The sequence below is a fragment of the Sphaerisporangium sp. NPDC049003 genome (assembly GCF_043197795.1).
GTDB lineage: Bacteria > Actinomycetota > Actinomycetes > Streptosporangiales > Streptosporangiaceae > Sphaerisporangium.
Genome location: NZ_JBICTU010000042.1, coordinates 1 through 47,382, shown reverse-complemented (window position 1 = coordinate 47,382; position 47,382 = coordinate 1). Strand labels below are relative to the sequence as shown.

Sequence of the window (47,382 nt, the reverse complement as noted above, 5' to 3'; positions counted from 1 at the left end):
AGGTTCTTCTTGGTCGATGAACCCTTTACCGGAGACCTCTCTGCTTGTCCGGGCGCGACACGCCGTCACTCAGCCGACTTCGAAACAGGGCCTAGCCGCCCGGCGACGGGAACGGGCGGGCCGGTCAGCGCCTCCACGGCGACCGGCCCGCCCGGGACGGGCACGCGCGTGGACGGCGGAACGGCGTACGGCGAGCGGCCGGCACGCGAAGGCCGGGGCATGGAGCGGCATACGGGACGAGGCCCGGTATCGGGCGATGTGCGAAAGCGGACCGGGCACGCCGAAGACTCGAACGCCGGCCGTGAGGCAGAGAGGCACTTCCCCCTCACGGCATGCGGCGTCCGAGCCGGACGAGATCACGCGGTTGCCGTGGCTCCGTTCGAGAGGCGTCACCTCCTCCTGGCCGATCACGGTCTTATGGGAGCGCTCCCATGCGCAAATCCGGACATTACCCCGGCGGCCGCGCGAACCGAAGCGCGTGCCTGATCGACAAGGGGCGGACGCAGGGAGAGCGCAGCTCACAGGCCCCCGGCCCGGCACGGCGGATGAAACTTTCGCCACCCCGCCGCGCGGCGAGCACCCGGCCGAGGCGGTTCTCCCGGGCGCAACGGGAGGACCTAGACGCCGACCGCGTCCAGCTCGTTGTGGCCGGGCGCGAGCGTGTCACCCGGGCCGCGCGAGCGCATGAGGAAGACCACCCGAAGGGTCGCGATCCACACGAGAGCGGCCCCGAGCACGTGCGCCCCGACGAGGATCGCGGGCACGGCGAGGAAGTACTGCACGTAGCCGATGACGCCCTGGGCCAGCTCGACGCCCAGCAGGACCAGCGCGCCACGCCGGGCACGGCCGGGGGAGTCGGTGACGTGCAGGGCGAACAGCAGCGCGAACGTCAGCCCGAGAACGATCCAGACGGCGTCCGCGTGGATCTGGACCACGGTCTGGATGTCGAAGTCGAACCGCGAGGCCGCCTCGTCACCCGAGTGCGGCCCGGTTCCCGTGACCACCACACCCGCGACCACCAGCACGAACACGGCGGCCACCAGGACGAAGCCCAGCGTGCGGATGTCGCGGTGGACCAGCCTCCTGGGCGGGGCGTCGCCCTCGCCCGAGCGGGCGTAGAGCGCGAGCGCCGCGAGGATCATGCCGATGGAGACCAGGAAGTGGACGCTGACCGTGACCGGGTTCAGCAGGCTCCGCACGACCAGGCCGCCCCACAGCCCCTGGACGGCGACGCCGATCGGCTGGATCCAGGCCAGGCGCACCAGGCTGGAGCGGCGGGGCGTGACGCGGAGCACGGCGACCACGCAGGCGACGGCGACGGCGAGCACCAGGAAGGTCAGCAGCCGGTTGCCGAACTCGATCGCCATGTTCACCGGCGCGTGCGCGTCGTGGGCGGCGGGCACGAAGCTGCCGGGGGTGCACTGGGGCCAGGTCGGGCAGCCGAGCCCCGAGCCCGTGAGCCGTACGGCCGCGCCGGTCACGGTGATGCCCGCGTTGACGACCACACTGGCCAGCGCCCACCGCCTGACGGTGAACGGGGTCGGGGACCACGCGGAGTGGAAGAGGTCGAGCGCGCGGCTCCTGAGCTGGTCGAGGAAGGCGCGCGGCCGCGTTTCCCCTGCGCGGCTCCGGGGCTGGTCTGCTGCGGTCACGGCACACATCGTAGGCGGCCGTACCGTCGCCCCGGTCCGTAGCCCTCCGCTCCGGTGCGGTTGTGACACCGGAGGCGGGTATGGCACCGGAATGGCGGAAACCGGGATTGATTGCCGCTTTGAATATGTGACATATTACTGACTGGCCGAGGGGACGCGCGTGGGGGTGAGAATGGCCGACGTCGTGGTGGTCGGGGCGGGCGTCGTCGGGGCGGCGTGCGCGTACTACGCCGCCAAGGCGGGCCTGACCGTCACCGTGGTCGACCGCGGAGGGGTCGCGGCGGGCACGACCGGAGCGGGCGAGGGCAACATCCTGGTCTCCGACAAGGAGCCCGGTCCCGAGCTGAAGCTGGCCCTGCTGTCCAACACCCTCTGGCGCGAGCTGGCGGCCCTCGGCGGCTTCGAGTTCGAGGCGAAGGGCGGCCTGGTCGTCGCCGAGACCGCCGAGGTGCTGGAAGCCCTCACCGCGCTCGCCGGGGAACAGGCCGGCCGGGGAGTCGAGCACCTGCCCGTGGCCCCCGGCGAGCTGCCGGGGTACGAGCCCCACCTCACGCGCGACCTTGCCGGCGCGGTCTTCTACCCGCAGGACGCCCAGGTGCAGCCGATGCTCGCCGCCGCCAGGCTCCTCCAGCACGCTCCCGGGGTCGTCCTGCGCACGGGGGTGACGGTCACCGGCTTCCTACGCGACGGCGACCGGGTGACCGGCGTCCGTACAAGTGACGGGGACATCCCGGCGGGGGCCGTGGTGAACGCCGCGGGCACCTGGAGCGGCGAACTGGCCGCGCTCGCCGGCCTCGGCCTGCCGATCCTGCCGCGCCGGGGCTTCATCCTGGTCACCGAGCCCATCTCCGGACGATTCGGCGTGCCGCTCGTCAGGCACAAGGTCTACACCGCCGCCTACGTCACCGACGTGGCGAGCGACTCCGCCGGCCTCTCGACCAGCGCGGTGATCGAGGGAACGCCCTCCGGCACGGTGCTCATCGGCGCGAGCCGCGAGCGGGTGGGCTTCGACCGCACGATGTCGATCCCGGTGATCGAGGCGCTGGCCCGCCAGGCCGTCGCGCTCTTCCCCGTGCTGGCCGACCGCCGGGTGATCAGGGCCTACTGCGGGTTCCGGCCCTACTGCCCCGACCACCTTCCCGTGATCGGCGCGGACCCCCGCGCGCCCGGCCTGTACCACGCTTGCGGGCACGAGGGGGCGGGCATCGGCCTCGCCCCGGCCACCGGCCACCTGATCGCCGGGCTGCTCGCGGGCGCGACCCCCGAGCTGGACCTGAGCCCCTTCCGCCCGGAAAGGTTCGCCGCGTGAATCCCTCGCCAGAGCGACCTCCCGCCACCACCCCGTCCGCCAAACCCCAGGAGAGGCCCCCGCACGCCGGTCACCTCGTGGGGGCGCGGCCCGAGCCGGGCTTCGAGATCAACGTGGACGGCCGTCCCGTCACGGCGGTGCCGGGCCAGACGATCGGCGCCGTCCTTTACGCCGGCGGCATCAGATCGTGGCGTACGACCCGGATGGGCGGGCGGCCCCGTGGCCTGTTCTGCGGCATCGGCGTGTGCTTCGACTGCCTGGTCACCGTCAACGGCGAGGCGTCCCTGCGCGCCTGCCAGACCGAGGCGCGCCCCGGAGACGAGGTCACGACCGGATGAGCGACGACATGAGCGCGCACCCGACGGCGGACAGGATCGGCGTCCCGCCGGGCACGGAAGTGAGGCCGCGATGAAGGATCTCGCCGTCGTCGGGGCCGGGCCCGCCGGGATGGCGGCGGCCGTCGCCGCCTCACGGGCCGGGCTGAGCGTCGTGCTGATCGACTCGGGAGCGCGGCTCGGCGGCCAGTACTACCGGCACCCGCCCGAGGGGTTCCGCGCCCGCAGGCCGGGGGCGCTGCACCACGGGTTCGCGCGGTTCACCCGGCTCGCGGACGCCCTCGGGGAGCACGACGGCGTGGAGCTCCGGCTCCTGCACCGCGTCTGGGCCGTCGTCGCGGAACGGGAAGGGGACGGCAGAGTGGCCGTGCACTGCCTGGCAGGGGCCAGGGACGAGCGGCGCGAGACCGTCCTCGCCCGGCGCCTGGTCATCGCGACCGGCGCGCACGACCGGCCGCTCCCGTTCCCCGGCTGGGACCTTCCCGGAGTGTTCACGGCCGGGGGCGCGCAGGCGCTGCTCAAGGGCGACCTCGTGGTGGCCGGGCGCAGGGTCGTCGTCGCGGGCACCGGGCCCTTCCTGCTTCCCGTCGCGGCCGGGCTGGCCGGCGCGGGCGCGCACGTCGCCGGGGTCTTCGAGGCCAACGGGAGATTCGGCCTCGCGCCCGCCCTGATCACCCACCTGGGCAAGCTGGCGGAGGGCGCCGGGTACGGCCTCCGCCTGGCCAGGCACCGGGTCCCGTACCTGGGCGGCCACGCCGTGGTCGCCGCGCACGGGCGGGACGAGCTGACGCACGTCACCGTGGCCGAGCTCGACCGCGACTGGGTCCCCGGGAGGCTCCGGACGATCGCGTGCGACGCGCTGGCCGTCGGGTACGGCTTCGTCCCGCAGATCGAGCTCGCCACGCAGCTCGGCTGCGCCACCGGGACGGATCGGGACGGCGGCCCGGTCGTCACCGTGGACGAGGGGATGCGCACCACCGTGCCCGGCGTCTACGCGGCGGGTGAGCCGACCGGTGTCGGCGGAGCCGGGCTGGCGGAGGCCGAGGGCTGGATCGCCGGACGTACGGCCGCCGCCGACCTCGGCCGCCCGGTGCCCCCGGCGCCCGGCCTGGCGAGGAAACGGGCCAGGCTCGCCGCGTTCGGCAGGGCCCTCCAGAGCGCCTACCCCGTACGGGACGGCTGGAAGGGCTGGCTGCGCGACGACACGCTGATCTGCCGCTGCGAGGAGGTTCCTTACGCGCGGATCAAGGAGGCGCGGGAACTCGGCGCCGTGGACGCCCGCTCGATGAAACTGCTGGCCCGCCCGGGGATGGGCTGGTGCCAGGGCCGCGTATGCGGCTACGCCGTGGCGTGCCTGGCGGGCGAGGCCCCGGCGCCGCCACGCCGGCCGATCGCGCAGCCCGTACGACTCGGCGATCTAGCAGGAGACCCAGGAGGAGAGGACCCCCGATGACAACTCGTGAGAAGCCCTGGCATGGAGTGATGGTGGCGACGGCGCTGCCGTTGCGCGAGGACCTGAGCGTCGACGAGGAGGGATACGCCGCGCACTGCCGCTGGCTGGTCGAGCAGGGATGCGACGGCGTGGTGCCCAACGGCTCGCTCGGCGAGTACCAGACGCTCACCCCGCAGGAGCGCGCCCGCGTCGTGGAGACGGCCGTCGCGGCGGTCGGCGGGGACCGCGTGATGCCGGGCGTGGCGGCGTACGGCGCGGCCGAGTCCCGCCGCTGGGCCGAGCAGGCGCGGGACGCGGGCTGCCAGGTCGTGATGCTGCTCCCGCCGAACGCCTACCGCGCCGACGAGCGCGCCGTGCTCGCGCACTACCGCGAGGTCGCCAAGGTGGGGCTGCCCATCGTGGCGTACAACAACCCGTACGACACCAAGGTCGACCTCGTCCCCTCGCTGCTGGCGAAGCTACACGGCGAGGGGCTGATCGCCGGGGTCAAGGAGTTCACGGGGGACGTGCGGCGGGCGTACGAGATCGCGGAGCTGGCGCCCGGCCTGGACGTGCTGATCGGCTCGGACGACGTGGCGCTTGAGCTGGCCGTCGCCGGAGCGGTGGGCTGGGTCTCCGGGTTCACGAACGCGCTTCCCGCCTCGTGCGTGGCCCTGTTCCGCGCGGCAGTGGAGGGGGACGTGGCCGGCGCGCTGCCGCTGTACCGTACGCTGCACCCGCTGCTGCGCTGGGACGCCAAGATCGAGTTCGTGCAGGCCATCAAACTGTCGATGGACCTCGCCGGCCGGTACGGCGGCCCGTGCCGGCACCCGCGCGTGCCGCTGACCCCCGAGCACGAGGCCTCGGTCCGCGCGGCCACCGAGAAGGCGCTGGCCGAAGGATTGCGGTGAGGTGACGGTGAGGACCAAGAAGATCTTCCACGTGGTCGACTCGCACACCGAGGGGATGCCCACGCGGGTCGTCACCGGCGGAGTCGGCGTCATCCCCGGCGCGAGCATGGCCGAGCGCAGGGAGTACTTCCTGGCCAACCTCGACCACATCCGCAAGCTGCTGATGTTCGAGCCGCACGGTCACTCGGCGATGAGCGGCGCGATCCTGCAGCCCCCGGCCCGCCCGGACGCCGACTTCGGCGTGCTCTACATCGAGGTGTCGGGCTGCCTGCCGATGTGCGGCCACGGCACCATCGGGGTGGCGACGGTCCTGGTGGAGACCGGCATGGTCGAGGTCGTCGAGCCCGTCACGACAGTACGGCTCGACACGCCCGCCGGCCTGGTGGTCGCCTCGGTGCGGGTGGAGGACGGCGCGGCCAGGTCGGTGACGATCCAGAACGTGCCCTCCTTCAGCGCCGGGCTCGACCGCACGGTCAAGGTGCCGGGCCTCGGCGAGGTGACCTACGACCTGGCGTACGGCGGCAACTTCTACGCCATCCTGCCGATCGAGTCGGTCGGGCTGGCGTTCGACCGCTCGCAGGGCCAGCGGATCCTCGACGCGGGCCTCGCGATCTCGGCGGCGATCAACGAGGCGGACGAGCCTGTCCACCCGCTCGACCCGGGGATCCGGGGCTGCCACCACGTCCAGTTCGTCGCCCCCGGTTCGGACGCCCGGCTGTCGCGGCACGCCATGGCCATCCACCCCGGATGGTTCGACCGCTCGCCCTGCGGCACCGGGACCAGCGCCCGCATGGCGCAGCTCCACGCGAGGGGCGAGCTGGAGCTGGGGGAGGACTTCGTCAACGAGTCGTTCATCGGCACCCGGTTCACCGGGCGGCTGGTCGAGCGGGCGGAGGTCGCCGGACGGGCGGCGGTGATCCCGACGATCACGGGCAGGGCCTGGGTGACGGGCACGGCGCAGCACTTCCTCGACCCCACCGACCCTTTCCCCGAGGGGTTTCTCCTGTGATCCACTAAATCCATGACATGGACTATGGTTCCATGTAGCGGGATATCTGACTGTTCGAGAGGGATTCAGCGATGAGCGTTGTCGAGAGCCGGTCTCCCCAGAACCCGGCCGACGTGGTCGCGAGCGTCACGGCCGCCGGGGCGGAGGGCGTCGCGGACGCGGTGCGCCGGGCGCGGGCCGCCCAGGGGCGGTGGGCCGGGGCGAACGCCGCGCGGCGCGCGACCGCGCTGGCCGAGGCCGCCGAGGCGGTGGCCGCCTCGGCCGGCGAACTGGGCGCGCTCATCGTCCGCGAGGTCGGCAAGCCGGTCACCGAGGCGACCGGCGAGGTGGCGCGGTCGGTCGCGATCCTGCGCTACTACTCCCAGCAGGTCTTCGACCCGATCGGCGCCATGCACGAGCCCTCGGGCGCCGGGCTCGCCTACACCCGAAGGCGCCCGCGCGGCGTGGCCGGGCTCATCACCCCGTGGAACTTCCCGCTGGCCATCCCCCTGTGGAAGGCCGCGCCCGCCCTCGCCTTCGGCAACGCCGTCGTGCTCAAGCCCGCCCCGCAGGCGCTCGCCTGCGCGCTGCGCCTGGCCGAACTGCTGGGCCTGCCCGAGGATCTGTTCCAGGTCGTCCCCGGCGACGCCGAGGAGGGCGCGGCGCTGATCGAGGCGGCCGACGTGGTCTCCTTCACCGGGTCGGCCGCCGTCGGCCGCAAGGTCGCCGTGGCCGCGGCGGGCAGGGGCGTGCAGGTCCAGGCGGAGATGGGCGGGCAGAACGCCGGCATCGTGCTGGACGACGCCAACCTTCCGGCCGCGGCCGCGCAGATCGCCGCCGCCGCGTTCGGGTACGCCGGGCAGAAGTGCACCGCGACCAAGCGCGTCATCACCGTGGGCAACGCCGGCGAGGTCCGCGAGGCGCTGGTCGCCGCCGTCGCCAAGCTCGGCGTGGGAGACCCGGCCGACCCCGGTACGGCCGTGGGGCCCCTGATCGACCAGGCCGCCCGCGACCGCGTGGTGTCGGCGGCGGCCGGGGGACGGGTGCTCACCGGCGGTGAGGCGCTCGACCGGGACGGGTGGTACGCCGCCCCGACCCTGGTGGACGGCGTCCCGGCCGGCCACGTGCTGGCCTGCGACGAGGTCTTCGGGCCCATCTGCCTGGTGCAGGACGCGGGCTCGGTGGACGAGGCGGTCGCCCTGGCCAACGGCGTGCGCTACGGCCTGGCCTCCGCCGTCTACACGCGCGACCTCGACCGGGCGCTCGACGTCTCGGCGCGGCTGGACACCGGCCTGGTCAAGGTCAACAGCCCGACGAGCGGCGTGGACTTCTACCTGCCGTTCGGCGGCGAGAAGGACTCCAGCCACGGCCCGCGCGAGCAGGGCAAGGCCGCCCAGGAGTTCTACACCTCCACCCACACCGTCGCCCTCGGCCCGGCCGGCGACTAGCCCGGGGGCGTCCCCCGTGCCCGTTCTCACCGCGCGGCACGGGGTTCCCGTCAGAGCCGTACCGGCCTCCTAACGGTCTGATCTCGGACCTTGACGCTGACTATCAGTTTGTGTGCAATGTCACACACCATGCTGAGACGACGCTGTTTCGCGAGGAGATGCACGATGGGCAAAGCGCGTGTAGCCGTGATCTGGTCGCTGGCGACGGCCGTGGGCATGCTGACGGCGGGCTGCGGCCAGGGGCTCCTGGGAGGCGGCTCGGACACCGCCGGGGACGAGGGCCCCATCGCCCTCGGGATGCTGATCCCGCAGTCCGGCAGCGAGGCGGCCATCGGCCCGTACATGCGAAACGCCGCGCAGCTCGCGGTGGACGAGATCAACGGCAAGGGGGGCGTGCTCGGCCGCAAGCTGGAGCTCAAGGTCGCCGACGACGCCTGCGACGCCCAGACGGCCGTCTCCGGCGCCAACAAGCTCGTCACCGAGGGCGTGAAGATCTCGGTGGGCGGCTACTGCTCGGGCGCGACGCTCCCCACCCTGCCCGTCTTCGGCAAGGCGAACATCCCGATGATCATCCCTGCCGCCAACTCGCAGGAACTGGTCGATCAGCACCTCAAGCACGTCTTCCTGATCAACGGCACCGGCACGCAGCAGGCCGCCGCCGCCATGGCGTGGATCACCAAGCAGGGGGCCCAGCGGGTCGCGCTGGTGCACGACAACACCAGTTACTCCAAGGACATCGCCGTCCGCACGCAGGCGCTCCTCGACCAGGCCGGCGGCCCGGAGACCGCGATCCTGGAGGCGGTGACGCCCAAGGAGAGCGACTACAGCGCGAACGTCAACAACATCCTCGCCAAGAAGCCCGACTTCGTCTACTGGACCGGCTACTTCCAGGAGGGCGGCCTGATCACCCGGCAGCTCCGCCAGGCCGGCTACAAGGGCGGCATCATGGTCGGCGACGGCTCGGTGTCGGAGAAGCTCGCGCAGATCGCCGGCCCCGAGGCGGGCGAGGGCGTGTACGCCACGATGACCCAGACCCCCGAGACCCTCCAGGGCGCGGAGACCTGGATCGCCGACTACACCAAGAAGTTCGGCGCGGGCCCCGGCCCGTACTCCAACCAGGCGTACGACGCCGTGCGGCTGGCCGCCGAGGCCGTCAAGCGGGCCGGGTCGACCGACGGCGCGAAGGTCATCACCGCGCTGGAGGGGATCGACGGGTTCCAGATGTTCTCCGGCCCGCTCAAGTTCACCCCCGACCACACCCTGGCGACCGGCGGCTTCCAGATCCTGGTGGTCAAGTCCGGGAAGTTCGCCCTCCAGGACGCGCTCAAGTGACCACGCGCGCCTGCCTCCCGGGGCCCCGAGGAACGACATGTCGCAGCTGATCTGGAACGGGCTGTTCGTCGGCTCGTTCTATGCTCTGGTGGCGCTGGGGTACAGCATGGTCTACGGGATCATGAAGCTGCTCAATTTCGCCCACGGCGACATCTACATGCTCGGCGCCTTCACCGGGTTCGCGATCCTCGGCGCGGTGGGAGGCGTGTCGCCGGGCATGGCGCTGCCGACACTGCTCGGCGTGCTCGTCGTCACGATGGCCGTCACCGGACTGTCGGGCGTCGTGCTCGAACGCGTCGCCTACCGCCCGCTGCGCGGCGCCCCCCGGCTCTCGCTGCTCATCACCGCCGTCGGCGCCTCGTTCGCGCTGGAGTACGGAATGCGCGCCGCCGCCGGGGCCGACCCGCAGGTCTACCCTCTGCGGCTCGGCGGCACCTCCGTCGAGGTGCTGGGCGCGCGGATCACCCTCCAGCAGATCGCGCTCATCATCGTGGCCGTCGCCCTCATGGGCGGGCTGAACGTGCTGGTCACCCGGACCCGCGAGGGCCGGGCCATGCGGGCCATCGCCCTCGACCCGCGTACGAGCGCGCTCATGGGCGTCAACGTGAACGCGGTCATCTCACGGACGTTCTTCCTCGGTTCCGCCCTCGCGGGCGCGGCCGGCGTGATGGCCGGGGCCTACTACGGGAAGATCGACTTCCTGATGGGCTTCCTCATCGGGCTCAAGGCGTTCACCTCGGCGGTCATCGGCGGCATCGGCAACATCCCCGGCACCATGCTGGGCGGCCTGCTGCTCGGGCTGCTGGAATCCTTCGGCACGTACTGGCTCGGCGGCGAGTGGCGCGACGTGTTCGCGTTCGGCGTGCTCATCCTGTTCCTGTCCGTACGGCCGACCGGCCTGCTCGGCGAGCGTGTCACGGAGCGCGTGTGACGGCCCGGAGCCGGACCCGGGCCGGCGCGCTTGGCCGCGCGACCTCGCGGCTCCTCGACAGCAGGTGGGCGGGGCTCGCCGGGCTGGCCGTCGCCGTGCTCGCCCCGTTCGTGATCGCCACGCCGTACGCCCTGTCGGTCATGACCAGCGCGGCCATCTTCGTCATGCTCGCCTCGGGGCTGAACATCGTGGTGGGCTTCTGCGGGCTGCTCGACCTCGGGTACGTCGCCTTCTTCGCCGTCGGCGCGTACACCAGCGGCGTGCTGAGCACCCGGTTCGACCTCCCGCTACTGGCGACCGTGCCCGCCGTCATCGTGGCCACCGTCGTCGCGGGCGTCGTGATCGGCGCCCCCACACTGCGGCTGCGCAGCGACTACCTGGCCATCGTCACGCTGGGCTTCGGCGAGATCATCCGCATCACGGCCAACAACCTGGACGTCACCGGCGGGCCCTCGGGGATCTACGGCATCCCCGGCCTGACCGGCAGCCCGGTCGTCTTCTACTACCTGACCGTGGTGATCGTGTCGATCGCCGTGATCGGGGCCTCCCGGCTCGGCAGGTCCCGGCTCGGGAGGGCATGGCGGTTCGTCCGCGAGGACGAGGACGCCGCCGAGGCCATGGGCGTGCACACCTACAAGGTCAAGCTCGCGGCCTACATCGCGGGCGCGGTCTGGGGCGGGCTGGCCGGAGTGCTCTTCGCCGGGCAGCTCTCGGCGATCTCCCCGGGCAGCTTCACGTTCCTGCAGTCGGCTCTCGTGCTCATGGCCGTGGTGCTGGGCGGCATGGGGTCGACCCCGGGCGTCGTCGTCGGAGCCGTCGTGATCAGCCTGCTCCCCGAGCTGCTGCGCGACTTCGCGGACTACCGGTTCTTCGCCTTCGGCGTGCTGCTGATCGTCGTCATGCTGCTCCGCCCGCAGGGCCTGTGGCCCCACCGCTCCCGGGAGGCCGCCCCATGACTCTGCTGTCGGTCGAGGATCTGAGGCTGTCCTTCGGCGGCCTGCTGGCCATCGACGGTCTGTCCTTCACGGTCGGCGAGGCCGAGATCGTCTCGGTGATCGGGCCGAACGGCGCGGGCAAGACGTCCGCGTTCAACTGCGTGACCGGCTTCTACCGTCCCACCGCCGGGCGCGTCGTCCTGTCGGGCAGACAGATCACCGGCATGCGGCCGTCCAGGATCGCGGGGCTCGGCGTGGCGCGGACGTTCCAGAACCTGCGGCTGTTCGGTGAGATGTCCGTGCTCGACAACGTGCGCGCGGGAGCCCACCTGTGGCTCAGGCAGAACTTCGTCGACGCGCTGCTGCACACCCCGCGCTATCGCCGTACCGAGCGCGAGTGCACCGAGCAGGCCCACCACTGGCTCGACTTCGTCGGCCTGCGCGGCGACCGGTACGGCGAGGCGCGCGCCCTGCCGTACGGCGAGCAGCGCCGGGTGGAGATCGCCCGCGCCCTGGCCCGCAGGCCGCGACTGCTGCTGCTCGACGAGCCGGCGGCCGGGCTCAACCACGGCGAGAAGACCGAGATGCTCGGCCTCGTCCGCCGGATCCGCGAGCTGGGCGTCGCGACCGTACTGATCGAGCACGACATGGGCCTGGTCATGGAGGTGTCCGAGCGTGTGATCGTGCTCAACTTCGGCCGCGAGATCGCCGACGGCCGCCCCGAAGACGTCCGCCGCGACCCCGCCGTCATCGAGGCCTACCTTGGCAAGGACGACGAGCACACCGACACGGACACGGGGACCGAGGCGGGGGGAGGCCACGATGGCGGCGCTTGAGGTCGAGGTGCTCGACGTCCACTACGGCGGGGTGCACGCCCTGCGAGGGATGTCGCTCACCGTCCGGGAAGGCGAGATCGTCGCGCTGCTCGGCAACAACGGAGCCGGGAAGACCACCACGCTCTCCGCCGTGTCCGGCCTCGTCCGCCCGACCTCCGGCAAGATCGTCTTCGACGGCGCGGACGTCACCCGGGCCCGGCCCGAGGCCATCGTCCGCGCCGGGCTGGTGCACGTCCCCGAGGGGCGCCGGGTCTTCAGCACGCTGACGGTGCACGAGAACCTCCAGATCGGCGGATACCTGGTCCGCGACAAGGCCGAGATCCGCAAGCGCGTCGACCGGGTGTACTCTCTGCTGCCGCGCCTGGCCGAGCGGCGGGCGCAGCAGGGCGGCACGCTGTCCGGCGGGGAGCAGCAGATGCTCGCCATCGGCCGGGCCCTGGTCTCCGGGCCACGACTGCTGCTCCTGGACGAGCCGTCGATGGGCCTCGCACCGCTGGTGGTCGCCTCCGTCATGGAGCTGGTCCGCGAGGTGAACGCCGAGGGCGTCTCGGTCCTGCTCGTCGAGCAGAACGCCAAGGCGGCACTCAAGATCGCCCACCGGGGGTACGTGATCGAGAGCGGCGAGTGCGTCCTCGGCGGCTCGGCGTCCGAACTGCGCGGCGACTCCCGCGTCGTCGAGGCCTATCTGGGCGGCGTCTGATGGATGGCAAGACCTGGACCGGCACGACGCGGCGAACCGGTATGGCACCACGGAGTGGCGGGGGCTTGGGCATGGGCGGGGAGATCGAGGTCCGGACGATCGACTACCACACCGGTGGCGAGCCATTTCGTATCGTCACGGCCGGAGTTCCGGAGATTCCCGGCGCCACGGTGCTGGAACGCCGGACGAACGCCTCCGCGCCCGAGATCGACCGCGTGCGGAGGCTGCTCTGCCACGAGCCGCGCGGCCACGCCGACATGTACGGATGCTTCCTCGTACCCCCGGACGACGCGGGCGCGCACCTGGGGGTGCTGTTCTGGCACAAGGACGGCTACTCCACGGCCTGCGGGCACGGCACGATAGCGCTGGGCGTCCACGCGGTGGAGTCCGGCCTGGTCCAGGCCGATCCCGACGGGGACACCGACGTGGTCGTGGACGTGCCCTCCGGGCGTGTCACGGCCCGCGTCCACAGCTCCGGCGGCGTCATCGAGTCGGTGACCTTCCGCAACGCCCCCTCCCACGTCACCGCCCGGAACGTCCAGATATCCGTCCCCACCGCCAGTAGCGAAGTCACGGTCGACATCGCCTACGGCGGGGCGATGTACGCGTCCGTTCCGGCAGGCGCCTTCGGGCTGAGCGTGGAGCCGCGTCACCTGACCGGCCTCATCGCCCTCGGCCGCGCGATCAAGGCGTCGCTCAAGGACCACCCGGCCGCCAGGCATCCTGCCGATGACCGCCTCTCCGGGATCTACGGAGTGATCTTCTACGACGAGATCGGCCCCGGCCGCCAGCGCAACGTCACCGTGTTCGCGGACGGCGAGGTGGACCGATCCCCGTGCGGCTCGGGGACGGCCGCCCGGCTCGCCCTGCTCCACGCCGACGGGTTCACCGGCGAGCTGGTCCACGAGAGCATCACCGGCACCACGTTCACCGGACGGGTCGTCGAGGCGCGCGGTGACACGGTGATCCCGGAGATCACCGGCATGGCGTACCGCACCGGCGTGCACCGGTTCGTCCTCGACCCCCGCGATCCCGTGGGCCCGGGGTTCACGCTCCGATGAGCGCGCTGCCGTACATCGACGGGGACACCCTGAGGCGCCTGGTGCCGATGGAGCATGCCGTGAGGGCGCTGTCCGAGGCGCTCCTCGGCGGCCTCGACCCGGAGGAGTGCCCGCGCCGCCCGGTCGTGGACCTGCCCGCCGGGCAGCTCCTCCTCATGCCCGCCTCGTACGGCCGCCACGCGGGGATCAAGGTGGCGAGCGTCGCCCCGGCGAACCCCGGCAGGGGGCTTCCCCGGATCCAGGGCACCTACCTGCTGTTCGACGGCCCGTCCCTGACGCCCCTGGCCTCCATGGACGGCATCGCGCTCACCTCGCTGCGCACCCCGGCCGTCTCGGCGCTCGCCGCACGGCACCTGGCCCGGCCGGACGCCCGTACGCTCACCGTCTTCGGCACCGGCCCGCAGGCATGGGGCCACGTCGAGGCCCTGCGCGCGGTACGGCCCATCGAGCACGTCACCGTCGTCGCCCGGAACCTGGACGGGGCGCGCGACCTGGCCGCCCACTGTTCCACCCTCGGCCTGACGGCGACGGTGGGCACGGCCGAGGGCGTGGCCGGCGCGGATGTGATCGTTTGCTGCACCAGTGCCCGCGAGCCGCTGTTCCCCGGCGCGCTGGTGGCCGACGGCGCACTCGTCGTCGCGGTCGGCTCCCATGAGCCGGACGCCCGCGAGCTCGACGGCGACCTGATGGCCCGTGCCACCGTCGTGGTCGAGTCCCGTACGTCCGCGCTCGCGGAGGCCGGCGACGTGATCATGGCGATCCGGTCGGGACTGATCGGCGAGGGCCACCTGGCGGGCGGCCTCGCGGAGCTGGTGAACGGGGCCGTCGAGCCGGGCTCCGGGCCTCGCGTGTTCAAGAGTGTGGGGATGGCCTGGGAGGATTTGGTCGTGGCGGCCGCCGCCCATGACGCGTGGGCGGGCCGATGAGCCCAGGAGGGGATGCCGGCATGGCGAGCGGGTCCGAGCGGGGTGGGGCGTGAGCGAGGAGGGCAGGCTCGACCTGCCGGTCATGGCCGGGCGCCAGAGCCTGCGCGAGCAGGTGGCGCAGGCGCTTCGTGACGCGCTGGTCGCCGCCGAGATGCGCCCCGGCGTCGTCTACTCCGCCCCGGTCCTCGCCGCGCAGTTCGGGGTGTCCGCCACCCCGGTGCGCGAGGCGATGCTCGACCTGGCCAAGGAGGGCCTGGTCGAGGCGGTGCCCAACAAGGGGTTCCGGGTCACCGAGCTGTCCGAGCGCGACCTGGACGAGCTCACCGAGATCCGCAGGCTCCTTGAGGTGCCCACCGTGGCCCGGCTGGCCGACGCCTCCCGCGCGGACGACTTCGAGGTGCTCCGGCCGGTCGCCGAGGAGATCGTCTCGGCGGCGGAGAGCGGCGACCTGCTCGCCTACGTCAACGCCGACCTCCGCTTCCACGTGGAGCTGCTGGCGCTCGCCGGGAACGCGCACCTGGTCGAGATCGCCCGCGACCTGAGATACCGCGCTCGGCTGTACGGCCTGAAGAAGATGTCGGAACGGGGCACCCTCGCCGACTCCGCCCGCGAGCACCTCGCCATCCTCGACGCCCTGATACGCGGCGACACGGACGCCGCCAAGACCACCATGGACCACCACATCCAACACATCCGCGGCATCTGGGCCAACCGCCCCGAGTGACCCCGCCCGGCTGGCCCGGGGCCCCTCACACGGGGTGTGGTCGGCCCCGAACCGTTTCCTTCGATGAGGTCGATTCCGTGTGCCAGGCCCTCGGGCGGGGACGCCTCGATGAGCAGGGCCAGCGGTTCGCATGCGACTGCCCACCAGCTACGTGTCGCCTGCCCGAACCATGCCCGCCAGCCCACCGGGAACCGGGTAGGCGGTGCGGTCGCCGCCGTCTCGCCGCCCTGATCGGTCGCCCATCTGAGCTCGGCCCACACAGTGCGTCCTTGATCGCCCCCAGCCACGCCCATCCGGGCGCCCAGGGCGGCGACCTACGGTCGCGGTCAGTTCTGCAGGGGCAGCAGCTCGCGGGTGAAGGCGTCGAGCCAGGGGGTGATGTCCATGGGGCCCTGGGCGGGGCGGATGACGAACTTGGTGATGCCGGCGGCGACGTAGCGCTGGATGAGGTCGCGGGCGGCGTCCCAGCCCACGGGGACGAGTGCGGCGGGGTCGGTGCCGGGGCGGCGGCGCAGCAGGGCGGCGGTCAGGCCGTCCGGGATGGCCGTGGCGGCGAGGGCCAGGCTGATGCCGAAGTGGTCGGGCTCGATCTCGCGTCCGGCCTCGGCGGCGTGGGCCTCGATGGTCTCCCGGCCTGCTCCGGCCTCCTCGGGGGTGAGAAAACTGGCCAGCCAGCCGTCCGCGAGCCGCCCGACGCGCCGCAGGGCCACCGGGCCGCTGCCGCCGAGCCAGATGTCCAGTGGCTTGCCCGGGCGGGGGCCGATCTCGGCGTCCTCGACGCTGTGGAAGCGGCCCTTGAAGGTGACCGGGCCCTCCGCGCGCAGCAGGAGCCGGAGCAGTTCCAACGACTCGTCGAACACCGCGCCGCGGGATCCGCCGGGCACGGGGAAGAGCTCCTTCTCCTCCGGCCGGGCGGGCTGGAGGCCGAACGCGGGCAGGACCCGCTTGGGCGCCAGCGCGGCCAGCGACGCGAGCTGCTTGGCGACGAGCACGGGATTGCGTCCAGGCAGGATGGCGACGCCGGTGCCGACCTTCAGCCGCCGCGTGCGCGCCAGCGCGTACCCCATCCCGACGAAGGGCTCGACCGACGAGCCGTAGACGATCTCCGAGAGCCACAGCGAGTCCACTCCGAGGGCCTCGGCGCGGTCGACCGTCTCGGTGAACCGGCCGGCTCCGTCGCCGGGCGGGGGAGAGATGCCGATGCGAACCTTCATGCGCCCATTCGACCACAGTCCATTCAGCGAACCCAGGCGCTCCGTGGGGGTTACTTCCGGTAACCCTATTGACTCGGTAGGTAGTGAGGGGAAATCTGGTCGAGTACGTGGAGAGGGTGGACCGTCCAACGACTCCGGAGGCTCTCATGAGCGTCACCGACGAACTTCTCGCCAACGCCGAGCGCTACGCGGGGGCCTTCGACAAGGGCCACCTCCCGCTCCCTCCGGCCAAGGGAGTCGCCGTCCTGGCCTGCATGGACGCCCGCCTGAACGTGTACGGGCTCCTCGGCCTGGCCGAGGGCGACGCGCACGTGATCCGCAACGCCGGAGGGGTGGTCACCGCCGACGAGCGCCGCAGCCTCGCCATCAGCCAGCGGCTGCTCGGCACCCGCGAGATCATCCTCATCCACCACACCGACTGCGGCATGATCACCTTCACCGACGACGGCTTCAAGAGCGCGATCGAGACCGAGACGGGGATCAAGCCCGACTGGTCGGCCGAGGCGTTCACCGACCCCGACGAGGACGTCGTCCAGTCGATCGGCCGTATCAAGGCCGATCCGTTCATCCCGCACAAGGCGTCGGTGCGGGGCTTCGTCTACGAGGTGGAGACCGGCCGCCTGCGCGAGGTCAAGGCCTGAGGGCCGACACCCCGGGCCGCCGACGGGCCCGGGGGCGTACGGGTGCGCCCCTGGGCCCTTGGGCGTCAGGACCTGCGGGTGGCGCCCACGGGGCGGGGGTCAGGATGTGCGGGTGGCGCCTACGGAGGCGATGACGACGCAGCCGATGGCCGCCCACTCGCGTACGTTGAGGAACTCCCCGAGGACGACCAGGCCGACCAGGGCCGCCGCCGCGGGCTCCAGGCTCATCAGAATGCCGAAGACGCGCTTGGGCATGGTGCGCAGGGCCTCCAGCTCCAGGCTGTAGGGGATCACCGAGGAGAGCAGGCCGACGCCCGCGCCCAGCAGGATCAGCTCCGGGCTGAGCAGGTCCGCGCCCCCGGTGGCCACCCCGACCGGAGCGGTGACGAGCATCGCGACGATCATGGCGAAGGACACCCCGGTGGTGCCGGGGAAACGTCCTCCGGCGGCGGCCGACAGCAGGATGTATCCGGCCCAGCAGGCGCCCGCCAGGGCGGAGAAGCCGATGCCGATCCAGCTGAGGCCGTCGCTATCGCCCCAGGGCGCGAGCAACAGGATGCCGGCGGCGGCCAGCACCACCCACAGCAGGTCCATCCGGCGGCGCGAGGCCGCGACCGCCACCCCGAGGGGGCCGAGGAACTCGATGGTCACGCAGATGCCCATCGGCAACCGGGCGAGCCCCTCGTAGAACGAGAGGTTCATCACGCCCAGCGTCACGCCGAACGCGCCGCCGACGGCGAGGTCACGCCGGGTCAGGCCGCGCAGCCGGGGCCGGGCGAAGGCCGCGAGGATCACCGCTCCCGCCGCGATCCGCAGGAACACCACGGCGCTGGGCGGCAGGTGCGTGAAAAGGTTCTTGGCCAGGCCCGCGCCGATCTGGACCGACAGGATCCCCAGCACCACCAGCCCGGACGGGGGCACCGCACCCGCGGCTGCCCGTACGAAGGCTCCTGGCCGGGCGCGGTCCGGGCGGTACGGTCCGGCGGACGCGGAGATCGACGGCAGCGTCATCGGGGGTTCTTCTCGCGTTCCTCGCACCTGCTGGTGCGGTCGAGGGGATGCCTGGGTCTACGTCACTCCCACCGGAAGGTGCGGGAGGCCAGACCGAGGGTAACGGCAGCCCAGACCAGCAGCACGAGCAGGTCCCTGATCGGCAGCCCGCCGCCGTGGGCGAGCACCGAGCGCAGCCCGCCGGTCAGCGCGGTGATCGGCAGCAGCTCCACGACGGCACGTACGGCGTGCGGGAACGCGGTGACCGGGACGACGACGCCGCCGAGCCCGAGCAGCACCAGGTAGACGAGGTTCGCGGCGGCGAGCGTGGCCTCCGCGCGCAGTGTTCCGGCCATGAGCAGCGCCAGCCCGCTGAAGGCGGCCGTTCCGGCGAGGATCAGGACCAGCGCCCACAGTGGGTCGCCCTGGGGGTGCCAGCCCATCGCCAGCGCCACGGCGGCGATGACGACGATCTGGAGCACCTCCACGGTGATCACCGCGAGCGTCTTGGCGAGCATCAGGCCCGGACGCGACAGGGGAGTGGCCCCGAGGCGCTTCAGCACCCCGTACCGCCGCTCGAACCCCGTGCCGATCGCCTGGCCCGTGAAGGCCGTGGACATGATCGCGAGCGCGAGCACACCTGGCGCCACGAAGTCGATGCGCCTGCCCGGCACCTCCAGCAGCGGCGCGGCCGAGAACCCGACCAGCACCAGGATCGGGATGATCAGCGTGAGCAGGAGCTGCTCCCCGTTGCGCAGCACGGCCCGCACCTCGGCGCCGGCCTGGGCGAGCACCATGCGGGGCAGGGGCGCCGCCCCGGGCGAGGGCGTGAAATCGAGGGCGGCGGTCATCGCAGTTCCCTTCCGGTGAGCTCCAGGAAGACGTCCTCCAGGGTGCGGCGCTCCACGCTCAGGTCGTCGGCGGTGACGCCCTCGGCCGCGCACCAGGTGGTGACGGTGCCGAGCAGCTCGGGGCCGACGTGGCCCTCGATGACGTAGTGGCCGCTCGGCGACTCCTTGGCCGTGCTGCCCGTGGGCAGCGCGGTGAGCAGCTCGTCGAGGTCGAGCCCGGGACGCGCGCGAAAGCGCAGCTGCCGCTCGGCGCCCGTGAGCGCCTGCGGGCTCCCCTCGGACACCACCGTGCCCCGGTCGATGATGACGACCTTGTCGGCGAGCTTCTCGGCCTCGTCCATGTGGTGGGTGGTCAGCACCGTGGACACCCCCCGGGCGCGCAGCTCGGCGACCACGTCCCAGCAGGCGTGCCTGGCCTGCGGGTCGAGCCCCGCGGTCGGCTCGTCGAGGAAGACCAGCTCAGGGCGGCCGATGACGGCGGCGGCGAGCGACAGCCGCTGCTGCTGCCCCCCGGACAGGCGGCGGTACGGCGTACGGGCGTGCTCGGTCAGCCCGAGCCGGTCGAGAAGGGCGGCGGGGTCGAGGGGATGGGCGTGGAACCGGGCGACCAGCCGCAGCCACTCGCCGGCCCGTACGGCCGGGGGCACGCCGCCGGACTGGAGCATCACGCCGATGCGCGGCTTGAGCTCGGCCGCCTGGCGTGCCGGGTCGAGGCCGAGGACGCGCACCGTGCCGCCGTCGGGCCTCCTGAACCCCTCGCAGATCTCGACCGTGGTGGTCTTCCCGGCGCCGTTGGGGCCGAGGATCGCGGTGACCGCGCCACGTTCGGCGTTCAGGGTCAGACCGTCGATCGCGACTGTGCGGCCGTATCGCTTGACCAGATCGGTGAGCGCGACGGCTGGGGAGTCCATGCTGACGAGTTTAGGGACCGCGCCGCGTGGTTCATTCGGCGGACCACGGCCCCCGTGCCGCGTCGTGGTAAAGGTTGCGGGCGCCTCCGGCCAAGCCGCCTCGTCGGCTCCTGTGGCGCCCGCCCCGCCGTGTGACGCTGGCCGTGTCCCGTGCCGCGACCGCGGGGCCGGCTCCGGCCGGCGCGGCGTCCGCTGAGAGCTGGAAGCATCCGCGACCAGGCGTGAGCGGGTGCGGACGTGCAGGGGCGAGCGACGTGACATCGGCCGTCAAGGAGGCCAGGCATGCCCACGCGTACCGGTTACAAGCCCGGCGTGCCCTGCTGGGTGGACCTTTCGAGCACCGACCTCAGCGCGTCGGTGGGCTTCTACGAGCGGCTGTTCGGATGGCGGGCCGAGTTCGACCCCCACCCCGACGCGGGGGGATACGGCCGGTTCTGGCAGGGCGGGAAGCTCGTGGCGGGCATCGGGCCGACGTTCGGCGAGAGCGTTCCCTCGGTGTGGAACACTTACATCGCCACCGACGACGCCGAGTCCGTGGCCGAGAGGGTCAAGGAGGCGGGGGGCCACGTCACGGTAGGGCCCGTGCAGGTCTTCGACGAGGGCTCGATGGCGGTCTTCCAGGATCCGGCTGGGGCGTCGTTCATGATCTGGCAGCCCGGCAGGCACTATGGCGCCCAGTTGGTCAACGAGCCGGTCGCGCACTGCTGGAACGAGCTGGACTGCCGTGACGTCGTGGGGGCCAAGGCGTTCTACCCGGCCGTCTTCGGGTGGGGCTCGCGCAGCGCCACCGACGCGGCGGGCGTGGAGTACACCGAGTGGCTGGCGGACGGCAGGCCGGTCGCGGGCATGATGCCGATCGGCGACCGGTTCCCTCCCGAGGTCCAGGCGCGGTGGCTGGTCTTCTTCGCCGTGGCCGACTGCGACGTCATCGCCGCCCTCGCCGAGGACCACGGCGGAAGCATCCTCCAGCGCCCCGCGGACCTTCCGGCGGGACGCTACGCCATCCTCGCCGACCCCCAGGGCGCCGTCTTCGCCCCCATCACCCTCAAACCCGCCCACTAGCCGGTCGCGGCCGGTCCTCAGCCTCCCTCACGACCCCCACCGGCTTGGTCACCTCATGGCCTTGACCTGTGACGACAGGTCCGGCCGTTCGAGCCGTCGCGCGCCTATGTGGTCAAAACAATTATCTATCAGGGAATTAAGTCGTCTTTAATGTTGTTCATGCGCATTCGGCCCCTGTGGGCTGTTCGAGCACTCAGACGCCCTGAAGGGACCGCATGCCCATGACCCCCCAGCGGGACGAGGCCGTGGCGGCCTCCGGTGACGGGAAGACGGGTGGGGGGCGGCGAAGGGGCCTGCTCCTGCTGATCCTCGGGGCGCTTTCGGCGATCGGTCCCCTGTCCATCGACATGTACCTGCCCGCGTTGCCCGCCATCCGGGGGGAGATGCTCACCGGGGCCGCCCAGGTCCAGCTCACGCTGACCGCGTGCCTGATCGGGATCTCCGTGGGCCAGGTCATCGCCGGGCCGCTGAGCGACGTGCGCGGGCGGCGCGTGCCGCTGCTCGGGGGCGTCGCCGCCTACGCGCTCACCTCGCTGCTGTGCGCCTTCGCCCCCTCGGTGGACGCGCTGATCGCGCTGCGCCTGCTCCAGGGCATCGCGGGCGGCGCGGCACTGGTGATCGTGCGCGCCGTCGTCCGCGACCTGTACGACGGGCCCGCCATCACCCGGATCTTCGCCACGCTGATGCTGGTCAGCGGCCTGGCCCCCGTCGTGGCGCCGGTCGCGGGGGCACAACTCCTGGTGGTGACCTCCTGGCGGGGCGTGTTCGTCTCCCTCAGCGTGGCCGGGCTGCTCCTGCTGCTCGCGGTGACGCTGGGCGTACGCGAGACCCTCCCCGCCGGGCGCCGGGAGGGCGGCGGCCTGCGGCACACCATCGCGACCTTCGGCCTCCTGGTCCGCGACCGCTCCTTCATGGCCGGGGCCCTGGCCGCCGGGCTCGGCTTCGCGGCCATGTTCGCCTACATCTCCGGGTCGCCGTTCGTCCTCCAGGAGATCTACGGAGTGACGCCCACCGGCTTCTCCCTGATCTTCGGTCTCAACGCGCTGGGCCTAACCGCGATGGCCCAGGTGGGCGGGGGGCTCGCCGGACGGGTGGCCCCGGCGCGCCTGGTGCTCGCCGGCCTGCTGGTGAGCCTCGCGGGCGCCGCCGGCCTGGTGGCGGGAGTGGTCGCCGGCCTCGGCCTGCTCGCGGTGGTCGTGTCGCTGTTCATCCTGATGTGCGGCGTGGGCCTGTCGCTGCCGGGGTCGGGCGCGCTGGCCCTGGCCGGCCAGGCTCCGCAGATCGCGGGCAGCGCCTCCGCACTGCTCGGAGTGCTCCAGTTCGCGCTCGGGGCGGTCGCCGCGCCGCTGGTGGGTCTCGGCGGATCGGGTTCGGCGCTCCCGATGGCCCTGCTGATGGCCGGGCTGACCGTGGCGGCCCTGGTGGCCTTCCTGGTGCTCGGCCGCGCGGGGACCGCCGCGCCCCGGGACACCACGGCCGTCCCCGTCGTCCCCGGGGTGGTGGGGGACGGGCTCCCTGTGGACCTGTCCGGAGACGTTTCCGCTGGTTAGGTAAGCCTTACCTGCGTGACAAAGTCCATTGGCGCAACCCGGACATCCGGTTGTGTGCCGGGAAGGAATTACGGCACACTGATGTTGTGAAAAACGTGGCTGGGATGACGCACGCCGAAAAAGGCGCGGAGCGCGGCACGCGCGCACGCGTCGCTCGGCTGATCCTGGAGCACGGCCCGATCAACGCCGCCGCGCTGGGCGAGCGGCTCGGGCTCACACCGGCGGCTGTGCGTCGTCATCTCGACGCTCTGCTCGCCGAAGGCATGATAGAGCCTCGCACGGCGCGGCCTCGCGGGCAGAGGGGGCGCGGGCGTCCCGCCAAGCTGTTCGTGATCACCGACGCCGGGCGCAGCGCCTTCGAGCACGCCTACGACGGCCTCGCGGGCAGCGCGTTGCGCTTCCTGGCGGAGCGCGTGGGCGAGGAGGCCGTGGCCGAGTTCGCCCGATCGCAGGTGAGCGGCCTGGTCAGGCGTCTTGAGCCGGTGATGCGCGAGGTGCCCGCCGACCAGCGGGTGCGCATGCTGGCCGAGGCCCTGACGGCCGACGGCTACGCCGCCTCGGCCACCCAGGCCAAGTCCGGCGGCGAGCAGCTCTGCCAGCATCATTGCCCGGTCGCGCATGTGGCGGCGGAGTTCCCGCAGCTGTGCGAGGCCGAGACCGAGGCATTCGGGCAACTGCTCGGCACGCCCGTCCAGCGCCTGGCGACGATCGCCCACGGCGACGGGGTGTGCACGACCCATGTGAGCCCGCGCGCCCTCGCGGCTCAGAGGAACGCACCGGTGAACCCCCGGCGGAGCGCGACCGTAGACACGTCAGACGGCTCCGGCGTGACCATAAGCACTTCGCGAAAAGCGATTGAGAGCAAGGAGACCGGAAGGTGACTGTCACCGACCGCCCGGAGCTTGAAGGCCTCGGGAATTACAAGTTCGGCTGGGCCGACTCCGACGTGGCGGGCGCCACGGCGCGCCGAGGCCTGTCCGAGGACGTCGTGCGCAACATCTCGGCTCTGAAGAACGAGCCCGAGTGGATGCTCGACCTTCGCCTGAAGGGCCTTCGGCTCTTCGGCAAGAAGCCCATGCCGAGCTGGGGATCCGACCTCTCCGGCATCGACTTCGACAAGATCAAGTACTTCGTGCGCTCCACCGAGAAGCAGGCGGCCACCTGGGACGAGCTCCCGGCGGACATCAAGAACACCTATGACAGGCTCGGAATCCCCGAGGCCGAGAAGCAGCGCCTGATCGCGGGCGTCGCCGCGCAGTACGAGTCCGAGGTCGTCTACCACAAGATCCGTGAGGACCTTGAGGAGAAGGGCGTGATCTTCCTTGACACCGACACCGGTCTCAAGGAGCACCCCGAGCTCTTCAAGGAGTACTTCGGCTCGGTCATCCCGGTGGGCGACAACAAGTTCGCCTCGCTCAACAGCGCGGTGTGGTCGGGTGGCTCGTTCATCTACGTCCCGCCGAACGTGCAGGTCGAGATCCCGCTCCAGGCCTACTTCCGGATCAACACCGAGAACATGGGCCAGTTCGAGCGCACGCTGATCATCGTCGACGAGGGCTCCTACGTCCACTACGTCGAGGGCTGCACGGCGCCGATCTACTCCTCCGACTCGCTCCACAGCGCGGTCGTGGAGATCATCGTGAAGAAGAACGCCCGCTGCCGTTACACGACCATCCAGAACTGGTCGAACAACGTCTACAACCTGGTCACCAAGCGCGCCGTGGCGTACGAGGGCGCGACCATGGAGTGGATCGACGGCAACATCGGCTCCAAGGTCACGATGAAGTACCCCGCCGTCTACCTCATGGGCGAGCACGCCAAGGGCGAGACGCTGAGCGTCGCGTTCGCCGGCGAGGGCCAGCACCAGGACGCGGGCGCCAAGATGGTGCACCTCGCGCCCAAGACCTCCTCGACGATCATCTCCAAGTCCGTCGCGCGTGGCGGCGGCCGCACCTCCTACCGCGGTCTCGTGCAGATCGAGGAGGGCGCCGCGGGCTCGGCGTCCACCGTCAAGTGCGACGCGCTGCTCATCGACCAGATCAGCCGCTCGGACACCTACCCCTACGTCGACGTCCGCGAGGACGACGTCTCCATGGGGCACGAGGCCACGGTCTCGAAGGTCTCCGACGACCAGCTGTTCTACCTCATGAGCCGCGGGCTCAACGAGGACGAGGCCATGGCGATGATCGTGCGCGGCTTCGTGGAGCCGATCGCGCGCGAGCTGCCGATGGAGTACGCCCTTGAGCTCAACCGCCTGATCGAGCTGCAGATGGAAGGGGCGGTGGGCTGACCATGGGCCTCGACTCCAAGCCTCTCTCCACCTTGCACGGCGCCTCCTCCTACGACCTCAAGGACTTTCCCGTCCCGACGGGCCGCGAGGAGATGTGGCGGTTCACCCCGCTGTCCCGCCTGCGCGGCCTGCACGACGGCACCGCGCCGGTCACCGGCAACGTCGTGGTCCACGTCGAGGCCGCGCCGGAGGTCTCGGTCGAGACCGTCGGGCGTGACGACGCCCGCATCGGCAAGGCGTACGCGCCCACCGACCGGGTCAGCGTCCAGGCGTTCACCTCGTTCGAGAAGGCGACCGTGATCACGGTGCCGAAGGAGGCCGTGACCTCCAAGGAGACCGTGATCAGCCTTCGCGGCGAGGGCGGCGGCGCCTCCTACGGCCACATCGTGGTCGTCGTCGAGCCGCTCGCCGAGGCCGTGATCGTACTCGACCACCAGGGCAGCGCGGTCTACGCCGACAACGTCGAGTTCGTCGTCGGCGACGGCGCCACGCTCAAGATCGTCAGCCTGCAGGACTGGGCGCCCGACGCGGTGCACGTCTCGCAGCACCACGCCCACCTGGGCAGGGACGCGACGTTCAGGAGCTTCGTCGTCACCATGGGCGGCGACCTCGTCCGCCTGTCGCCCTCGGTCTCCTACACCGGGCGCGGCGGCGACGCCGAGCTGAACGGCCTGTACTTCGTGGACGCCGGCCAGCATCTTGAGCACCGCCTGCTGGTCGACCACAGCGTGCCCGACTGCCGGAGCAACGTCGACTACCGCGGCGCCCTCCAGGGCGACGAGGCGCACGCCGTGTGGATCGGCGATGTGATCATCCGTGTCGAGGCCACCGGCACCGACACCTACGAGCTCAACCGCAACCTCATCCTCACCGACGGCGCCCGCGCCGACTCGGTGCCGAACCTTGAGATCCTCACCGGAGAGGTCGCGGGCGCGGGGCACGCCTCGGCGTCGGGCCGCATGGACGACGAGCACCTCTTCTACCTCCAGGCGCGGGGCATCCCGTACGAGGAGGCGCGCCGCCTGGTGATCAGCGGGTACTTCGCCCAGTTGATCGAGAAGATCGAGGTCGAGGAGATCCGCGACCGCGTGCTCGCCGCCGTGGAGGCGGAGCTCGCGCGATGACGTTCATGAAGGTCTGCTCCCTCTCCGACATCCCCGACGGCGGCGTCGTCGGGGTCGAGGCGCAGGGCAAGCCCGTCGCGCTGGTCCGCAAGGACGGCGAGGTGTTCGCCCTGCACGACGTGTGCTCGCACGCCGAGGTGAGGTTGAGCGAGGGCGAGGTGTACGACGACACGCTGGAGTGCTGGCTGCACGGCTCGTGCTTCGACATCCGCTCCGGCAAGCCCACCGGCCCGCCCGCGACGCGGCCGGTCCCGGTCTACCGAGTGAAGCTCGAAGGCGACGACGTGCTCGTCTCGCTCGACAGCGCTGACAATGACGAAAATGGGGAGTCTTAAGTGTCCACCCTGGAAATTCGTGACCTGCATGTCGCCGTGGAGGACAAGGAGATCCTGCGCGGAGTCAATCTGACCGTCCGCGCGGGGGAGACCCACGCCCTCATGGGCCCGAACGGCTCCGGCAAGTCGACGCTCGCCTACGCGATCGCCGGTCACCCGAAGTACACCATCACCTCCGGCGCGGTGACCCTCGACGGCGAGGACGTCCTGTCCATGACCGTCGACGAGCGCGCCCGCGCGGGCCTGTTCCTCGCCATGCAGTACCCCGTCGAGGTCCCCGGCGTCTCGGTGTCCAACTTCCTGCGCAGCGCCGTCACGGCCGTGCGCGGTGAGGCGCCGAAGCTGCGCGTCTTCACCAAGGAGCTGAAGGCCGGCATGGACGCCCTGTCCATCGACGGCGCCTTCGCCCAGCGCAACCTCAACGAGGGATTCTCCGGCGGCGAGAAGAAGCGCCACGAGATCCTTCAGCTGGAGCTGCTCAAGCCGAAGATCGCCATCCTCGACGAGACCGACTCCGGTCTCGACGTCGACGCCCTGCGCGTCGTCTCCGAGGGCGTCAACCGCTTCGGCGCGGCAGGTGACACCGGCGTGCTGCTGATCACGCACTACACCCGCATCCTGCGCTACGTGAAGCCGGACTTCGTCCACGTCTTCGCGGCCGGTCGCATCGTCGAGGAGGGCGGCCCCGAGCTCGCCGACAAGCTTGAGGCCGAGGGCTACGAGCGCTACACGAAGGCGAATGCATGACCGACAGCATGTTCGATGTGGAGAGGATCAGGAAGGACTTCCCGATCCTCTCCCGCGAGCTGCCCGGCGGAAGGCCGCTGGTCTATCTTGACTCGGGCAACTCCTCGCAGAAGCCCGCGCAGGTCATCAACACCATGCGTGACCACCTGGAGCAGCACTACAGCAACGTCGGCAGAGCCCTGCACGTGCTGGGCAGCGAGTCGACCGAGGCCTACGAGGGCGCGCGCGACAAGGTCGCCGCCTTCATCGGCGCGCCGGCCCGCGACGAGGTCGTCTTCACCAAGAACGCCTCCGAGGCGCTCAACCTGGTGGCGTACTCCTTCGGCAACCCCACCAACACCGACGAGCGGTTCACGCTGGGTCCCGGCGACGAGATCGTCATCTCCGAGATGGAGCACCACTCCAACATCGTGCCGTGGCAGCTCCTGGCCCAGCGCACGGGGGCGACGCTGCGCTGGTTCCCCGTCACCGACGAGGGCCGTCTCGACCTGTCCGGGATGAACGACCTGGTCAACGAGCGCACGAAGATCGTGTCGATCGTCCACCAGTCGAACGTCCTCGGCACGGTCAACCCGGTCGCCGACGTCCTCGCGCGGGTCCGCGAGGTGGGCGCGCTGATGATGCTGGACGCCTCCCAGTCCGTGCCCCACCGCGCGATCGACGTCGCGGCGCTCGGGGCCGACTTCGTGGCGTTCACCGGGCACAAGATGGTCGGCCCGTCGGGCATCGGCGTCCTGTGGGGCCGGCACGAGCTGCTCGACGCGATGCCGCCGTTCCTCGGCGGGGGAGAGATGATCGAGGCGGTCTGGATGGACCACTCGACGTTCGCGCCCGTGCCGCACAAGTTCGAGGCGGGCACGCCGCCGATCGTCGAGGCGATAGGGCTCGGCGCCGCCGTCGACTACCTCTCGGGCGTCGGCATGGAGGAGATCCGGCGCCACGAGCACGAGCTCACGGTGTACGGCCTGTCGGCGCTGGGGGAGTTCCCGGGACTGCGCGTCATCGGCCCCACGACGGCAGAGGAGCGCGGTGGGACGATTTCGTTCACGATCCCCGGCATACACCCGCATGATGTGGGGCAGATCCTCGACGACCAGTTCGGCGTCGCCGTGCGGGTGGGGCACCACTGCGCCCGCCCGCTGCACCTGCGCTTCGGAATACCGGCGACCACGCGGGCGTCTTTCTACTTGTACAACACCACGGACGAGATCGACGCGCTGGTCCGGGGCCTCCACCACGTCCAGAAGGTGTTCGGTTAAGACATGATCGCCGAGTCGCTGTACCAGGAGCTGATCCTGGAGCACTACAAGCACCCGCAGGGCCGCGGCCTGCGTGAGCCGTACGACGCCGAGGTCCACCACGTGAACCCCACGTGCGGCGACGAGGTCACGATGCGGGTGAAGCTGGGCGATGGCGGTAAGGTCGAGGACGTCTCCTACGATGGTCAAGGCTGTTCGATCAGCCAGGCCGCCGCGTCGGTGCTTCACGAGCTGACCACGGGCTCGACCGTCGAGGACTCGCTCGCGGTCGTCGACGAGTTCACCCGGCTCATGCAGGGCCGGGGCCAGGTGGAGGCCGACGAGGACGTGCTGGGGGACGCGGTCGCGTTCGCCGGAGTGGCCAAGTATCCAGCCAGGGTCAAGTGCGCCCTGCTGGCCTGGATGGCCTACAAGGACGCGGTGGTGAGGAGCTCAGCGTGAGCGAGCGTGTCGATGTGGACGGCGGCCGGTGGGCGGCCGGAGTGGCGAGAGGCAAGGAGGCGGCGTGAGCAAGCCTGTGGAGACCCCCACCGGGTTCGACGGTGATACGACGCTGGAAGAGGTCCTCGAAGCCCTCAAGGACGTCGTGGACCCCGAGCTGGGAATCAACGTGGTTGACCTCGGCTTGGTGTATGGTGTGAACCTTGACGCCGGAGATTCTGGCGCGGCGCCGGTCGCGACCCTCGACATGACGCTGACCAGCGCGGCCTGCCCGCTGACCGATGTCATCGAGGAGCAGGCGCACTCCGCTCTGGAGGGCATGGTCTCCGACGTTAAGATCAATTGGGTCTGGCTTCCCCCGTGGGGGCCTGACAAGATCACTGACGAGGGGCGCGAGCAGCTTCGCATGCTCGGCTTCAACGTCTGATCATCGAATGTCCCGGTCATCACCGGGACGAGGTTCCGCCCGCCGGGTTCTGCGTGTGACGTTCAACGGGCGTCTCTCCCGGCCCCTGCTCGACTGTGGTACGGCCGCGTCCGGCGCTTGACCGCCAGACGGTGGCCGCACCTGCTTGATCGCGGCCCGACCAGGTTGGGTTAGACTCCTTGTCGCCCATGATGAGTGGTGCTCGCGTGTCGCGATGAAACGCACCACTCGGCGTCCCCCCGGACGCCCATGTGTTCGAGTACGGCGCATGCCGTACGCCCCGGCTCGTCCTTTCGCAGAAGTGACGTGCCATGTCTCTTCGATCGAAAGGCACGACAAATCGTGACCAGCATTAACGCCGCCATGCCCGCCAACGCCCTGACCGGCGCCGGGCACGATGAGGCGGCGCCGACCGCGCTGCCGGACCAGGCGGTGTCCGGAAAGACCGGCTCCGTGACCGCGGCTCCCGCCGGCTCCTCCGGGGTGACGACGGGTGAGACCCCCGCCGGCCCGTCGGAGTTCACCCTTCTCGGCCTTCCCAAGCCCCTGGTGACCGGCCTCGCCCGCCAGGGCATCGCCAGCCCCTTCCCCATCCAGCGGGCCACCATCCCCGACATCCTGTCGGGCCGCCACGTGCTCGGCCGGGGCCAGACCGGCTCGGGCAAGACCCTGGCGTTCGGCCTGCCGACCATGGCGCTCGTCGCCGGCACCAAGGCGGCCCCGCGCCGCCCGCTCGCCGTCGTCCTGGTCCCCACCCGCGAGCTCGCCATGCAGGTGACCGACGCTCTTGAGCCCCTCGGCCGCGGCCTCGCCCTGCGCCTGAAGACCGTCGTGGGCGGCATGTCCATGGGCAGGCAGATCGAGGCCCTGCGACGCGGCGTCGAGATCGTCGTCGCCACCCCCGGGCGGCTCACCGACCTCATCCAGCAGGGCGAGTGCTCGCTGGAGGACGTCCGGGTGACCGTGATCGACGAGGCCGACCACATGTGCGACCTCGGCTTCTTCCCCGTGGTCAGCGCGCTGCTGGAGCAGACCCCCGCGGACAGCCAGCGCCTGCTGTTCTCCGCGACCCTGGACGGCGACGTCGACAAGCTCGTCCGCCGCTTCCTCAAGGACCCGGTGACGCACTCGCTGGAGCCCGCCACCTCGTCGGTCGTCACGATGGAGCACCATGTGCTCCAGGTGACCCGCGACGACAAGTTCGCCATCACCGCCGAGATCGCCAACCGCGAGGGCCGCACGATCATGTTCGTGCGCACCCAGCACGGGGTTGACCGGCTGGTCAAGCAGCTCGCCCGGGTCGGCGTCCGCGCCGGAGGCCTGCACGGCGGCAAGCGCCAGAACCAGCGCACCCGCATCCTGGCGGAGTTCCGCGAGGGCACCATCGGCGTGCTGGTCTGCACCGACGTCGCCGCCCGCGGTATCCACGTGGATGACGTCAGCCTGGTCCTGCACGTGGACCCGCCCATGGACCACAAGAGCTACCTGCACCGTGGCGGCCGTACGGCCCGCGCCGGTGAGCGCGGCACGGTCCTGACGCTCGTGCTGCCGAACGAGCGCCGCTCCACCGAGTCGATGACCCGCAGGGCCGGCGTCGAGCCGTTCCGCCTCAAGGCCACGCCGGGCCACCCGCGCCTGGCCGAGGTGGCGGGCGCCCAGCAGCCGAGCGGCGTGGAGATCCCCGTGTGGGAGCCCGCAGCCCCGGCCGCCAAGCGTCCCCGCCGCGAGGGCGGCGGCCACGGCGGCGGCGACCGCCGCCCGCGCCGGTTCCACGACCGTCCCCGCGAGGACGGCGAGCGCCGTGACGGCGGCCTGCAGGGCCAGCGTCCGGCGGAGGGCTACCGCTCGGGGACGCGCGGCGGCGAGACCCGCGGCGACGGCCGTCCCGAGCGTCGTCCGGAGAACCGCGGCGAGTTCCGCGGCTCGCCCGGCACGCGCGGCTCGGGCTTCCGCGGCGGTCGCTCGGGCACGGGCTCGTCCGACCGCTCCGGCGGTCGCGGCTACGGCCGCTGATCTTCCCGGGGAACCGCTCCGCGTTCCCCGGCCTTCCCGAGGCGGGGACGTGGCCGGTGAGACCGGCTGATCGATGAAGAAGGCCCAGGACGGCATGGCGCCGGCCTGGGCCTTCGTCATGCGACCGTGTGGCCGTATGTCAGGACAGACGATGATCTAGGCGGGTGGGGGAGCGGTGCTGCCGCGAGGGGTCAGGCGGGCCGCCCGGTCCTCGAACCCGGCCACCGGGCCGCCCTCGATCAGCGACAGCAGCCGCTGGGCGGCGTGCCCCCCGTACGCCGGGATGTCGCGGGTCAGCGCGGTCAGCGGCGGCCGGACCACCTGCGACAGCGGCGAGTCGTCCCAGGCGACGATCGACAGGTCGCCGGGCACGTCGAGGCGCATCTCCTGGGCGACCGACAGCCCCGCCACCGCCATGATGTCGTTGTCGTACACCACGGCGGTGGGCCGGGAGGCCGAGCTGAGCAGCCGCCTGGTCGCGCGGGCCCCCTCCTCGCCGGTGTAGTCGGTGTGCACGGTGACGGCCTCCGGCAGGCCGAGCTCCGCGCAGGCCGCGCCGAAGGCCTGGTCGCGGAGCACGGTGTGCACGAGCTTCGGCAGGCCGGCCACCCGGGCGATGCGGCGGTGGCCGAGCGCCGCGAGGTACTCGACGGTCTCGCGGACGGCCGCGCCGTCGTCCGACCAGACGGGAACCAGCGACCCCGACTCCGAGGGGTGGCCGAGCACCACCACCGGCATGCCGAGCGCCTCCATCTCGCTCACGCGCGGGTCCGCGAAGTGCAGGTCGACCAGGATGGCGCCGTCGATGCGGCCCTCGCCCCACCAGCGGCGGTAGACCGCCATCTCCTCGTCGTGGTCGGTGACCACCTGGAGCATCAGGGCGTACGACCGGGCGGACAGCTCGCCCTCGATGCCGCTGATCAGCTCCATGAAGAACGGCTCGACGCCGAGGAAGCGGGCGGGGCGGCACAGGGCGAGCCCCACGGTGTTGGCCCTGGCGCCGTTGAGCGCCCGGGCGGCGCTGTTGGGCCGCCAGCCGATCTCGTCGGCGATGGCCAGGATGCGGGCCCGCGTGGACGCCGAAACCCCGGGCTGGCCGTTCAGGGCGTACGAGACCGCGCCTTTGGAGACGCCCGCCTGCCTGGCGATGTCAGCGATCGTCGGTCGCTTCACAGGGCCCCCTCGCTGAACCGGTCTAGACCAAGCGCGACTGTCCGTACCTTACTATGCCGCCGCGCCGGGGTAATTCCTCAAGGCCGCCCCGCCGCCGGGAATGGGCGATGCGCGGAGCTGAACCGACGCAGGACGGTGAGTCAAGGATCGGACACGACGTCAACGCGCCGTTGACACCCTTGACATACCGGCCGTAGTTTCACGTTACTTATCCGGTTCAGCGCCTCGCTCCGTCCGCCCTCAAGGGCTGACCTCAAAGGAGGAACACGTGAGCATGTACCGTCCGCTGCACGACGGCTGGACCCTGACCGCCGTATCGGACGAGGTGGACATCGCCGGCATCCCGGCCACCGTCCCCGGCTGCGTGCACACCGACCTGCTCGCGGCCGGTCTCATCGACGATCCCTACCTGGACGACAACGAGAGCCGGCTCACCTGGATCGGCCGCACCACCTGGGCGTACGAGACGTCCTTCACCTGGCACGCGAGCGAGGGCGCCGGAGCCGGCGGTGAGGCGGACCGGGCCGACCTGGTCTGCGACGGCCTGGACACCGTGGCGACCGTGATCCTCAACGGCGCCGAGGTGGCGGCCACGGCGAACATGCACCGGTTCTACCGCTTTCCCGTGCGCGACCTGCTGCGCGAGGGCGAGAACACGCTCCAGGTGCGGTTCGGCTCGCCGTACGCCTACGCCGCGCGGCGGAAGGAGGAGCTCGGCGACCTGCCCGGCGCCTACGACGAGCCCTACCAGTTCATCCGCAAGATGGCCTGCAACTTCGGCTGGGACTGGGGGCCCACCCTGGTCACCTCGGGCATCTGGCGGCCCATCGGCCTGCACGCCTGGAGCGGCGCCCGCCTGTCCGCCGTCCGCCCGCTGGTGACGCTCGACGGGCGCGAGGGCCGCGTGGAGGTGCACGTCACGGTGGAGCGCTCCTCCGAGGTCCCCGTGGTCGTGACCGCGTCCGTCGCGGGCGCGGACGCCGAGGTACGGCTCGCGCCGGGGGAGCGTGAGGCCGTACTGGAGCTGACCGTGCCCGAGCCGGACCTGTGGTGGCCCCGCGGGTACGGCGGGCAGCCGCTGTACGCGCTGGCCGTGCGCCTGAGCGAGGCCGACGGCGCGGCCCCGGCCGACGGCGGGGCGCCGGGCGGCGGCGGGGCGCCGGGCGGCGGCGCGATCCTGGACGAGTGGACCAGGGACATCGGGTTCCGGTCGGTCCGGCTCGACCGCGAGGACGACGCCTTCACGATCGTCGTCAACGACGCGCCGGTGTTCGTCAGGGGCGCCAACTGGATCCCCGACGACTGCTTCCCCTCGCGGATCACCCCCGAGCGCCTCGCCCAGCGGCTCGGGCAGGCGTGCGAGGCGAACCTGAACCTGCTGCGGATCTGGGGCGGCGGCCTTTACGAGAGCACCGGCTTCTACGACCTGTGCGACCGGCTCGGGCTGCTGGTCTGGCAGGACTTCCCCTTCGCCTGCGCGGCCTACCCCGAGGAGGAGCCGTTCGCCTCGGAGGTCGAGGCGGAGGCGCGTGACGCGATCGTGCGCCTGGCGCCCCATCCGAGCCTGGTGCTGTGGAACGGCAACAACGAGAACATCGAGGGATTCTCCGACTGGGGCTGGCGCGACAAGCTCGACGGGCGGACGTGGGGCGCCGGGTTCTACTACGACCTGCTGCCCCGGGTGGTCGCCGAGCTGGACCCGACGCGGCCCTACTGGGCCGGCAGCCCGTACTCCGGCGAGCCCGGCCTGCCGCCCAACGACCCCGCCCGCGGCACCGTCCACATCTGGGACGTGTGGAACCGTGAGGACTACCTCCGCTACGGGGCCTACCGTCCGCGGTTCGTCGCGGAGTTCGGTTTCCAGGGGCCGCCCGCCTACGCCACGCTGCGCCGCGCGCTCGGGGACGAGCCGCTGACCCCCGGCTCTCCCGGCGTGCTGCACCACCAGAAGGCCGCCGACGGCAACGCCAAGCTGCTGCGCGGCCTCGGCGACCACCTTCCCGCGCCCGCCACGTTCGACGACTGGCACTACCTGACGCAGCTCAACCAGGCCCGCGCCATGGCTTTCGGCATCGAGCGCTTCCGCTCGCTCGCGCCGTACTGCATGGGCACGATCGTCTGGCAGCTCAACGACTGCTGGCCGGTGATCTCGTGGGCGGCGGTCGACGGCGACGCCCGCCGCAAACCCCTGTGGTACGCGCTGCGCCGCGTCTACGCCGACCGGCTGCTGACCATCCAGGACGCAACGGTGGTCGTGGTCAACGACGGTCCCGAGGACTGGACGGGCGAGCTGACGGTGACCCGGCGCGACCTGACCGGGAAGCCGCTGGCCGAACGGACGTTCCCGATGACCGTCCCCGCGCGCGGCACGCTGCCCGTACCGCTGCCCGGCGCGCTCACGACGGCCGCCGACCCCGCCGAGGAGGTGCTGACGGCGAAGCTCGGCGAGCACGGTGCCCTGCGGTTCTTCGCCGAGGATCCCGAGATGGCCTTCCCCGAGGCCGAGTACGACGTGGAGACCGAGCCCGTGCCCGGCGGCGTGCGGGTGACCGTGACCGCGCGGACGCTGGTGCGGGAGCTGGCGCTGTTCCCCGACCGGCTCGACCCGGCCGCCGAGGTGGACGACATGCTGGTCACCCTGCTTCCGGGTTCGGCCGCCACGTTCCTCGTACGGGCTCCGGGGGAGCTGGACCCCGTCGCGCTGACCTCCTACCCGGTGCTGCGCTGCGTCAACGAGAGGCGGCAGGTTCCGTGAACGGCCCGTGGCGCCCGATGCCCACCTGGTCGCATATGATGCGCTGAACCGTTTAAGCAACGCGTTCAACGGTCTCCCGGATCCCGTCGCATCTCCTGACAGGGCCGGTATCGCAAAACCCCCGCACCACCTTCCAGATCGGCCGGCGCGCCGCGGACGTACCGGGTGGCCCCAAGGGTCCTGCGTCGCGGCACGGAGCCACGCCGGAGTGCCCCGGCCTGATCAGGCGAAGTGGGCGGTTAGCACGTCTTCCACCCGTGGACGACTACTCTTGACGGGGCAGGCACACCGACGTGAGAGAGATCATGAAGACCTTCGAAGAGCTGTTCGCCGAGCTTTCGGACAAGGCGCGCACCCGCCCCGCGGGGTCGGGCACCGTCGCGGCCCTGGACGCCGGCGTCCATGCCATCGGCAAGAAGGTCGTGGAGGAGGCCGCCGAGAGCTGGATGGCGGCCGAGCACGAGTCCACCGACCGGGCGGCGGAGGAGATCTCCCAGCTCCTCTACCACGTGCAGGTTCTCATGATCGCCCGGGGCATCGGGCTCGACGAGGTCTACAAGCATCTGTAGGCCGGTCCCACCGGCCTGCGCGATCGACCTCGTCCTCTCCGATCCGAAGGATTCCTCCAAGCCATGCTCCGCCTCGCCGTACCCAACAAGGGGGCCCTCACAGAGGCCGCCCAGACCATACTCAAGGAAGCGGGCTACCGCCCGCGCAGGGACTCCAAGGAGCTCGTGGTCGTCGACCCCGACAACTCCTGCGAGCTGTTCTTCCTGCGTCCCCGCGACATCGCCGTCTACGTCGGTGAGGGCACGCTGGACGTCGGCATCACCGGGCTCGACATGCTCCTCGACTCCGGCGCCCCCGCCGAGGAGATCATGCCGCTGGGGTTCGGCGTCTCCACCTTCCGCTTCGCCGCGGGCGCCGGCAGGTTCTCCACGGTCAAGGACCTTGAGGGCATGCGCATCGCCACCTCCTACGCGGGCCTGCTCGGCAAGTACCTCGCCGAGATGGGCGTGGAGGCCAGGGTGATCAAGCTCGACGGCGCGGTGGAGACCGCGATCCGCCTCGGCGTCGCCGACGCGGTGGCCGACGTCGTGGAGACCGGCACCACCCTGCGCAACGTCGGCCTCGAGGTCTTCGGCGAACCGATCGCCCACTCCCAGGCCGCTCTGATCAAGCAGGTGGGGGCCGTGGAGACCAACGGGGTCCAGCAGCTGGTCCGGCGGTTGCAGGGCGTGCTGGTCGCCCGCGACTACGTCATGATCGACTACGACATCCGCGCCGAGCGCATCGACGAGGCCATCGCGCTCACGCCGGGCATGGAGGGACCCACGGTCTCCCCGCTGCACCGCGAGGGCTGGGTCGCCGTCCGCGCCATGGTCCCCCGCAAGGGCCACCAGCAGGTCATGGACCAGCTCTGGGAGATCGGCGCCAAGGCGGTCCTCGCGACCGCCATCTTCGCCTGCCGCATCTGACCCTCCGCGCTGACAGCGCGGCCCTGGCCGAACCTACGACAGGAGGGAGTCGTAGGCGACCGAGTGCCGCTGCCCGGACATGAAGAACAGGAACTGCCTGACGAAAGCGCTCCGCGAATAGCTGTCGCCCCCACCGGTCAGGTCGCGGTGGAAGGCGGTGCGGAACAACGTCTGATACTCCCGGGCGTCGATCGTCTCGTCGTCGTCCACGTCGGTGACATCGAACAGCACGTCGGCGATCTTGACCAGTCCGGAGCTGGGTAGAGAGGCGGCTGAGGCGGCGTATTCCTGCCGTGTGACGCGCCCGTCGCCGTCGGTGTCGAGATTGGTCTGCAACTCCCGCCACCAGCCGGCGTAGGCCTTGTAAAGCCGATCCTCGTCCTGTTCGTCCAGGTCGAGGCGAGTGGCGATCTCTCTCGCCATGGCGGCCAGGTCGGGCCAGGCGATGTGGCCGTCGCCGGTCTGGTCAAGGACCTCGGCGAAGAACCGGTCAGCCGAGCGTGTCACCTGATCGACCTCGTCGGGAGCCGGGGTGATGAGCCTCAGCATGGCCGCGGCCTGGCCGGCCTTGCGGCGTATGTTCTCCCACGGTCCGGAACCACCGGTGCGGTCGGGATCCAGCAGGCTCATGAAAGAGCCGACGTTCATCCAGCCGTTGGGAAGCAGGCGGGTGGCGAGTCCGGTGGTCAAGTAGGCCCCGTGCATGAGCGCCCGCGCCCCTGGGAGGTCAGGCAGGGCGACACGCCGGCAGAAGGATTCCGGCAGCGAGGCGATGGTGATCGCGGCGGCCACGGGGCCTGCCACGGCCCGGCCCGCGGCCCACACCGCGGGATGGCCGCGCAGCAGGGGCGGCGCCGGCACGTCGGCGAAGAGCCGGTAGAGGATGACGCGTACCGCTTCGGTGTTCTCCAGGTGATGGTTCACCATGTCGTCGTAGTAGGGCCAGAACTCCTGCGCCGTCGCCGGGAGCTGGTCGCTGTCGCCCCCTTCGAGCAGGGCGAGTAGCGTCCGGAACTCGGTGTAGAGCCGTTCCACCGCGGGCGCGGCCAGCGACTCACCGCTCAGCCGATACATCGTCACAGCAGACTCGAACAGAGTCGCGATCACCCAGGCGCGGGCTTCGGCGTCCATCGCGTCGTAGTGGCGGTCTTGCGGGTCGGTGCCCGAGATGCGGGCGTGCAGGCGGTTGAGGCGAGCCGCCTCCCGGCTGCGAACGTGCCGGTCCGGGTCGATCATCCGCTGTGTGCTCGCCAAGGTGTTGCGCAGGCGCCGCCACGGATGCGTCACGAACGTCGAGTTGTTGATCAACGCCGTGCCGATCTGCGGGTGCGCGGCCTCCAGAACCGTGGCGCGGGTGACCGCCAGGCCCCAGCGGGCCTCGTTGACGAGGCGGCGCAGCATCGAGTCGGGCCCGAAGACGTCGACGGTCTCCTGTGCGGTGGTCTGGTTCATCGAAGTTCCTCTTCCGTGGTGGTGGCCGACTGGCTGACATCGCCGAATCGGCGCTGGCGCCGCCGGTAGGCGTCGAGGCATTCCCACAGGTGGGTCGCGCGAAAGTCGGGCCACAGCACCTGCGGGAAGACCCATTCGGCGTAGGCCACCTGCCAGAGCATGAAGTTGGAGATCCGTTGCTCTCCGGAGGTACGGATGACGAGGTCGACATCCGGCGTGTCGGAGAAGGGGAGATGCCTGGCGAAAGTGGACTCGCTGACCTGCTCGGCGGGTACGGCGGCGCGGATCAGCGAACGGGCGGCCTCCACGATGTCGCGACGTCCCCCGTGGTCGAAGGCGATCGTCAGCGTCATCCGCCTGTTGTCACTGGTGAGCGTCATGAGATCGGCTATGTCCTGAGCCAGCGGTGGAGGGATCCGCGGATCGGCCACGCCCAGGAACCTGCACCGGACACCTCGTGCGTGCAAAGCCGGCGCGTGCTTGCGGATGGTCCGGCGCACGAGCCTCATCAAGGTGTCGACCTCGCCTGGCGGCCTCCGCCAGTTCTCGGTCGAGAAGGCGTACAGGCTCAGCCACTTGATGCCGGCCGAGTGTGCCGCCTCGATGACGTCGATCACCGCGGCCTCCGCGGCCTCGTGGCCCGCGGTGCGCGGGAGCGATCGCTGCGCGGCCCAGCGTCCGTTCCCATCCATCACACAAGCCACGTGACGCGGCGGTCTGCTGATGATTTCCATAACGAAGCGTGACTCTAGCATTACGAGGAGTATTGTCGAGGGTTGAAGTCCATACCGGCAGATTCCGGCGGAGTACCCGGTGCCGTGGGTCCTGCGGGGCCCAAGGGGCCGCCAAGGGCCCAGGGCCGGGGGTGGATGACAAATGTCATCGTCAACGGCGGATTCGCGGCACTGAGGGTCTTGCGCGGCTTTCCCTACCGTTGGGGACATGAACGCCATAGCGCTTGCCGACGTGAGCAAGAGTTACGGTGAGGTGCGCGCCGTGAACGGCCTGAGCCTCACGATGGAGCCAGGGCGCACCGTCGCCCTCCTCGGCCCGAACGGGGCGGGCAAGCCGGACGAAGGATTGTGACACTCTTGCAATGAGATGAGCCGGGTTATCCACTTAGCGCAACTCGTCCGCCTGGCCGTCCCGTATGCCGTCATCCCGCCCGTCAGGGAAGCGGGCCAGGGGGCAGGGGTACAGGTGGAGCACCCTACTGTCTGACCGACCTGTGCCCCTGCCCCCTGGTCTGCTTGGCTTTGCCCGGGGTGACGGCAGGAGGGACGGACGGGCTTCCACAGCAACCCGTTACGGCCTTTCGGCAACTGCGTCGCCGCCCCGGAGCCGGACTCCCCCGCCGGAGGCGTTTAAGCAGTAGAGGTAACGCCCGACCGCCGAAGCGACCGGGCGCACATGGTTCTAACGCGGGAGTTGACTGCCTGCTCGTCAGGCGAACCGTCCCGCCTTCACGCTGCCGAGAAAAGCGGACCATTCCCCCGGAGCGAAGACGAGAACCGGCCCGGTCGGGTCCTTGCTGTCACGGACAGCGACAGCTCCGGGAAGATTGCTAGCGACCTCCACGCAGTTTCCGCCACTGTCGCCGCTGCGGGAACTCTTCTTCCACGCGGCAACGGAGAGATCGATGTTGCTCAGGTCTCGTTCTTCCATTGGTCTCTTGCTTCCTTGATCATCTCTAGCGACTGACCAGGACGGTACGCCTCAGCTCGTATCCTGTCATACCTGTCCCAAACGACGGCCACCAGATCATGTTCGGCTGATACCTCGCCTGCTCCGGCCGACTCTACGGAGACAGCGGTTGGGGCGTCCGGTAGTTCGGCAAGAGCGAATCCCGACATCAGGCCAGCGGTACATGGAGTGTCGTGCGGCACGAGCTGGATCTTCACGTTGTGACGGCCGGCCACGGTGGCGAGGTGGTCTAGCTGCTCGTGCATGACCGTCTGACTTCCGATGGGGCGGCGAAGCACCCACTCGTCCAAGAGCACCCATAAGCCGGGAGGGTTGTCTCTTTCAAGGATCGCTTGGCGTGCCATGCGGGCGCTGACCTGTCGTTCTACCTCCTGTTGTGAAGTCGCTAGCCCTCCTCGGAAGACGGCATGTGCGTAACTCTCGGTCTGTAGTAGTCCGGGGACCAGAAGCGGATCCCAGCTTCTAAGTACCCGTGCGCGTGGTTCGATCTCGTCGGACCATCTGAGGAACCAGCGGGGACCGGCTGGCGAGGTGATGTTCCGGCAGAGGCGGGCGAAGAGGTCGCCAGTGCTGAATACCTCGTCGCACCGCGCCGCGAAGTCGGTCTTTGGGGTCCGGCTGCCCACTTCGATGTGTCCCACGAGCGATGACGAGACTCCTAGGTGTGCTCCAAGCCGTACTTGCGAGAGACCTGCTTCCTTGCGGACCCGCGCTAGTTCACGGCCGAAGCGTTGACCTGGTGTTAGGCGCGGATCGAGATCGTTGGCCATGCGCTCACCCCATGTGTTCGTCGTGACGTGATGACTGCACTTACAGATCGATGACAAGCCGCTACGGCTGTGGGGGGTTTCCGTCTGTTGTTTGTCGATGGCTCCTGCCTACAACTCCAGCTTAACTATTGGCACTCTGGATTCCCAAGGCCCTTTCCCCGGTCAGGCGATTACGGCAAAACGACAGATTGCCCGGCTGTTGGAGCCAATATGACAGGGCGAAATCCGGACGTCTGCGACGTTCCGGAAAGGGAGGTGATCTCATGAGCGCTCGGAATCCTAAGGCAGTGCAGGAGGAGCAGTACCTTCACCTGGTCCGGCTGGCGTGGGATCTGCGGCAACGAGGTCTGGGTACGGCTGTGAATCTTCCGCGTGCTGAGGAGCCGAGTCTGATGGTTCCTCGGGCCGCTGAGCCGCTCCGGATTCGGGCGCTGCTACACGACGGAACGTGGCTGTTCACCTGGGGGCGGAGCAAGGCCAGCCAGGTGCGGGCGCTAGCCAACGACGCGGCCGACCGTATCGAGGAGGCGGCGAAGTGAAGACCCTGGGACTTCTCAGCAACCTAGACCTCCTGGGCGAGCCGGAGTCGGCGGCGAAGGCTCGGGCGCACGTGCGGCAAGTCCTTCGCGACATCGACGGGGTGGAGGTGGAGACGGCTGAACTGCTGGTGAGTGAACTGGTGGCGAACACCATTCAGCACTCGATGTCGGGGTATCGGCCGGATGGCGTGGTGAGGCTGTACGTGAGCGCGACTCGTCGGGTTCTGCATGTCGATGTGATCGATCAGGGTCCGGTGGACGGCGTTCCGCAGATTCCCGTGAAGGTGGACGCGCTGAGCGAGTGTGGCCGTGGGCTGTGGCTGGTGGGCGCGCTGTCCTCGGCTTGGGGATGGGCGGCGGACCATGCCGGGCAGACCGTGTGGTTCGAACTGGCCAGATCATGACTACTCGCGGACCCTTCAATCTTTCGGCAACGCCCGTGCCGGTGATCCGGGTTCGCCTGATCGCCTACCAACTGGAGTCGCGCGCCAGCGTGGTTGAGGCGTGGGGCGTTGAGGCCCTGGATGCGGTGTCCGGGCTTTCGGCATATGAGGTCGCTCGGGGGTTGTGCCGGGACTTCGCCTCGGAGCATCGCGGCCGTTGGGTGCGGGTCTCGACATGGGACCTGAGCGTGTTCCTGCGTGGCCTGCTGCTGCCCGAACGTCCCTCGACCCGGCTGGCCTGGCTGCAAAGCCTGGATGACGAGCACGTTCGGCCCCATTGCCAGGTTGTTCGTCCTCCGGACAGATAGATCCCTACAACAAGAAAGGCACTTCATTGGTACGCAGATACTTCCCTTCCTACGCTGCGGGCGTTCTGACGGTTGCCGCTGTCATGGGCGTATGGGAGTTCTATTCCCTTCCGCTCATCGCCGGGTCTGGGGCCGGGAGTCTCATCCTCGGCGGCCTGTTCATGTCGCTACGGAAGAACGGGAGGAAGGAAAGGGGCTGACCGCTCGGGGGTAGTCGACTCGCGGAGTCTGCGGCAGGGGCAGCGTATTAGCCCCTGCCGGTCACCCGTCTCTGACGGCGTATCTTGGCACTGTGAGAGGCTTTTTTGCTGCGCTTAATTCGGTAGTAATCCCTCAAGTCGGTTTCGTGCTTTCGCTTTGAAGTCTCGTCATATTGAGATGGTGGGGTTACTATCGGCTGACAAGCAGAACAGAGGGCGAGTCAAAGGAGAGGCGAAATGGCTGGAACGCACAAGCTCATCGTGAGTCCGTATCTCGGGGAGTACGTGGTACTCCAGCCTGGCAGCGAAGGGGGAATCAAGATCTCAGAGAGCAAGTACCAAGAACTTCGCCACGCCTCCCTCGCGCCTTCATGGTTCACCAGCGCAGTCCGCACTTTCTGGGGTGCCGACATCGGCGAAGGCCCGTTAACGGATACCGTGCTGGTCAAGCCGGAATCACCGTACGGATACGTCCGTGCGACCTATGAGTTGAACCTGGGGTGCAACTACGACTGCGAGCACTGTTACCTCGGGCTCAAGAGGTTTTCGGGGCTCTCTTGGCCAGAGAGGGAGAAGCTGCTCTATATCCTTCGGGATGCTGGTGTTCTCTGGCTTCAGCTTACGGGCGGCGAGCCGATGATCGACCGGCTTTTCCCTGAGGTCTACGGCCTGGCCTACGAGCTTGGGATGATGCTGACGATCCTGTCGAACGGGTCTCGGCTGGCGAACCCGGGAGTGCTGGAACTCCTGACCAATTGTCGGCCGCACGACATCACGTTGAGCATGTACGGTGCGACGGAAGAGAGTTACGACGGCTTGACTCGGCGCCGGGGGTCTTACCGTCTCTTCATCAAAGGGTTGGCGGCGGCACGTGAGGCGAGCCTACCGCTTCGGCTCAGTCTGATCGTGACGAACCGAAACGAGCACGAATTGGGCCTTATGCAGGCTATGGCGGACGAGTGGGGAATCCCGCATAACTCCTTCGTCAACATGTCCCCAACGATCTACGGAGGAGCTGAGACGCTCCCTTCTCAGTCCGCCGATCATTTACGCAAACGAAAGGTGTTCACGGGCTGCAACGCCGGGCACACCTTTTTCCACGTCGATCCGCACGGCATGGCGAGTATCTGCAAGATCGGCCGCGATCCCCAGATCCCTCTCATAGAGGAGGGCGTAGATGGGTTGGCGAGGCTCGGTGCCATCGCTGACTCGCTGCTGCTACGCCAAGGCGGGTGTACCGGCTGCACCCTAAGCGGCTCATGCGGAACTTGCATGCCCCTGGTCACCCTTTACCGAAAAGCCAAATCACCCCTTCAGAACTACTGCCAGCATCGTGAAAGAGAGGAGGTGAATCAACAATGACAGCCGTTTACGTTGAGATCGGCGGAAAGCCCGCCGACAGACCAGAGGTCGAGTTCATCACGGACTTAGACTCGCTAGTCGGTCCCAACAAGTGCTCATGCTCGGTCGGTGATGATCAGCCGTACTAGAGTCTGAGGTCATCAGGGCCGCCCTACCATGTCGGTGGGGTGGCCCTTCGGCATGAGAGGACAACCATGGGCGTCGTACGGGTGCATTGGGATGATCTCCCGGTGGAGACCAGGGCCGCTGTCGAGAAGCACACGGGCTCGGTCAGGTCGTCGCGAACCGTGTCCGAAGGGCTGAACTCTGCGGTTGCCGCGATACTGCACACCCCCTCAGGGAGGGTGTTCGTCAAGGGCCTGCATCGTGACTACCCGCGCCGGTGGGCTCAGGACATGGAGGCGATGATCAATCCTCATGTCGTCGGGCTCTCGCCTCGCCTGCTGTGGCGGGTGGAAGGCGAGTGGGACGTACTCGGCTTCGAGGTCGTGGAGGGTCGGCATGCCGACTACCAACCCGGATCGCCAGACGTCGCGTTGCTGGCGGGCACGATGACGGAGCTTGGGGAAATCGTCTGCCCGGACCTGCCGGTAAAGGTCGCCGAAGATCGATGGGGTGGTTATGTGGACGGTCCCGGAGAGTCGGAGTGCTTCAAGGGAGATCGCCTGCTGCACACCGACTACAACCCGCTGAATGTCTTTATGGCGGACGGTAGAGCGTTGCTCATTGACTGGGCATGGCCAACCAGAGGGGCGGGCTGGATCGACCCCGCCTGCCTCATCGTGCGTCTCATGGCAGCAGGACACACGGCAGAGGAAGCGGAATCCGTCGTTGCAGACGTGCCAGCTTGGAGACGTGCCCCCCAGGAAGCTATAGACATCTTCGCTCGGGCGAACACGCGGGTATGGGATGAGATCGCGGGCAACGCCTCCGCTTCATGGGTCGAGCGGATGAGCTGTGCCGCGCATGCATGGCTGAAGCACCGAAGCTGACCGGATAGCCCGAACAGACGAACTTGGGCGGGGATTGTTTCGGCAGTGTGCGGGTGGATGGGCTGCGGTGAGTTGCCGGGGTGAGCGGCGTGGCCGGCGGAATGCCGTAGGCACCCCTTGGGGCGACCGTGAGGGAGTTCGGCCGGCGACGGCGCGGCGGGAAGTTGATCTTGGACTGTTCCGCGGCTGAACGCTAAATGATCTTGACCTGTCCGCCATGAGGGTGGCGTGGGTGGCAGTGCTCCGGGGTGCGGCGGGTTCGGTTGGTGCGGCGGGCGGCCGGTGCGGCGGTGCGGCCCGGAGCTGCCGCCGCCGGGACCGGCCCCCAGGCCGCATGCCCGGCGTGCGGCAGGGCGACAGGGCCGGGTGCGGCGGCGCGGAGCGCTGCCGCCTTGAACCAGTAAAGAAACTTTGAGCCGTTATATGACTAGTGCTATGCCTTCGTCCGCTAGTTCCTCGGGGGTGAACAGGGCGTTGGGGTCGTCGGCTATTTCTGCGCCGTGGGCGATCTCGTATCGGTTGGCGGCTGCTTTGACTTCGGTGACCTCTAGCGGGTGGCCTTGGTCGTCGGTCATGGTGCGGCGGATGATCAGGATGGCTTCGGCGTAGGCCATGCCGAGTGTGGTTCGTTCGTCTTCGTAGGCGATGCGGGCGGTGGTGAGGGTGACCCATCGGAGCGGGCCTTTGTCGCGTTGAAGCTGCTCGTAGAAGAGCTTGGTCCGCTTGCGGTACTGGTGGTAGCGCTTCTGGTCGTCCCAGTCGGGTACGAGGTCGGCGTTGGTGTAGCTGTTGATCTCGAAGCGGGGTGAGTAGCCCTGGCTCCATGTGGCGTGTCGGTGGATGACGGGGTGCCCGTTGCGGACGCCTAGCATGATCGCGATGTCGCGGTTGGCTGCGATCTTGTGGTCGTCGTAGGGCAGGGGGCCGCCGTCGCGTTGGGCGTCGCGGTGGAAGGTCTCCCATCCGACTTTGCCGAATGGTCTGATCTCGGGGTGGTAGGCGGGGCAGGCGAGGTCGGGCCGGTCCTGGTTGGTGATCAGGATCACCTCGCGTTCGGGGGCGGGCCGGACGAATGATCCTCGGCCGCGCATGACGTAGATCAGTCCTTCGGTGACCAGGGTGTCGATGGCCTTGCGGACGGTGGGGCGGGACACCCCGTGCTTCCGGGTGAGTTCGGGTTCGCTTGGCAACGGGCCGCCGGGTGGGTATCGGCCGTCCAGGATGGCGGCGCGTAGCTCGGCGGCGATCACGCGCCACCGGACGTCTTTGTCTTCGGTCCTGTCTTCGGTCTCCATGGGAACCTTCCCCTCGCATCATCCGTCCTACTACTTGTACTACAGGTTGCATAGACTGTCGATGTCGGCCAGGATGTACTACAGGTTGTGGTGACGAGTGGTGGGAGGTGGTTGGTCATGAGCAAGGGAGAACAGATCAGCGACAACGCGGAGCGACAGGGACGGCAGGGAGTACCGGAGTGGATGGCCGAACTCGTTTCGGTGGTCAACGATCCGGGGTTTGAGCGGTGGCGGTCGATGGTGGCCGCGACGGGCGGGTGTGCGAATCCGATCCATCTGGCCGGGGAGTCGATGGTGCTGGATTCGGCAACCGGTGAGGTGCTGCACACCTACGACACGTCGGCCGAACCTTCGGGGTATCTGCTGGTCGCCTGCGGCAACCGGCGCTCGTCGGTCTGCCTGTCGTGTTCGGAGGTCTACCGGGCTGATACCTTCCAGCTCATCCGGGCGGGCCTGTCGGGGGGTAAGGGCGTGCCCGGCAGTGTGAGCGCGCATCCTCGGGTGTTCGCCACGCTCACCGCCCCGTCGTTCGGGCCGGTGCATACCCGGCGGGAGAAGAACGGGCGGGTGCGGGCGTGTCGTCCACGTGCCCGCGACAAGGTGTGTGAGCACGGCCGCCCGGTCGGCTGCCACGAGCCGCACGACCCGCGTGATGAACGGCTGGGGCAACCGCTGTGCGTGGAGTGTTACGACTATGCCGGGGCGGTGCTGTGGCAGTCGCATGCGGGGGTGCTGTGGCACCGGTTCACCTTGGCCATGCGTCAAGAGCTGGCGGCGCTCACGGGCATGAGCCGACGCGCGTTCAACAGCCGGGTTCGGGTGTCGTTCGCGAAGGTTGCCGAATACCAGCGGCGGGGCCTGGTGCACTTTCACGCGGTGATCCGGCTGGATGGTCCGGACGGGGCTGGCGAGCCTCCGCCGGACTGGGCTGATGTGCGGCTGCTGGTCGCGGCGATCCCGGCGGCGGCCTCTGGGGTGGAGGTGGACACCCCGGAAAGCGCCCTGGGGGTGCGGCGGCTGGTGTGGGGTGATCAGCTCGATATCCGGCCGATCATTCTGGGCACGACGTTGGAGGGGGTGAACGAGACGGCGGTGGCGGGTTACATCGCCAAGTACGCGACCAAGGGCGCGGAGGCGTCGGGGACGGTGGACTACCGGCTGTCGTGCGGGCCGTGTAAGGGGTCGGGTCGTACCGGGAAGCTGCGCGGGGTGTGCGGGCGGTGCGCTGGCACGGGGCTGAAGCCGGGGCTTCACCTGGATCTGTTACCGGTGACCGAGCATGCCCGGCGGATGATCCGGGTGTGCTGGGAGCTTGGGGCGCGGCGGGAGTTCGTCGATCTGCGGCTGCGGCCGTGGGCGCACATGCTCGGGTTCCGGGGGCACTTCTCCACTAAGAGCCGTCGCTACTCGACCACGCTGGGGGATCTTCGCGGGGCGCGGGGTGTCGCCGGCCAGGCTTATGGGACCACCGAGGGTGGTTTTCTGCCACGAGCATGGGACCACCCGGTTGCCAGTGATGGGACCACCCCGCGTGTC

The 47,382-nt window shown here is 70.1% G+C and carries 47 protein-coding genes; 36 read left to right on the top strand and 11 right to left on the bottom strand.

Going from position 1 to position 47,382, the window contains the following annotated elements; genetic code table 11:
* Positions 1-617 precede the first annotated feature (617 nt).
* The gene (locus ACGFIV_RS32860; RefSeq protein ID WP_392838843.1) at positions 618-1,652 is read right to left on the bottom strand and encodes a heme A synthase; all 1,035 of its coding nucleotides are present in this window, start codon (positions 1,650-1,652) and stop codon (positions 618-620) included.
* A 160-nt stretch (positions 1,653-1,812) separates the two neighbouring features.
* On the opposite strand from ACGFIV_RS32860, the gene ACGFIV_RS32855 reads away from it, so the two are divergent.
* The 14 genes from ACGFIV_RS32855 to ACGFIV_RS32790 all read left to right on the top strand — a co-directional run bounded on the left by ACGFIV_RS32855 (position 1,813) and on the right by ACGFIV_RS32790 (position 15,520).
* Positions 1,813-2,961 (top strand): FAD-binding oxidoreductase, encoded by a 1,149-nt coding sequence (locus tag ACGFIV_RS32855; protein WP_358557227.1) that lies wholly within the window; start codon positions 1,813-1,815, stop codon positions 2,959-2,961.
* Positions 2,958-3,299 carry a (2Fe-2S)-binding protein gene (locus ACGFIV_RS32850; RefSeq protein ID WP_392838841.1) on the top strand — a complete coding sequence of 114 codons (342 nt, stop codon included), beginning with the start codon at positions 2,958-2,960 and terminating at the stop codon, positions 3,297-3,299. The genes ACGFIV_RS32855 and ACGFIV_RS32850 overlap by 4 nt, the downstream gene beginning before the upstream one ends.
* A 70-nt stretch (positions 3,300-3,369) precedes the next feature.
* Entirely contained in the window at positions 3,370-4,749 is a 1,380-nt protein-coding gene (locus tag ACGFIV_RS32845) for an FAD-dependent oxidoreductase (protein WP_392838839.1), read from the top strand.
* Positions 4,746-5,639 carry a dihydrodipicolinate synthase family protein gene (locus ACGFIV_RS32840; RefSeq protein WP_392838837.1) on the top strand — a complete coding sequence of 298 codons (894 nt, stop codon included), beginning with the start codon at positions 4,746-4,748 and terminating at the stop codon, positions 5,637-5,639. Before ACGFIV_RS32845 ends, ACGFIV_RS32840 begins: the two co-directional genes overlap by 4 nt.
* 7 nt (positions 5,640-5,646) lie before the next feature.
* Complete coding sequence (locus ACGFIV_RS32835) at positions 5,647-6,648, top strand: proline racemase family protein (RefSeq protein ID WP_358557244.1); 1,002 nt, start codon at positions 5,647-5,649, stop codon at positions 6,646-6,648.
* A 71-nt stretch (positions 6,649-6,719) separates the two neighbouring features.
* Positions 6,720-8,075 (top strand): aldehyde dehydrogenase family protein, encoded by a 1,356-nt coding sequence (locus ACGFIV_RS32830; RefSeq protein WP_358557214.1) that lies wholly within the window; start codon positions 6,720-6,722, stop codon positions 8,073-8,075.
* 165 nt (positions 8,076-8,240) lie between these two features.
* Complete coding sequence (locus tag ACGFIV_RS32825; protein WP_358557212.1) at positions 8,241-9,407, top strand: branched-chain amino acid ABC transporter substrate-binding protein; 1,167 nt, start codon at positions 8,241-8,243, stop codon at positions 9,405-9,407.
* 37 nt (positions 9,408-9,444) lie between these two features.
* Positions 9,445-10,338, top strand: coding sequence for a branched-chain amino acid ABC transporter permease (locus ACGFIV_RS32820; protein WP_358557210.1), 894 nt, complete (start codon positions 9,445-9,447; stop codon positions 10,336-10,338).
* Positions 10,335-11,294, top strand: coding sequence for a branched-chain amino acid ABC transporter permease (locus ACGFIV_RS32815; protein WP_358557208.1), 960 nt, complete (start codon positions 10,335-10,337; stop codon positions 11,292-11,294). Before ACGFIV_RS32820 ends, ACGFIV_RS32815 begins: the two co-directional genes overlap by 4 nt.
* The gene (locus ACGFIV_RS32810; protein ID WP_358557206.1) at positions 11,291-12,109 is read left to right on the top strand and encodes an ABC transporter ATP-binding protein; all 819 of its coding nucleotides are present in this window, start codon (positions 11,291-11,293) and stop codon (positions 12,107-12,109) included. The genes ACGFIV_RS32815 and ACGFIV_RS32810 overlap by 4 nt, the downstream gene beginning before the upstream one ends.
* Positions 12,096-12,809 carry an ABC transporter ATP-binding protein gene (locus tag ACGFIV_RS32805; protein WP_358557204.1) on the top strand — a complete coding sequence of 238 codons (714 nt, stop codon included), beginning with the start codon at positions 12,096-12,098 and terminating at the stop codon, positions 12,807-12,809. Before ACGFIV_RS32810 ends, ACGFIV_RS32805 begins: the two co-directional genes overlap by 14 nt.
* 71 nt (positions 12,810-12,880) lie before the next feature.
* On the top strand, positions 12,881-13,870 hold the full coding sequence (locus tag ACGFIV_RS32800; RefSeq protein ID WP_392838832.1) for a proline racemase family protein: 990 nt from the start codon (positions 12,881-12,883) through the stop codon (positions 13,868-13,870).
* Positions 13,867-14,796: an ornithine cyclodeaminase family protein gene (locus tag ACGFIV_RS32795; RefSeq protein ID WP_358557200.1), complete on the top strand. Its 930-nt coding sequence runs from the start codon at positions 13,867-13,869 to the stop codon at positions 14,794-14,796. Before ACGFIV_RS32800 ends, ACGFIV_RS32795 begins: the two co-directional genes overlap by 4 nt.
* Before the next feature lie 49 nt (positions 14,797-14,845).
* Entirely contained in the window at positions 14,846-15,520 is a 675-nt protein-coding gene (locus tag ACGFIV_RS32790; RefSeq protein ID WP_392838829.1) for a GntR family transcriptional regulator, read from the top strand.
* A 326-nt stretch (positions 15,521-15,846) separates the two neighbouring features.
* Here ACGFIV_RS32790 and ACGFIV_RS32785 read toward each other — a convergent pair whose 3' ends face one another.
* The gene (locus ACGFIV_RS32785; protein ID WP_392838827.1) at positions 15,847-16,734 is read right to left on the bottom strand and encodes a TIGR03854 family LLM class F420-dependent oxidoreductase; all 888 of its coding nucleotides are present in this window, start codon (positions 16,732-16,734) and stop codon (positions 15,847-15,849) included.
* A gap of 146 nt (positions 16,735-16,880) precedes the next feature.
* Between ACGFIV_RS32785 and ACGFIV_RS32780 the strand changes: the two genes are divergently transcribed.
* Entirely contained in the window at positions 16,881-17,375 is a 495-nt protein-coding gene (locus tag ACGFIV_RS32780) for a beta-class carbonic anhydrase (protein WP_392838825.1), read from the top strand.
* 99 nt (positions 17,376-17,474) lie between these two features.
* On the opposite strand, the gene ACGFIV_RS32775 is transcribed toward ACGFIV_RS32780, so the two are convergent.
* From ACGFIV_RS32775 to ACGFIV_RS32765, 3 genes are all read right to left on the bottom strand, one after another.
* A complete protein-coding gene (locus ACGFIV_RS32775) occupies positions 17,475-18,386 on the bottom strand; it encodes a DMT family transporter (RefSeq protein WP_392838823.1) in 912 nt (303 codons plus the stop codon).
* A 62-nt stretch (positions 18,387-18,448) separates the two neighbouring features.
* Positions 18,449-19,216, bottom strand: a complete 768-nt coding sequence (locus ACGFIV_RS32770; protein ID WP_392838821.1) for an ABC transporter permease — start codon at positions 19,214-19,216, stop codon at positions 18,449-18,451.
* The gene (locus ACGFIV_RS32765; RefSeq protein ID WP_392838819.1) at positions 19,213-20,127 is read right to left on the bottom strand and encodes an ABC transporter ATP-binding protein; all 915 of its coding nucleotides are present in this window, start codon (positions 20,125-20,127) and stop codon (positions 19,213-19,215) included. Before ACGFIV_RS32765 ends, ACGFIV_RS32770 begins: the two co-directional genes overlap by 4 nt.
* A 282-nt stretch (positions 20,128-20,409) precedes the next feature.
* Between ACGFIV_RS32765 and ACGFIV_RS32760 the strand changes: the two genes are divergently transcribed.
* The 11 genes from ACGFIV_RS32760 (at position 20,410) to ACGFIV_RS32710 (ending at position 31,375) form a co-directional block, all read left to right on the top strand.
* Positions 20,410-21,189, top strand: a complete 780-nt coding sequence (locus ACGFIV_RS32760; protein ID WP_358552452.1) for a VOC family protein — start codon at positions 20,410-20,412, stop codon at positions 21,187-21,189.
* 221 nt (positions 21,190-21,410) lie between these two features.
* Entirely contained in the window at positions 21,411-22,739 is a 1,329-nt protein-coding gene (locus tag ACGFIV_RS32755) for a multidrug effflux MFS transporter (RefSeq protein ID WP_358552450.1), read from the top strand.
* Positions 22,740-22,843: 104 nt separating this feature from the next.
* Positions 22,844-23,620, top strand: coding sequence for a winged helix-turn-helix transcriptional regulator (locus ACGFIV_RS32750; RefSeq protein ID WP_358552448.1), 777 nt, complete (start codon positions 22,844-22,846; stop codon positions 23,618-23,620).
* A complete protein-coding gene (gene sufB / locus ACGFIV_RS32745; RefSeq protein WP_358552446.1) occupies positions 23,617-25,029 on the top strand; it encodes a Fe-S cluster assembly protein SufB in 1,413 nt (470 codons plus the stop codon). The genes ACGFIV_RS32750 and sufB overlap by 4 nt, the downstream gene beginning before the upstream one ends.
* A 2-nt stretch (positions 25,030-25,031) precedes the next feature.
* On the top strand, positions 25,032-26,153 hold the full coding sequence (gene sufD / locus ACGFIV_RS32740) for a Fe-S cluster assembly protein SufD (protein WP_358552445.1): 1,122 nt from the start codon (positions 25,032-25,034) through the stop codon (positions 26,151-26,153).
* Positions 26,150-26,488 carry a non-heme iron oxygenase ferredoxin subunit gene (locus ACGFIV_RS32735; RefSeq protein WP_392838815.1) on the top strand — a complete coding sequence of 113 codons (339 nt, stop codon included), beginning with the start codon at positions 26,150-26,152 and terminating at the stop codon, positions 26,486-26,488. The genes sufD and ACGFIV_RS32735 overlap by 4 nt, the downstream gene beginning before the upstream one ends.
* Positions 26,489-27,235 carry a Fe-S cluster assembly ATPase SufC gene (gene sufC / locus ACGFIV_RS32730; protein WP_358552441.1) on the top strand — a complete coding sequence of 249 codons (747 nt, stop codon included), beginning with the start codon at positions 26,489-26,491 and terminating at the stop codon, positions 27,233-27,235.
* On the top strand, positions 27,232-28,494 hold the full coding sequence (locus ACGFIV_RS32725; RefSeq protein WP_358552439.1) for a cysteine desulfurase: 1,263 nt from the start codon (positions 27,232-27,234) through the stop codon (positions 28,492-28,494). The genes sufC and ACGFIV_RS32725 overlap by 4 nt, the downstream gene beginning before the upstream one ends.
* 3 nt (positions 28,495-28,497) lie before the next feature.
* Positions 28,498-28,935, top strand: a complete 438-nt coding sequence (gene sufU / locus ACGFIV_RS32720; protein WP_358552437.1) for a Fe-S cluster assembly sulfur transfer protein SufU — start codon at positions 28,498-28,500, stop codon at positions 28,933-28,935.
* Between the two features lie 64 nt (positions 28,936-28,999).
* A complete protein-coding gene (locus ACGFIV_RS32715) occupies positions 29,000-29,362 on the top strand; it encodes a metal-sulfur cluster assembly factor (protein ID WP_358552435.1) in 363 nt (120 codons plus the stop codon).
* 342 nt (positions 29,363-29,704) lie between these two features.
* Positions 29,705-31,375, top strand: coding sequence for a DEAD/DEAH box helicase (locus ACGFIV_RS32710; RefSeq protein ID WP_392838811.1), 1,671 nt, complete (start codon positions 29,705-29,707; stop codon positions 31,373-31,375).
* Positions 31,376-31,531: 156 nt separating this feature from the next.
* On the opposite strand, the gene ACGFIV_RS32705 is transcribed toward ACGFIV_RS32710, so the two are convergent.
* On the bottom strand, positions 31,532-32,548 hold the full coding sequence (locus tag ACGFIV_RS32705; protein WP_392838809.1) for a LacI family DNA-binding transcriptional regulator: 1,017 nt from the start codon (positions 32,546-32,548) through the stop codon (positions 31,532-31,534).
* Between the two features lie 268 nt (positions 32,549-32,816).
* Between ACGFIV_RS32705 and ACGFIV_RS32700 the strand changes: the two genes are divergently transcribed.
* The 3 genes from ACGFIV_RS32700 (at position 32,817) to hisG (ending at position 36,781) form a co-directional block, all read left to right on the top strand.
* Positions 32,817-35,303: a glycoside hydrolase family 2 protein gene (locus ACGFIV_RS32700; protein WP_392838807.1), complete on the top strand. Its 2,487-nt coding sequence runs from the start codon at positions 32,817-32,819 to the stop codon at positions 35,301-35,303.
* Between the two features lie 305 nt (positions 35,304-35,608).
* Entirely contained in the window at positions 35,609-35,872 is a 264-nt protein-coding gene (locus tag ACGFIV_RS32695) for a phosphoribosyl-ATP diphosphatase (protein WP_248961442.1), read from the top strand.
* Positions 35,873-35,935: 63 nt separating this feature from the next.
* The gene (gene hisG / locus ACGFIV_RS32690) at positions 35,936-36,781 is read left to right on the top strand and encodes an ATP phosphoribosyltransferase (protein ID WP_358552429.1); all 846 of its coding nucleotides are present in this window, start codon (positions 35,936-35,938) and stop codon (positions 36,779-36,781) included.
* A gap of 33 nt (positions 36,782-36,814) precedes the next feature.
* Here the strand turns inward: hisG and ACGFIV_RS32685 are convergent, their stop codons facing one another.
* Both ACGFIV_RS32685 and uppS read right to left on the bottom strand, forming a co-directional pair.
* Positions 36,815-38,233, bottom strand: a complete 1,419-nt coding sequence (locus ACGFIV_RS32685; protein ID WP_392838804.1) for an oxygenase MpaB family protein — start codon at positions 38,231-38,233, stop codon at positions 36,815-36,817.
* Positions 38,230-38,967, bottom strand: a complete 738-nt coding sequence (gene uppS / locus ACGFIV_RS32680; protein WP_358552425.1) for a polyprenyl diphosphate synthase — start codon at positions 38,965-38,967, stop codon at positions 38,230-38,232. The genes ACGFIV_RS32685 and uppS overlap by 4 nt, the downstream gene beginning before the upstream one ends.
* A gap of 208 nt (positions 38,968-39,175) precedes the next feature.
* Here uppS and ACGFIV_RS32675 point away from each other — a divergent pair, with 208 nt between their 5' ends.
* Complete coding sequence (locus ACGFIV_RS32675) at positions 39,176-39,319, top strand: ATP-binding cassette domain-containing protein (protein WP_392838801.1); 144 nt, start codon at positions 39,176-39,178, stop codon at positions 39,317-39,319.
* 357 nt (positions 39,320-39,676) lie between these two features.
* Here ACGFIV_RS32675 and ACGFIV_RS32670 read toward each other — a convergent pair whose 3' ends face one another.
* Together ACGFIV_RS32670 and ACGFIV_RS32665 are read right to left on the bottom strand one after the other, a co-directional pair.
* Positions 39,677-39,898 carry a DUF397 domain-containing protein gene (locus ACGFIV_RS32670; protein ID WP_392838799.1) on the bottom strand — a complete coding sequence of 74 codons (222 nt, stop codon included), beginning with the start codon at positions 39,896-39,898 and terminating at the stop codon, positions 39,677-39,679.
* A complete protein-coding gene (locus tag ACGFIV_RS32665) occupies positions 39,880-40,707 on the bottom strand; it encodes a Scr1 family TA system antitoxin-like transcriptional regulator (protein WP_392838797.1) in 828 nt (275 codons plus the stop codon). Before ACGFIV_RS32665 ends, ACGFIV_RS32670 begins: the two co-directional genes overlap by 19 nt.
* A 392-nt stretch (positions 40,708-41,099) precedes the next feature.
* Between ACGFIV_RS32665 and ACGFIV_RS32660 the strand changes: the two genes are divergently transcribed.
* The 5 genes from ACGFIV_RS32660 to ACGFIV_RS32640 all read left to right on the top strand — a co-directional run bounded on the left by ACGFIV_RS32660 (position 41,100) and on the right by ACGFIV_RS32640 (position 44,551).
* Positions 41,100-41,246, top strand: coding sequence for a hypothetical protein (locus ACGFIV_RS32660; RefSeq protein ID WP_392838795.1), 147 nt, complete (start codon positions 41,100-41,102; stop codon positions 41,244-41,246).
* Positions 41,243-41,650 (top strand): ATP-binding protein, encoded by a 408-nt coding sequence (locus ACGFIV_RS32655; protein WP_392838793.1) that lies wholly within the window; start codon positions 41,243-41,245, stop codon positions 41,648-41,650. Before ACGFIV_RS32660 ends, ACGFIV_RS32655 begins: the two co-directional genes overlap by 4 nt.
* A complete protein-coding gene (locus ACGFIV_RS32650) occupies positions 41,647-41,997 on the top strand; it encodes a hypothetical protein (RefSeq protein WP_392838791.1) in 351 nt (116 codons plus the stop codon). The genes ACGFIV_RS32655 and ACGFIV_RS32650 overlap by 4 nt, the downstream gene beginning before the upstream one ends.
* 437 nt (positions 41,998-42,434) lie before the next feature.
* The gene (locus ACGFIV_RS32645; RefSeq protein ID WP_392838789.1) at positions 42,435-43,559 is read left to right on the top strand and encodes a radical SAM protein; all 1,125 of its coding nucleotides are present in this window, start codon (positions 42,435-42,437) and stop codon (positions 43,557-43,559) included.
* 230 nt (positions 43,560-43,789) lie between these two features.
* Entirely contained in the window at positions 43,790-44,551 is a 762-nt protein-coding gene (locus ACGFIV_RS32640; protein ID WP_392838787.1) for a hypothetical protein, read from the top strand.
* Between the two features lie 419 nt (positions 44,552-44,970).
* Here ACGFIV_RS32640 and ACGFIV_RS32635 read toward each other — a convergent pair whose 3' ends face one another.
* Positions 44,971-45,846, bottom strand: coding sequence for a GntR family transcriptional regulator (locus tag ACGFIV_RS32635; protein WP_392838785.1), 876 nt, complete (start codon positions 45,844-45,846; stop codon positions 44,971-44,973).
* A gap of 117 nt (positions 45,847-45,963) precedes the next feature.
* On the opposite strand from ACGFIV_RS32635, the gene ACGFIV_RS32630 reads away from it, so the two are divergent.
* The coding region (locus ACGFIV_RS32630; protein WP_392838783.1) for a replication initiator at positions 45,964-47,382 on the top strand (1,419 nt) is incomplete at its 3' end.

Excerpts from the sequence above, each read along its gene's own strand:
- hisG (WP_358552429.1), top strand. The coding sequence starts at position 35,936 with ATGCTCCGCCTCGCCGTACCCAACAAGGGGGCCCTCACAGAGGCCGCC.
- ACGFIV_RS32775 (WP_392838823.1), bottom strand. The coding sequence starts at position 18,386 with ATGACGCTGCCGTCGATCTCCGCGTCCGCCGGACCGTACCGCCCGGAC.
- ACGFIV_RS32695 (WP_248961442.1), top strand. The coding sequence starts at position 35,609 with ATGAAGACCTTCGAAGAGCTGTTCGCCGAGCTTTCGGACAAGGCGCGC.
- ACGFIV_RS32725 (WP_358552439.1), top strand. The coding sequence starts at position 27,232 with ATGACCGACAGCATGTTCGATGTGGAGAGGATCAGGAAGGACTTCCCG.
- ACGFIV_RS32785 (WP_392838827.1), bottom strand. The coding sequence starts at position 16,734 with ATGAAGGTTCGCATCGGCATCTCTCCCCCGCCCGGCGACGGAGCCGGC.
- ACGFIV_RS32675 (WP_392838801.1), top strand. The coding sequence starts at position 39,176 with ATGAACGCCATAGCGCTTGCCGACGTGAGCAAGAGTTACGGTGAGGTG.
- ACGFIV_RS32800 (WP_392838832.1), top strand. The coding sequence starts at position 12,881 with ATGGGCGGGGAGATCGAGGTCCGGACGATCGACTACCACACCGGTGGC.
- ACGFIV_RS32645 (WP_392838789.1), top strand. The coding sequence starts at position 42,435 with ATGGCTGGAACGCACAAGCTCATCGTGAGTCCGTATCTCGGGGAGTAC.
- ACGFIV_RS32735 (WP_392838815.1), top strand. The coding sequence starts at position 26,150 with ATGACGTTCATGAAGGTCTGCTCCCTCTCCGACATCCCCGACGGCGGC.
- ACGFIV_RS32845 (WP_392838839.1), top strand. The coding sequence starts at position 3,370 with ATGAAGGATCTCGCCGTCGTCGGGGCCGGGCCCGCCGGGATGGCGGCG.
- ACGFIV_RS32635 (WP_392838785.1), bottom strand. The coding sequence starts at position 45,846 with ATGGAGACCGAAGACAGGACCGAAGACAAAGACGTCCGGTGGCGCGTG.
- ACGFIV_RS32770 (WP_392838821.1), bottom strand. The coding sequence starts at position 19,216 with ATGACCGCCGCCCTCGATTTCACGCCCTCGCCCGGGGCGGCGCCCCTG.
- ACGFIV_RS32660 (WP_392838795.1), top strand. The coding sequence starts at position 41,100 with ATGGTTCCTCGGGCCGCTGAGCCGCTCCGGATTCGGGCGCTGCTACAC.
- ACGFIV_RS32795 (WP_358557200.1), top strand. The coding sequence starts at position 13,867 with ATGAGCGCGCTGCCGTACATCGACGGGGACACCCTGAGGCGCCTGGTG.
- uppS (WP_358552425.1), bottom strand. The coding sequence starts at position 38,967 with ATGGAAATCATCAGCAGACCGCCGCGTCACGTGGCTTGTGTGATGGAT.
- sufU (WP_358552437.1), top strand. The coding sequence starts at position 28,498 with ATGATCGCCGAGTCGCTGTACCAGGAGCTGATCCTGGAGCACTACAAG.
- ACGFIV_RS32685 (WP_392838804.1), bottom strand. The coding sequence starts at position 38,233 with ATGAACCAGACCACCGCACAGGAGACCGTCGACGTCTTCGGGCCCGAC.
- ACGFIV_RS32755 (WP_358552450.1), top strand. The coding sequence starts at position 21,411 with ATGACCCCCCAGCGGGACGAGGCCGTGGCGGCCTCCGGTGACGGGAAG.
- ACGFIV_RS32825 (WP_358557212.1), top strand. The coding sequence starts at position 8,241 with ATGGGCAAAGCGCGTGTAGCCGTGATCTGGTCGCTGGCGACGGCCGTG.
- sufD (WP_358552445.1), top strand. The coding sequence starts at position 25,032 with ATGGGCCTCGACTCCAAGCCTCTCTCCACCTTGCACGGCGCCTCCTCC.
- ACGFIV_RS32765 (WP_392838819.1), bottom strand. The coding sequence starts at position 20,127 with ATGGACTCCCCAGCCGTCGCGCTCACCGATCTGGTCAAGCGATACGGC.
- ACGFIV_RS32750 (WP_358552448.1), top strand. The coding sequence starts at position 22,844 with ATGACGCACGCCGAAAAAGGCGCGGAGCGCGGCACGCGCGCACGCGTC.
- ACGFIV_RS32820 (WP_358557210.1), top strand. The coding sequence starts at position 9,445 with ATGTCGCAGCTGATCTGGAACGGGCTGTTCGTCGGCTCGTTCTATGCT.
- ACGFIV_RS32805 (WP_358557204.1), top strand. The coding sequence starts at position 12,096 with ATGGCGGCGCTTGAGGTCGAGGTGCTCGACGTCCACTACGGCGGGGTG.
- ACGFIV_RS32650 (WP_392838791.1), top strand. The coding sequence starts at position 41,647 with ATGACTACTCGCGGACCCTTCAATCTTTCGGCAACGCCCGTGCCGGTG.
- ACGFIV_RS32830 (WP_358557214.1), top strand. The coding sequence starts at position 6,720 with ATGAGCGTTGTCGAGAGCCGGTCTCCCCAGAACCCGGCCGACGTGGTC.
- ACGFIV_RS32665 (WP_392838797.1), bottom strand. The coding sequence starts at position 40,707 with ATGGCCAACGATCTCGATCCGCGCCTAACACCAGGTCAACGCTTCGGC.
- ACGFIV_RS32670 (WP_392838799.1), bottom strand. The coding sequence starts at position 39,898 with ATGGAAGAACGAGACCTGAGCAACATCGATCTCTCCGTTGCCGCGTGG.
- ACGFIV_RS32780 (WP_392838825.1), top strand. The coding sequence starts at position 16,881 with ATGAGCGTCACCGACGAACTTCTCGCCAACGCCGAGCGCTACGCGGGG.
- ACGFIV_RS32760 (WP_358552452.1), top strand. The coding sequence starts at position 20,410 with ATGCCCACGCGTACCGGTTACAAGCCCGGCGTGCCCTGCTGGGTGGAC.
- ACGFIV_RS32810 (WP_358557206.1), top strand. The coding sequence starts at position 11,291 with ATGACTCTGCTGTCGGTCGAGGATCTGAGGCTGTCCTTCGGCGGCCTG.
- ACGFIV_RS32840 (WP_392838837.1), top strand. The coding sequence starts at position 4,746 with ATGACAACTCGTGAGAAGCCCTGGCATGGAGTGATGGTGGCGACGGCG.